Consider the following 47,770-nt stretch of genomic DNA (forward strand, 5'->3'; position numbering starts at 1 on the left):
CGCCCCGACCGGTCGGGGCGCCCACGTTTCCGCGCCCAGGTCCGATTCCCTCCCCTTGGCGGTTTTCCTTCCCCGTTACATAGCGCGCGCAAGTACCATCTCGGCGGTTCCCCCCGCCAGCGCCGCCGCGGTCGTCATCTCACTCTTTCGCGGCCGGCCGCGCGGGCCGCGCCACCATGATCGTGATATCGTCCCGCCGGTGGCCGCCGGCGGCGTAGCGCTCGATCGCGGCGAGTATCGCTTGCGCCGCAGCGGCCGCCGAGTCCGCCGCCGCGAGGGCGGCGCACGCGGTCTCGCGGAAGCGGTCGGCGCCGAACTCCTCGGTGCCCGCGCCGCGCGCCTCCACCGCGCCGTCGGTGTACAAGACCAACGCATCCTCCGGCGTCCAGCGCAGTCGTCCTTGCTCGTAGCGGGCGTCGCTCAGCACGCCCAGCACCAGCCCCCCGCTGGCCAGCGCTTCGGTGGCTCCTGACGCGCGCACCAGCAGCGGCGGATCGTGGCCCGCGTTGACGTAGGTGATGGCTCCGGCCGATGGATCCACTTGGGCATAGAACATGGTCACGAAGCGGTCCGGCTGCAGCTCGTCGAAGACCAACTGGTTGACGCGTTCCACCACCTGTGCGGGCCCGGGCTCGATCATCGCCGCCACCTTGAGGGCGTACTTGACCACGGGCACGCGCAGCACCTCCGCGCCGTGCTTGCCGGCGACGTCGGCCACGCACAACCCGTAGCGCCCGCCGTCGAGGTGCAGCAAGTCATAGTAGTCACCGGCCCCCATGCGCAGCGCGGGGCGGAAGGCGACTCCCACCTCCAGGTCGGGCGGGGAGGCCAGCGCCTGCGGGTTGACCAGGTCATAGAAGTCCTGCATCAAGCGTCGCTGCTGACGATAGGCGGCGAGCACTCGCGCCGTGCGCTCGAAGGTCTGTCGTTCCCGCTTCTGCGCGTCCGCGACATAGCCGCTCAGGAGCGCCACCAATACCAGGAACGGTACTCGCTCTCGCAGCGCATCGCCGACGCTCATGGCGGCGTCGGGGCCGGCCGCGGCCAGCACCGCGACGTAGAGCGCCCCCGAGACGACCGCGGTCGCCAGCGCGCCCGCGGTGCCGAACCACAACGCCGCGATCACCGCCAGCGCGTAGTAGAGCGGGAAGAACGCCAGGCCGGTGGGGCCGCTCAGTCCCACCCACAGGGTGATGAAGACGATGTCGAGACTGAGAATGAAATGACGCTGCCCGGGGAAAGACACCCGCCGCCAGTACATCACCAGCAGCGCTGCGTTGTATACTCCCGCGAGCAGGATGGTGACGTAGAGGGGCGACAGCAGGTCCACCACGCCGCCGCGCCCGGACAGCGTGGCCACCACCATCACCACGAAGGTGGTGCGAAAGATGGCCACCGCCAGCTCCGGGTTGATGGCGCTGCGGGCGGCCTCTACACGGGCCTCGCCTTCGGGCTCGAGGTGCGACTCAGGCAGGATCATGTTCCAGGCTCGGCCAGGCGGTTTCGCCTGGCGCCGGCGCGGTCCTGCCCCGGCGCAGAGACGCACACGCCGTGGGCGCCCAGCGGTCGGCGGCTAGATCTCGAAATCGAGCACCGCCGAGACCCCGACGCCGGACACGCCCTTGGGGGATCCGCTCACGGTCTCGGTGCTTACCGGGATCAGCACGCGCATGCGGAAGCGGTCGTGGTACTTGGTCTCGACCTGGGCGACCGCCTTGACCGTCTCGACCTTGCTCGGCACGCCCACCACCTGCGCCGCGCCGATAAAGCCGCCGCTGCCCACGGAGAGAATCGGCACCACTTTGGTCGCCCCGCGGATCTCGGCCCCGCGCTCGCCCAGCGTCTTATTGAGGAACGAGTCAATGTCCCCCGAGAAGTGCTGGACCACATAGCCGATGCCGAAGATCTTCACCAGACCGCCGATGTCCAGCGCCACCGCCGCTCCCCCCACCAGGGCCACGATCACCAGCCCCGCCAGCACCGTCACCAGGCGGCGGTCCAGCTTTCTGCGCAATGTCGTCATGTCATTGGCTCCTGTCGCCCTAGAACGGGAGGTTGTAGTCAATCAGCGCTTCCACGCTCACCCCTTGCACGCGCTGCGGGCGCACGCTGATGGAGGAGACGGGAACGTAGATGTGGGCGCGCACCGCGTCCTTGAAGTTGGCCTCGATCTGCGCGACCGCCTTGACCTTGCCGATTTCGACCGCCGGGCCCACCACGCGCGCCCCGCCGATGGAGACGCCGGGGGTGCCGATGCTGAAGATGGGGACGATCTTGTCGCCCTGGCGCTCCCAGTTGACCTCGGGCGAGACCGGCGCCGCTGCCTCGACCTCGCCGCCCAGCGCCTGCACCAAGTTGGCGTTCCACGCCCGCGCCAGCATCATCGGCGTGGTGCCGTTGGCCTGCGCGTGGAAGCGGTCCGCGGTCACGATCAGCTTCCCGCCGTCGGTCACCAGCGCGGTCTCATTATTGACCTGGCCTACGCGGAAATCGCCCCACTGCGCACCCGCGGCGAAAGCCTGGTTCAACCGCGCCGCCACCGTCTCGGCGCGCTGGGTCGCGCTATAGCCGCCGGCGGCGCTGCGAATCCGCATCACCACCGCGCCGTTAACCAGCACCTCGCCCTCCTCGCGATCACCCCACGTGCGCGTGCGCGCGGCCGCCTCCATCGCCAGTGCGCTCGCCGCCGCGAACAGCACTATCACCGCCGACCATGCGGCGACCCTTCGCAATCTGCCTTTGCTCATCCCTGCACCTCCGGACGCACCTGATATGGGCGCTCGACCATCGTCCGCTAGTTTACCGCACCGGGTACGGAATGTCCTGCCCGCAGTGGTGGGCCCAGCGCACAAGGCGGAGCTCGCTTACACCGACGTCTCCTGCCACGCCCATTTGACGCGCGGGGGCACAGGATGGTTCGCACGGCCCGCCGCCCCCGCCGGCCCTGGCGCGGGGTGTGTTCGATCTTGGTGGGTGTGGCGGGCGGGGGGCTGACTAACTCCTCTCCCTCTCAGGGAGAGGCGGGGTGAGGGTGAAAACGCCGTGCCTGCCACCCCCACCTCAATCCTCCCCCCTTCGACAGGCTCAGGGCAGGCTCTGGAAGGGGGAGGAGTTTGTTCCCCAGTCCCCACGGTCCGCGGACATACCCCTGGCGGCTTGGCGCGGCTTTCCTTGACGCGCATCAGGGGCGCGCCTATAATGACCCCGACGACGGCTCGGGCGAGGTCGCATGCGCGCGAGCGCGGGAACGGCGGTTGATGGGCGGCTACGGCGTATTCCTGATCGCGGCGCTGATCGTAGTGAGCGGTGTCATCGCCTACGTGGGCGATATCATCGGTCGCCGCATGGGTCGCCGGCGGCTGACGCTGTTCCACTTGCGCCCGCGCCACACCGCGGTCGCGATCTCGGTGTTCGCGGGGATGCTCATCGCCGCCTTCACCCTGACCTCGGCGATGCTGGTGTCGCAGAACGTGCGCGACGCCTTCCTGCACGTGGCGGCGATGCGGCGGGAAAACCTGCAACTGGAGCGCACCGCGCGCGAGCTCGAGGCCCGCGCCGTGCGCGTCCAGCGCCGCCTGGATGACGCACAGGGGCGCCTGCGGGAAGTGTCCGCGGCCCTGCGCTCGCAGACCGGCGAACTCACCAGCACCAAGGGGCAACTGCTCCGCGTGTCCGGCCAGCTGCGACGCAAGGCCGCCCAGTTGGAGGCCCAGAAGCGCGACCTGCAGGCGACCACCGCCCGGCTGCACGAGGTCGCCGGCGAGCTCGCCGGCAGCCGTCGCGACCTGACCTCGACGCGCTCGCTCCTCGCCTCCGCCCGGGAACAGCTCGACCAGACATCAGCGCAGCTGGCGCAGGTCGAGCAGAACCTCGCCGACAAGAGCCACGAGCTGCAGAACGCCACACGGGTGTCGCTCGAGATCGGGCGCAACCTCTTGAGCCTGGAGAGCCAGCGCGACGCGCTGCAGGCGGAGGTCGGCAAGCTGCAGGCGCAGATCCAGGACCTCTCACAGTGGCGCTCCCGCGCGCTGCAGACCTTCGGCGAGATTCGCACCCAGTTCGGCGAGATTCGCAGCCAGCCGGTCATCTTCGGCGCCAACGAAGACATGCTGACGCTGGTGGTCGAGGGGGCGCGGCCGGCGGAGCAGGTGCAGCGTGACCTGCGGCAGATGGTCACCAGCATCAACCAGGTCGCGGACGCCGCCGGCGCGGGCAAGGGCGAAGACAACCGGGCGATCGCCGTTTTCCGCCCGGTGCTGGACGAGGACACGGGGCAGGTAGTTTACTACGGTGAGGAGCAGGTGCTGGCCGCGCTCGCCGCCACCATCAGCGCCACGCCGGGCAGCGTCATCGTGCGCGCCGTGTCGGTAGGTAACGTCGTGCGGGGCGAGACGGTGCTGGTGGATTTCGAGCTCTTCCATAACGCCCTGGTGTTTCGCCGTGACCAGGAGATCGCACGCACGTCAGTGAGCAGTTCGCTCGATGAGGTAAGCCTGTTTCTGGAGCTGTGGGCCTTCCTGCGCGGCCAGGTATCGGCTCGCGCGCGCGCTGCCGGGGTCATGGCGCTGCCCGCCGGCCACCCGGGCGAGCATGTGGAGTCCCTGTTCCCCGAACCCGACGAGGTCGTCGGCAAGATGCGCTACCCCGAGTTGCTGCACGTCATCCGCGAGGTCAAGCGCCACCGCGACCACGTACTGGTGGTGGCCCGCGCCGCCGCCGACACCTGGACTGCCGGGCCGCTCCAGGTCAGGCTCGAGGTCGAAGGCCGGGAGTAACGGCGGGTAAACCACGAAGACACGAAGACAAGAAATGGTAGGACGACCGCCTCGGCTGCCAACCTCGTGACTTGCCAGGCGAGACGCCTGGCCTACCATTTCCTTGTGGCTTGGTGCGGCTAGGCCAGGGGCCGCCGTGGCGGTCAGCTTTGCTGACCTAGCCACCTTGGTGGTTAAGATCTTCCATCTGCCATACCCGGAGCGAGCTTGCGCGTCATCATCTCAGGCTACTACGGCTTTCACAACGCGGGCGACGAGGCGGTGCTGGCAGGCCTCATTGCCGGCCTTGTGGCACAGCCGTTTCCGAATCCCGATTCATCGGGGCCCCCGGTTGCTAGGTCGCAAACGACCGCCACGGCGGGCAACGGCCTAGCCGCTGTGTCCGGTTCCGGCAACCCAATGGACATCACCGTCCTCTCCGGCGCTCCCGCGGCTACGGCGAACCTTCACGGCGTCCGCGCGATCGGGCGCGGTCTCGGCGCGCTCAGGCGCGAGCTGCGTGACGCCGACCTCTTCATCAGCGGCGGCGGCAACCTCTTCCAGGACGCCACCAGCGCGCGGTCATGCCTCTACTACCTCTACGTCATGCGCCAGGCATTGCTCGCTCGCGTGCCGGTGGTGGTGCTGGGGCAGGGCATCGGCCCCTTGCGCCGATGGTGGGTGCGCGCGCTCGTGCGCCGCTGCCTGAACCGCGTGCAGGGTATCGCGCTGCGCGATTCGGAATCCGCGCGCGAGCTGGAGCGCCTGGGGGTCAGCCGCCCGCCCATTCGCGTCGGCGCCGACCTCTCCTTCGCCATGAGCCTGCCCCCCGCGGAAGAGGTCGCCGCGGCCTGGCGCGGCATCGGCGTCGAGGATCCCGGCTCCGTGCTTGCCATCGCACCGCGCACATGGCACATCAGTGGAGCAGGGGAGGGAGTCGTCGCCTCCCTCGCGGCGGCGGTCAAGTGCGCGACCGCGCAATTCGGAGATGTGGCACAGCCGCCCCCGGCTGTGTCGCCGCCGCTCCAGCGGCGGCGAATAGGACAGGCGCGGGCGCCTGTCCCACACCTGGGCGCTCCGCGGCCACAGGTGGTCGTCTTCCCCATGCAACGGCCTCAGGACGATCCAGCCTGCGCGGCCCTGGCCGACGCTGTCGGCGGAATCTTCGCGCAGCCGGAATTGCCCCCCGCGCTGCTGGCGGCCATGATCGGCAGCGCGCGGGTGGTGGTGGGGGTACGCCTGCACGCGCTCATCTTCGCCGCCATGGGTGGGGCGATGCCGGTCGCGATCAGCTATGATCCCAAGGTCGAAGCCTTCATGACCGATTTGGGTTTGAACGTGGCCGCGACCACCGCCGACCTCGCTGGGAGTGACGTAGAAGTCTCGGAGTCACGGTCATCGCACCCCTCTCCCTCTCAGGGCTACTTCGCCCGACGAAGCTGGGCTACGAAGCCCGCGAAGGCGGGAGAGGGTAGGGTGAGGGTACACACACGGGATGCCCACCCTCCCCCGGGCCGCGAGGGCGGGCCGACCTCTCCCTGGCAGGGAGAGGAGTTGCCGGAAGCGCGCCTTGCAGAGGCCATCATCGCTGCCTGGAACGCAGGCGATGAAACCCGCGCCGCCTTGCGCCGGGCTGCCGAGGAACGGCGGCGCGTCGTGGCGGACACGTTCGCATGGGCGGTGGAGATTGCCCGCGGAGCATGGCCGCCTCGGCCGTGATAGCCATGCGGAACACGTCCGCTTTCGCGCCCTATGGGTTGGGCGCAATCGATTGCGCCCCTACGACGGACGCCGCACTGCGCCGCTCTCCCACGGGCGGGGGCGCCCATGCTCCATCTGCTGCGGCGGGGCGGCCCCCTGACCGCCCCGCCGCGTCTGCGCGTCTCACCGCTCCGACTGCGCCCTCAACTGCTCCTTGCTCGGTTGGATGTCCATCTGGCCGATCCGCTTTCCGTCCGCCGTCATGACCAGCCGCAGCAGACTTGCGCTCTTCTCGATGGTTGCGGTTGCCTGCACCGTCTTTGTGCCTTCAGGAAGCCCCAGCTTGGTTGGCGCGGCGGGAAACGGCACATCATACTCGACCAGATCAACAACCTGCACCAACTCCTCCGGCGACCCCTCAGCCTGGGCGTACTGATGCATGGTCAGGAGACGGTTTGTCTCGGCGTCTACCTCGCATACCCATCTCCCAGTCACCTTGCGAGGGGAGGAGCTAATCGTTGCGGTCACCGTGACCACAAGCACCTTGCGTCCTTCACGCGTCTGCGAAGTCACCGACTCCTTGATATCGCAGAACCCCGCAGCGCCCACCAGGGTCTTGATCTCCCCTGGGGTTGGGGTCGCTAACGATGAACGGAGCATTTGGTTCACTTGCGCCACGGCGTCGCCCACCCGGTCGGCGATCGGCGTAAGGTCGGCGACATAGACCGCATTGTCCTTTGCGTCGTAGTTCCACCACTCGCGCGCGTCCGCATCGAGCACGGTCAGCCCGCTCAACTTGCCGTCTGGGGAGACGACTCGGACATACCCCTTGCTACTGCCTGCCCAGATCTCGAATCGCTCTGACATCATCTTCATCCCGCTTGGGGTGTCCTTGGATGGTCCCGAACCGTGTCCTGCGAAGTGCACCGACTTGGCCTCCTCCATCGCCTGGGCGGCGGCGATCAGAATGGATCTCGCATCCTGCTTGGCCCCACGGCGGGGAACGAACACCGCGGCGGTAACCGCGACTGCCAGCAATGCCAAACCTGCCAATGCCATCCGTCTCATTCTCCTCTCCCCCTTCTCTTTGGTAGGGCGGACGCCTCGCCCGCCAACAGGTATGACTCTTTCTTGTGGGGATGGATTGAGGCACTCACCATGTGGCACAGCCGCCTCGGCTGTGTTGGCGCCGCAGAGCGGCGCCTGTCTGACAGGCGAGGGCGCCTGTCCCACATCCGGCAGTGCATTATCCCCACCTCTCAAGGTCACACCTCCACCCATCGCTTCCGGCACCTCCAGGATTTGCGCGAGCAGCTCCGCCGGCGGCTCGAAGCGCCCCACCTCTCCCAGGGCGCGCCGCAGCGCCCGCAGGGACCGCGCCTCGGCCCGGCAGCCGCCGCACCGCGCCAGGTGCAGGCATCGGCGAGGGGACACCCTCCACCCCAGACCACCTTCCCCTTCACGAAGCATCTGTCGCACTCGGCTGCATCTCATCGCAGATCACCTCCTCCGCCAGCAACCCCCGGAGCAGCGCAAACCCTTTCGCGCGGCGCGACTTGACGGTTCCCTTCGGGATTCCCAGCACCGACGCCACCTGCTCGAGCGAGAAGCCCTCCAGGTTGTGCAGGACGATGACCTCGCGGTACGTGTCCGGCAGCCTGCCGAGCGCGCCCCGCACGGCGCGGACGAGCTCCTGTCGCTCGAGCCGGAGCTGTGGATCGAACCTGGGTGGCTCCACCGCCGAGGCCTCCGTGCTCTCATCGAGGGCGATGGTCTCCAGGCTTGGGCGCCGCTGGTGCTGGAGGTACTCGTTGCGAGCGACCCGGTACACCCATGCCCTCAGAGCGCGTTCTCCGCGGAACTCCGGCGGATGCCGCCAGACCTGAACGAACGTCGCCTGGGTCAGGTCTTGCGCGAGGTCGGCATCGCTGCATAGCCAGCACAGGTAGCTGTACACCCCCGCATGGAAGCGCCGCGCCAAACGTTCATACGTCCCCGGGTGGGCCGCCCATGTCATCGCCGCTTTCACCGCCTACTGCCTGTCTGCGCTCCGGCCGGAGTCGCGCCGCCCGGCGGGCTGGCTCGCGGAGCAGCCAAGACTGCTCTGCCTATAGTAATGCAGGTTTGGCCCTGGCGGTTCGCGGATCGTTGGCGGCGGGTGGGCGCAATTGCTCGCGCCGGGCGCCTGAGAGCCTGAGAGGTGATGTGGTGCGGTGTCGAAACGGGCCCGGCGTGGAGCGGTGTGGAAATAATTCGCAAGATTCCTGAAATACAGGGGGCTAGGCTATTGACATTGGTGAGGTAGTGTGGTAAATTGTGGCGCGCAGTGGGAGACGGTGGACCCGAAGTGGTCCAACAGCGGCAACGCGAAGGGGCGAAAGGTGACCTCCGACCTGTGGGGGGAGTTCGAACACCAGCTCGATGACAAGGGCCGAGTCACGGTCCCGGCGACCTGGAGGCCCCAACTGGCGGAACCCTTCTTCCTGTGCCCGGGACTCAACGGCAACTGCCTGTTCATCCTGCCGAAGTGGCGATGGGACGAGATCAGGGACAAGCTGTCGAAGGTGACATACGACAACGAGAAGGGGATGGCATTGCAGCGGCTGTTCGGCTCCGGCTGCGAGGCGAAGCTCGACGGCCAGGGCCGCGTGTTCATTCCGCCCAAGTTGCGGGCGCGGGCGTCCATTGCTAACGAAGCCATCCTGCGGGGCACGTTCGACCGCATCGAGATCTGGAACCCGCAAGCGTACCGCCTGTTCGAGGAGAGCAAGCTCAGCCAGGAGGCGGTGCAAGAGTCGGCTTCCAGCCTACAGTTGTGAGGATTCGGCGGACCGGCGCTGAATCCTGCCGAAAGAAAAAATGAACGAGCAGGTCCACCGCCCGGTGATGGTGGCCGAAGTGCTTGAGCACTTGGCGTTGCAGCCGGGGATGCGGGTGGTGGACTGCACGGTGGGCAGCGGCGGACACGCCCAGGCGATGCTGGAGCGACTGGGGCCCACGGGCGAGCTGATCGGCCTGGACGTGGACGCCGAGGCCATAGAGAGAACCAGCAGGCGATTGGCCCCGAGCGGCGGGGCGCTCCTGGTTCAGGGCAATTTCAGAGACCTCGAAACGATCCTTGACAATTTGGACCGGCCGGTCGCCGACGGCTTCCTGTTCGACCTGGGAGCCTCCGCCGAGCAGCTTACCGCGGTCGCGGGGCGCGGTTTCAGTTTCCGCTCCGACGCGCCCCTGGACATGCGGATGAATCCCGCGCTCGGCAAGCCGGCGGCTGCGCTGGTGGCCGAGCTCCCAGAGCAGGATCTGGCCCGCCTGTTGTGGGAGTTCGGCGAGGAACGGTGGGCAAGGCGCATCGCGCGGGCAATCGTCGCCCAGCGGCGGCGGACGCCGATCCGCACCGCCGCGCAATTCGCAGAACTAGTCGCAGCAGCGATCCCATCCGGCGCGCACAGCCAGCGAACTCACCCGGCCACCCGCAGCATGATGGCCCTGAGAATCGCGGTCAACGACGAGCTCGCGGCACTTCGTCAGGCCCTCCCCCAGGCCCTCCGTCGCACTCGCGGCGGGGGCAGGATCGTGGTGCTGTCGTACCACAGCCTGGAGGACCGGCTGACGAAGAACGCGTTCCGCGATCACTCCAGAGCCTGCCGCTGCCCACCGTTCCTGCCCATCTGCCGCTGCGAGGGGCGGCCGCTGGTGCGCGTGTTGACGCGCAAGCCGGTGACCCCCGGCGCGGCGGAGGTGGAATCCAACCCGCGGTCGCGCAGCGCCAAGCTGCGCGCCGCAGAGAGGATACCGCAGAGCCCTTAGGGTCAATGACACAGGTTAATACGGCCTCAAATGGCAGACTCCCGTTGCCTCCGTCGGGATCTGCCGCGGCGGTGAGCGCATGTCACAGCACAATTTGCAGCAGCGGTTGCACCAGGACCGTCAATTCGCCCCCAGCGAGCGACCCAAGCGCCGACGTCCAATGGCAACAGCGAGACAACCAGTAATCGCAGCCCTTGCGCTCACCGCCTTCTTTATTATCGCCGCCCTCGTTCATGTCAGCTCCTACGCGCGCCTTGCGCAGTTCGAATACCAGCGCCAGGCGCTGGTCGCCGAGACCCGCTGCCTGGAGGCGGCCAACAGCCAGTTACGCTTCGACGTCGAGCGCGCGCGCGCCCAGGAACGGATCGCCGCCGTCGCCCAGCAGTGGGGCATGACGGTGGCGGACCCCGCGGGCGAGGTTGACTACATCATCTTGCCGTCCGCGGCCGGCGCGCCCGTCGCCGGCTCCGGGCACTATCCCCGCTTTCATGCCGTGCTGCGCGACTTCGCCCTCGCCCGGCAGGTGACCAGCGTCGTCACCACCGGCTGGAGCCCGGCGGTGCGGACCGCGGCCGGGACGGCGCAGATGGGGCGACCCCATGACCGGCTCTGACGCTTGCGACCGGCTCTAAATCGAATGGCGGCCCGGAAGCGCGCGATGCGGGGTGGCGCGCTTTCGCTATCACTGGAGCGCGGAACCAATGCGACAGCTTAGCTCCGCCGGCATCTGCCGGCGCATCCGTATATGGGCTTGCGTGTTCGCCCTCGGCTTTGTCCTGCTGGGGGTCTGGCTTTTCTACCTCCAGGTCGTGCGCCATCCCGTGCTCGCCAAGGAGGCGGAGAAGCTGCAGCGGGTGCGCGCCGACTTGCTGGGAGCCCGCGGCACCATCTATGACCGCAACGGCGTCCCCCTCGCCTTCAGCCGCATCACTTACTCCATCTTCGCCGATCCCGGGAGAATCGTCCCTCAACAGCGGCCGGCGGCGAGGCTCGCCGCGATCCTCGGGCGACCGGAGACGGAGATCGCGGCCCTGCTCGCGCGCGGCGGCCGCTTCCAGTGGCTGTGCCGGCGCGCAAACGACGACGTGGTGGTTCGGGTGCGCGAGCTGTGCCAGACGACCAGGGGCGCGGACGGAAAGATGGTTGAGGGCCTGCGGGGCGTCGGGTTCAAGGCGGAGAAGAAGCGCCTCTACCCCTACGGCGCCCTCGCTGGGCAGACGCTCGGGTTCGTGCGCGATGACCACCTGGGCGGCGCGGGGATCGAGCTGGCATACGACGAGGTCCTGTCCGGGCGTGATGGCTACTTGGTGGCGGAGGTGGACGGCTCCAGTCATCGCCGCGTCATCCCCGGACGCCGCCTGCAGCAGGTCAAGCCCGAAAGCGGGCGCGACGTATACCTGACCATAGACGTCCGCATCCAGGAGACAGCGGAGGCGGCCCTGCGCGCGGCGGCGGAGCAATTCGGCGCCGCCGGCGGCAGCGCCGTCGTCGTTGATCCGATGACGGGCGAGGTGCTGGCGCTGGCCAACTACCCGACGATGGACCCCAACCACTACCGCGACTTCCCCCGCGAGCAGTGGCGCAATCACGCGGTCACCTGCGTCTACGAGCCGGGCTCGACCTTCAAGCTGGTTGCCGCGTGCGCGGCCCTCGAGGAAGGCGGCATGACGCCCGAGTCGCCGGTGCTGTGCTGCACCGGCGCCAAGCGCATCGGGCGACGCGTCATCCACTGCGCGCAGCACCACGGCTCCCGCGCTCACGGCGCGCTCAATCTGCACGGCGTGGTCGTGCAGTCGTGCAACATCGGGGCCGCGACCATCGCCGCGGCGGTGGGCAGCCGCAAGTTCTACCACACCTTGCGCGCGCTCGGGTTCACGGAACGCACCGGCGTCGGCCTCCCCGGCGAGGCGACGGGATCGGTGCCGCCGCTCCAGCAGTGGCGCGATATCCGGTTGGCCAACCTCGCCTTCGGCCAGGGCATCAGCGTGACCCCGCTGCAGCTCGTCCGCGCCTACTCCGCCGTCGCCGCGCGCGGCGTACTGCCGCCGCTCCACATCGTCGCCCGCGTCGGCGGCCCCGATGGCGCGTCGGCGGAGCCGCTCCTGCGCGGCCGCCGGGCGCTGTCCGCCCGCACCGCCGAGACCATGGTCGGCATCCTGCGCGATGTGGTTACGGAGGGCACCGGCAAGTCGGCGCAGGTCGCCGGCTTCACCGTCGCCGGCAAGACCGGCACCGCCCAGAAGCCGACGCCCGAGCAGGGGTATGCCTCGGGCCTGCGTGTCGGCTCCTTCGTCGGGTTCGCCCCCGCCGAGGACCCGCGCATGGCGATCTTGGTCGTGATTGACGAGCCGCAAGGCAGCGGCTACGGCAGCGTAGTGGCGGCGCCGGCCTTCGCCGACATCGCCCGCCGTGGGCTTGCCTACCTGGGAATGCCGCCGCGCATGCTGGCGCAGGCGATGCCGCCCGTGCAGTAGCGGTGCGGGGGCGATCGCTTTCTCTGGTGCGCGGCGCGTCCGGGGGACGCGCGTTCTGCTATAATCACAATGGTGCTGGGCCTGCTGGGCGCGGCAGGAAACGCTCGCTGATGAGAAGCCTGTTCGAACTACTCGCCGACGTCAACTACCTGCGACTCACGGGCGCGCCGGAGGTGCGGATAACCGGCGTTGCCTATGACTCGCGCGCGGTCGAAGCGGGCAACCTGTTTGCCTGTCTGCCGGGCCGGCAGACCGATGGCCACCTCTACATCAGCGACGCGTTGGCGCGCGGGGCGGTGGCGGTGTTAGTGGAGCCCGGACGCGTCGCCGACGGCCAAGACTTCGGCGCGGCCGCGGTGGTGTCGGTGGATGACACGCGCAGCGCCCTCGCCGCGGTCGCGGACGCGTTCTACGACTACCCGTCGCGCCAGCTCTCGCTGGTAGGCATCACCGGCACCAACGGCAAGACTACCACCAGCTACCTGACGGCGGCGATCCTGCGTCACGCGGGATTCACCACCGGCGTCATGGGCACGCTGGGCCACCGCATCGGGGACGAGCTGGTGCCGGCCCATCACACCACGCCCGAGGCCCCCGACTTGCAGCGCCTGCTGCGGCGGATGGTCGAGGCGGGCGTCACGCATGGCGCGCTGGAGGTGTCCTCTCACGCGCTGGCGCTGCGCCGCGCCGACCACTGCGCCTTCTCCTTCGCGGTCTTCACCAACCTCACCCGCGATCACATGGATTTCCATACCGATGCCACCGACTACTTCGAGGCCAAGGCGCGGCTCTTCTGCGATCCGCTGCTGTTCCCGCGCCACCGCCTGCGCATCAACGTCATCAACGCCGACGACCCCGCCGGCCGCGCCCTCACCGCGCGCGCGGTCGGCCTCACCGTCACCTACGGCATCGAGGGACGCGGCGACGTCATGGCGCGCGACGTCGCGCTGAGCGCTGCCGGCACCTCCTTTCGCGTCCAGACGCCGCAGGGAGTGCTGCCGGTGAACCTGCAGCTGGTGGGGACGTTCAACGTCTACAATGCGCTGGCCGCACTGGCGGTCGCGTTGGGGGTCGGGGTCGAGCTCGAGCCGGCGGTCGCGGCGCTGGAATCGGTGGCGCCGATTCGGGGCCGCTTCGAGCGCGTCGAGGCGGGACAGGATTTCGCGGTCGTAATTGACTACTCCCACACCCCCGACGGGCTGGAGAAGGCCCTGCGCGACGCCCGCCGGCTGGTGCCGGGGCGGCTGCTCGTGGTCTTCGGCGCGGGCGGCGACCGCGACCCCGGCAAGCGCCCATTGATGGGGGAAATCGCCGCGCGCCTGGCCGACCTGGCGTTCATCACCTCCGACAACCCGCGCAGCGAGCCGCCCGAGCGCATCATCCGCGATATCGTCGCCGGCGTCCCGCGGGCGAGCCGGCGCCGCTGCCACACCGAGCCCGACCGGCGCGAGGCGATCCGTCTCGCCCTCGACGAAGCGCGCGCCGGCGACCTCGTCCTGGTCGCGGGCAAGGGCCACGAGACCTACCAGATCTTCGCCGACCGCAGCCTCCATTTCGATGACCGCGAGGTGGTGACCGAGATCGTCGCCGGGCGCAACCGCCAAGCCGGCGGTCGACAGGTGTAGGACATGGCGCAGTTCACCGCAGCTCAGATTGTCGCCGCGACCGGCGGCCGCCTGGCGTCCGGGTCGGGCGACGCGAGGTGCTCCGGCGTGGCCACCGATTCGCGCGCCGTCGGCGCCGGCCAGTGCTTCTTCGCCCTGCGCGGCGAGCGCTTCGACGGCCATGATTTCGTGGCGCCGGCGCTGCGCGCCGGCGCCGCCGGCGCCGTCGTTTCACGCGTGCCCGAGGGCCTGCCGCTGATCGGCGACGAGGCGTTCGTGGTGGTCGTCGCCGACACCCTGAGAGCGCTCGGCGATCTTGCGCGCCTCCATCGCGCGCGCTTCGAGGTGCCCGTGATCGGGATCACCGGCAGCACCGGCAAGACCACGACCAAGGATATGACCGCCGCCATCCTCGCGCGTCGCGGGCCGGTTGCCGCCACCCCTGAGAACTACAACAACGAGATCGGCGTTCCCCTGGCCCTGCTGTCGCTGGCGCCCGGGCACCACGCCGCAGTGATCGAGATGGCAATGCGGGCCCCGGGCGAAATCGCCTACCTCGCGTCGCTGGCGCAGCCGCAAATCGGGGTGGTGACCAACGTCGGCCTCAGCCATCTCGAGCGCCTGGGCTCGGCCGACGCCATCGCCGACGCCAAGGGCGAACTGGTGGAGGCGCTGGGCCGCGGCACCGCCGTGCTGAACGCGGATGACCCTTATTTGGAGCGGCTGGCGCGGCGCGCGCAGGGGCAGGTCGTCACCTTCGGCCAGGGCGCTGCGGCGCAGTTTCGCGCGACGGCGATAGCCGCCTCGGAGCAAGGCGTCGGCTTCCGTCTGGTCGCGCCTGCGGGTGAGGTGCAGGTGCGCCTGGGCCTCCCCGGGCGCTACCTGGTGCTCAACGCGCTAGCGGCGGCCGCGGCGGCGGCGCAGGCCGGGGCCGGGCTGGAGCAGGTTGCGGCCGGGCTGGCCTCGTTCAGCGCCTCCCGGCGCCGGGCGGAAATCATCGAGACCGCCGCCGGTTTTCGCGTCGTTGACGACTGCTACAACGCCAGCCCCGCCTCCATGGAGGCCGCCCTGGAGCTGCTTGGTGATCTCCGCGGCGAGCGCAAGATCGCGATCTTGGGAGATATGCTGGAGCTGGGAACGACCGCGCCCGAGCTGCACCGAGCGCTCGGTGCGCAGGCGGGGCTGATGGGCCTCGATCTCGTCATCGCCGTCGGCGAGCTCGGGCGGTGGATCGCGGACGGGGCGGGCGCGGCGATGGGGCCGGAAGGGGTGCGCTGGGCGTCCAGCAATGAGCAGGCGGCGCAGTGGGCGCTCGACGTCTTGGGCCGCGGCGACCTGGTGCTGGTCAAGGCGTCGCGGGCAATGGCCTTTGAACAGATCGTGGGGAGGCTGACCGGTGCATGACCCGCTGGCATTGGCTGCGGCCTTCGCGGTGGCGGTCGCCCTCGGGCGCCCGGCAATCCGCCTGCTGCGCCGCTGGGGGTGCGGCCAGCACGTGCGCGACGACGGCCCGCAGTCGCACCATACCAAGCAGGGCACGCCGACCATGGGCGGCGTCATCATCATCATCGCGCTCGTCGCCGGCACGGTGGTGAGTGCCACCGTCATGCGCGACGTTCTGCTGCCCGGCGGTACCAGCGCGGTGGCGATCGTGGTGGGGCTGGCGGTGGGGTTCGGTCTGATCGGTCTCGCGGACGATCGCGCGATCATCAAACACCAGCGCTCGCTCGGCTTGCGGGCGCGCGAGAAGCTGGTGCTGCAGTTCGCGCTCGCTGCGGGCTTCCTCTATCTGATATCGCAGCTGGGTTTCGCCAACCTGGTGGTGAGGATGCCCTTCTCGCAGCGACCACTGGCGCTCGGGGGGTGGTACTACCCACTGGCGGCGGTGTTCATCGTCGGGACCTCGAACAGCGTCAACCTGACCGATGGGCTCGACGGTCTGGCGGCCGGGCTGGCGGCGATGGCCGGGATTGCCATCGCCGCGCTGGCAACCGTCAACGGGTATCCGGCGGTGAGCGCCATGTGCTACGCCCTGGCCGGCGCGTGCGTGGGTTTCCTGTGGTACAACGCCCATCCCGCGCGCATCTTCATGGGCGACACCGGCGCCCTCGCCCTCGGCGCGGCGCTGGCGGGGGCGGCGATCATGTGCAAGGTCGAGCCGTGGCTGCTCGTCATCGGCGTCATCTTCTACCTCGAGGCGCTGTCGGTGGTGATCCAGGTGGTCCACTTTCGCCTCACCGGGCGGCGCATTCTGCGCATGAGCCCGCTCCACCATCACCTCGAGCTCGGGGGATGGCCGGAGCCGCTGATCGTGTCGCGCATGTGGATCCTCGCCGGCCTCATCGGCTGGGGGGCGGTGCTGGCCGAGCGCTTGCTGCCGCTGTGAGGTTGCGAACTTGAGATGTCGGAACCCGGATTCGAGCGCGCGCCCATGACCGGCGCCTTCAACTCCGCAGCGCCGCGGGGGCGCATCAGCGCCAAGCGCGCCTACGTCATCGGCCTCGGCGAGTACGGCTCCGGGCGCGCGGCGGCGACCGCGCTTGCCGGCATGGGCGTGGCGGTCACCGCCGCCGACGTCAAGCCGGCCGACGAGCTGGCGGCGCAGCTGTGCGCCTTGCCCCCGGAAGTGGCGGTGGAAGTGGGGGAGAATGCCTACCGCACCCTGCTGGACAGCGACCTGGTGGTGATCAGCCCCGGGGTGCCGCCGGATTTGCCGGTGCTGGAGGCGGCGCGCGGCCGCGGCCTCGAGGTCATCGGCGAACTGGAGCTCGCGTACCGGGTGAGCGCGGGCAAGTTCGTCGCCGTCAGCGGCACCAAGGGCAAGACCACCACCACCGTCTTGATCGCGCGGCTGCTGGCAGACGCGGGCCTGTCGGTGCGCGTCGGCGGCAACATCGGGGCGCCCATCATCGAGCCCGCGCTCACCGCCGGCCCCGACGACCTGCTGGTGACCGAGGTCAGCAGCTTCCAGCTCCAGACCACGCGCGACTTCCGGCCGCACGTGGCGGTGCTGCTCAACTTCTCGCCCGACCACCTCGATCATCACCGGCACCTGGCCGAGTACTGGGGCGCCAAGCGACGCCTCTTTGACCGCCAAGGCGCGGAGGACTGGGCGGTGCTCAATTTCGACGACCCTGCGGTGCGCGCGCTGGCCGATCGCGTCAAGTCGCAGGTGGTGCCCTTCAGCCGCACCGAGCCGCTGGGCCGCGGGGTCTACGTGGACGGCGAACGTATCGTCGCCGCCCCGCCGGTTGCCTCCGCGTGGCGCGCGGTCGCGCCGGTTTCCTCGCTGCGGCTGCGCGGCCGCCACAACCTCGAGAACGCGTTGGCCGCGCTGGCTGCGGCCGGCGCCGCCGGCGCCGACCTGGAGCAGGCCGCCGACACCTTGTCATCGTTCGAGGGCGTGCCCAACCGCCTGGAGCAGGTGGCCACCGTCGCCGGCGTCACCTTCATCAACGACTCGCAGGCCACCAATCCGGCGGCGGTCGAGGGGGCGCTGGAGGCGATCGCGGAGCCGGTGACGCTGATCGCGGGGGGGCGGGCGAAAGTGCCGGATTTCGGCGGCCTGGGGCAAGCGATCGCCGCCGGCGCGCGGGCGCTGGTGGTGATCGGGGAGGCGGGACCGGCGATCGCCGCCGCCGCCCGCGCGGCCGGGCTGGACGAAGTGCACTCGGCGGGCTCGCTGCCGGAGGCGGTACGGATGGCGTTCGCCCGGGCGCGGCCGGGCGAGGTCGTGCTGCTGTCGCCGGCGTGCGCCAGCTTCGACATGTTTCACAGCATGGCCCACCGGGGCGAGGTCTTCCGCGGCGCCGTCGCCGCGCTCGCCGCGGAGGCGCCGACGCGCGAGGAGAAGCGATGACCGACACCGGCAGCGCCCGGTCGTGGGGGCAGGAGCGCCCGGGCCTCGATGTCTACATGGTGGCGTTGACCGCGGCGCTGGTGGGCTTCGGCATCGTCGCTGTCTTCAGCGCCACCTTCGCGCGGGCCGCGCTGTCCGCAGGCGACAGTCTCTACAAGGTGAAGCCGCAGGTGGCGGCGGCGGTAGCAGGCGCGTTGGCGATGTTCGTCGTCGCGCGCCTCAACCTCGAGCGCATTCGCCAGCTCGCCTACGGGGCGGCGGCGCTGGCGGGGTTGGCGCTGGTGGCGGTGCTGGTGCTGGGGGTCGAGATCAACGGCGCACGCCGCTGGTTTGAGATCGGACCCTGTCATATCCAGCCGTCGGAGTTCGCCAAGCTCGCAGTCATCGTCGCGGCCGCGCGGTTCGCGATGGAGAACCCGCGACGGATACGCAGCCTCAAAGGGCTGGCGCTGCCGATGGCAGTAGTGGCGGCGGGGGCGGCGCTGGTGCTGGCCGAGCACGATCTGGGCACCGCCGTGGTCGTGACCGCGCTCGCGTTCCTCATGTGGCACTTCGCCGGCGCCAAGCTGCGCCACCTCGCGGTTTACGCCGTGGTGGGGCTGGCCTGTGTGACGGTCGCCATCGTCGCCGAGCCTTACCGGCTGGCGCGCATCAAGGCATGGTGTGACCCGGGCAAGACCGCGCTCACCAGCGGCTATCAGCAGCACCATTCCGTGATCGCGCTCGGCGCCGGCGGGGTCCTCGGCCGCGGTCTCGGCGAAGGCCGTGAGAAATACTCCTACCTGCCGGCGGCTGAGACCGACTGCATCTTCGCCGTCATCGGCGAGGAAATGGGCCTGCTCGGCACCTGGGTGCTGCTGGCGCTCTTCGGCCTGCTGCTATGGCGCGGCCTGGCGGCGTCCCTGCGCGTTGCGGACCCGTTCTGTGCGCTGCTGGGCGCGGGCATGACTTCGCTGATCGCCCTCCAGGTCCTGATCAACGTTGCCGTCGTCACCGGCCTGATGCCGGCCAAGGGCGCCCCCTTGCCCTTCGTCAGCTACGGCGGCTCGTCCCTGGTGTCCGCCATGACCGCGGTCGGGGTGCTGCTGAATATCTCGCGCCAGCCGGGGCGCGACCTGCGCCCACGGGGCGCGGCCGCCGGCGGCGCGTCGTCCTCGCGCGCGGAGCGCTTCCCATTCGCATGAGCCATCGCGCATCACAACCCCATACCCATCTGATGGGCGTCGGCGGCATCGGCATGAGCGCGCTGGCGCAAGTCCTCCTCGCCCGCGGGGAGCGCTTGTCCGGATGTGACCTGCATGCCTCTGCGCTCACCGCGAAGCTCGAGCGCCTGGGGTTGGCCTTCAGCGAGGGCCACCACCCCGAGCACCTGGCGGGCGCCGACCGCCTCATCATCTCGGACGCCATCGGGCGCGACCACCCCGAGTTGGCGCACGCCCGCGCCGCGGGCCTGCCGGTGCTGCGCCGCTCCCAGGTCGTGGGCGAACTGATGCGCTGCCATCGCGGCCTCGCCGTCGCCGGCACCCATGGCAAGACCACCACCACCGCCATGATCGGCCTCATCCTCGCGGAGGCCGGTCGCGACCCGACGGTGCTCATCGGCGGCGAGCTGCCGCAATTCGGCGGCAATGCGCGCGTCGGCGGCGGCGAGCTGCTGGTGGCCGAAGCTTGCGAGGCCTACGAGTCCTTCCTCGACCTCGAGCCGGAGATCGCGGTCATCACCAATATCGAGGCCGAGCACCTCGACCACCATCACAGCGAGCGGGCGGTGCTCGACAGCTTCGCTCGCTTCCTGGCGCGCGTGCGCGCGGGCGGGAGCGTGATTGTGTGCGCGGACGACGCCAACGCCGCCGCGGTCGTCAGCCGCGCAAAGGTGGCGGCGGCAGGCCTCGATGTGGTAACCTATGGGCTGGGTGGCGGCGGCGATTTCCGCGCCGAGGAGGTCCGCGACGAAGGCATGGGCATGGGCTTCACCCTCGCTCACCCGGCGGGGCGCACCGCGGTGCGCCTGGCCGTGCCCGGCGCGCACAACGTGGCGGACGCGCTCGGGGCGATCGCGGCTTGCACCGTGGTCGCGGTGAGCGCGGAGCAGGCGGCGGCGACGCTCGCCTCCTTCGGCGGGGTCGAGCGGCGCTTCCAGGCCGTCACCACCGCGGGGGTGACAGTGGTGAACGACTACGCCCACCACCCGACCGAGATTCGCGCCGTCGTCGCCGCCGCCCGAGCGCGGTGCGGCGGCAAGCTGGTGATCGTCTTTCAGCCGCATCTCTACACCCGGACGCGCGATTTCCTGGCGGACTTCGCGGACGCCCTGTCCGCGGCAGAGACGATAGTCGTGACCGATATCTACGCCGCGCGCGAGCAGCCGCTGCCCGGCGTCAGCGGCGAGACGATGGTGGAGGCGGTGCGTGCGCGCGGGCAAGAGGATGCGTTTTTCTGGCCGCAGAAGGACCAGGTGGCAGAGGGCCTGGTGGGAGGTCTAGAAACGGGAGACTGGGTGCTGGTGCTGGGCGCAGGCGACATCGGATCAGTGGCTCGTGATCTCGCGGCGCGGCTGCGCCGCCGCGGCGCGGCTCCGTCGGGGCCGGGAGGGACAGCGTGTCGGGCCTGAACACGGCGGCCGCACAACCCGCCGCATCGGTGCTTGCCGCCGCGGGGTGCGACATCCGCGAGTTGCAGACGGCGGTGGGCGGTTGCGTGCTCCTTGATGAGCCCATGAGCCGCCACACCACTTTCCGCATCGGCGGCCGCGCCGATATCTTCGTCCAGCCCCGGGACGAAGCCGACCTGCGCATGGCGGTCGCGTGGCTGCGGGCCGCGGGCGTGCCCCTGCGGGTCATCGGCAACGGCAGCAACCTGCTGGTCGCCGACGCGGGCCTGCGCGAGGCGGTGATCAAGCTCGGCCCTGCGTTCTCCGGCATCAGCTTCAACGGCGAGGGGGTGGTGGTCGGCGCCGGGGCGCGGCTGGCCGCGGTCGTCAGCCGCTGCTGCGCGGCCGGCTGGAGCGGCCTCGAGAGCACCGTGGGCATACCCGGCACCGTCGGCGGCGCCATCGTCACCAACGCCGGCACCGACACCGGCGCCATCGGCGACCTGGTGCAGGAGGCGGTACTGATGGACCCGGCGGGCGATATCTACACCGTCAGGTGCGCGGAGCTGAACTACGGCTATCGCTGCAGCAGCCTGACGCTGTCGCGGCACATCGTCCTGCGCGCGCGGCTGCGGTTGGATCGCGCGGACGCGGTCGAGGTGCGCGCCAAGATGCAGCGGCTCCGCCTCAAGCGCGCCAGCCGCCAGCCGCTGGGCTGCCGTTCCGCGGGGAGCGTGTTCAAGAACTATCCGCACATCGCGGCCGGCAAGCTGGTGGATCGCGCGGGGGGCAAGGGCCTGCGCGTGGGCGACGCCGAGGTCTCCAGCAAGCACGCCAACTTCATCGTCAATCGCGGGCACGCCACCGCCGTCGACGTGCGCGGGCTGATGTCGCAGGTGCAGCAGCGGGTGCTGCGCGTCCACGGCGTGTGGCTCGAACCGGAGATCGAGTTGGTGGGCGAATGGTAGGCTGCCGATCATGAGCAAGCTGCGGGTTGCGGTGCTGATGGGCGGACGCTCGAGCGAGCGCGAGGTGTCGCTGCGCAGCGGCGCGATGGTGGCGCGTCACCTCGACCGCGGCAAGTACGACGTGCTGCCCTTCGACACCGGCGCCCTGACCCGGCTCCAGGGCGGTGCGGGGGCGCCGCCAGGCGCCAACGCCGAGCCAGACCTGACGGCGCTGGCGCCCCTGGCGCCCCGGGCCCTTGACCGCGCTTCCTGCGCGCCCGCGGTTGACGTCGCCTTTGTCGCGCTCCACGGCCGCGGCGGCGAGGACGGCGCCCTCCAGGGGCTGCTCGAGCTGCTGGGCATCCCCTACACCGGCTCCGGGGTTCTCGCCAGCGCGCTGGCCATGGACAAACCCGCCGCCAAGCGCGTCTTCCGGGCGGAGGGCATCCCCACCGCCCCCTGGCGCGGCTACCGGATGGATAATTGCGCCGACGCGCGCTCCATCGCCGCCGATATCGCGTCGTCGCTGCGCCTGCCGGTAGTGGTGAAGCCGGCGTGCGAGGGCTCCACCATCGGCGTCACCGTCGCGCGCAAGCGCGAGGACCTGCCGGCCGCCCTGGAGTGCGCCGCCGGTTACGGCCCGCGGGTGCTGGCCGAGGAGTTCGTGCCCGGCGTCGAAATCGCCGCCGCCATCCTGGGTAATCGCCGCCCCCAGGTGCTGCCGCTGGTGGAGATCGTGCCCGCGAGCGGGTTCTACGATTACGCGGCGAAGTATACCCCCGGCGCCACCGACGAAATCGTTCCCGCCCGCATCGGTGACGAGGCCGCGCGGCAGGCGCAGGAGGCGGCGCTGGCGGCGTTTACGGCGCTCGGCTGTCGCGGTATGGCGCGCGTGGATATGATCGCCGGCCCGCGGGGGCCGGTCGTGCTGGAGGTCAACACCATCCCGGGGCTGACCGAGACCAGCCTGGTGCCGCGGGCGGCGGAAGCCGCGGGCATGACTTTCGCGCGCCTGCTGGAGCGGATGATCGAGCTGGCGCTGGAGGAAGCTTGAGCCGTGCACGAGCAGCGCTACAATGATATCGGCGGGCGCGGTCGGCGCAGCCGACGGCGCGACCGCACCCTGATGGTGCTGCGCCTGGTAGCGGCGGGGCTGTCGCTGGTGCTGGCGGTCGAGTTGCTGTGGGCGCTCTACCGGTCGCCGCGGCTGCAGGTGCGCCAGGTGCGGGTCGTCGGCGTCCGCATGCTCGACCCGGCCGCGGTGATAGCGTCCGCGGCGATCCCCCCGGGCGCCACCCTGGCCGGCGTCTCGACGCGCAAGCTGCGTCGCGCGATCGCGGCCATTCCCGCCGTCGAAAGGGCCACCGTTGCCCGTGACTGGCCCGCGACGCTGGTCATTGTCGTGCGCGAGCGCACACCTGCGGTGTTCGTTCGCTGCCGCCAGGGTATCGTATTCGTGGACCGGCGGGGCATCGCCTTCACCGGTACGCGCTGCGACACGGCGGGCTTGCCGGAGCTGAAAGGGGTCGGTGTCGCTCCCGGGGAGATCGGCCGGGCGCTGAAGGGTCGGGCGGTCGCGCAGGCGCTGGTCGCGCTGTCAGCGGCGCAGGAGGCGGAGCTGCCCGTGAGCGAGGTCGTCCTGCGCGGGCGCGACGACCTGGCGCTGCGCCTGGCGGATGGAACCGCGCTGCACCTGGGGCGCCCGCAGCAGTTGCGGCTCAAGGTGAGCCAGGCGAAGGTGGCGCTGATCGAGCTGCGGCCGCGGCAGCGCGTCGAGTACATAGACGTAAGCTGCCCTGACGCGGCCGTCTGGAAGCCGCGTCTCGAATCATAACAGCGGAGCGGAAACGCATCCATGGACGTTCGACACATGCGCATCAAGGCGTGGAGCTGGGTGGGACCGGTGACGATGGTGTGCTTCGTCGTCGGCGCGCTGCTGGCGCTGCAATTCACCACCCAGCGCAAGACCGGCGCCGCGTCGCGCTACGGGCGCGCCGACGTCCTGGCGCAGATGCTGGCGGGCTACAAGGCCCAGGTGGACAGCCAGGACGCCGAGATCAATGACCTGCGCGCCAAGCTCAACGAGTACCGCGAGGCCTCCACCAAGAACCAGGGAGTCCTGGCCCTGCTCAACAAACAGTTGACGCAGGACCAGATGGCGCTGGGGCTGACCGAGGTCATGGGCCCGGGCATGGTGATGACGCTCGATGACAGCACCCGGGCGACGCAGGCGGGCGAGGACAAAGAGCCCTACCTGGTGCACGATTACGACTTGTGGCCGGTCGTCAACGAGCTGCGCTCCGCCGGCGCGGAGGCGATCGCCATCAACGACCAGCGCGTCGTCGCCACCACCGCCATCCGCTGCGCGGGGTCCGTGTTCAACATCAACAACGTCCCCGTCGCGTCTCCCTTCGTCATCAAGGCTATCGGCGACCCCGGGGCCCTCAGTGGCGCCCTCAACATCCCCGGCGGGGTCGTCGAGCAGTTCCGGGCGTCGGACTTCCCGGTCAAGGTGGAGACGCGCAAGGACATCACGATCAAAGCGGTGCCGGTTGCCCCCAGCTTCCGCTTCGCCCAGCCCGTCCCACCGGAGAAATAGGCCATGATCATGCTACCGCTGTTCGCCTTGCTGCTCGGGTTCCTCATCGTCTATATCCTCAATATCTCGCTGCCGGTCGGCTATGCCGACTACATCTCGCTGATCATCCTCGCCAGCCTCGACGCCATCGCCGGCGGGGTGCGCGCGCGCCTGGAGGGAACTTTCGATGACGGCATCTTCATCAGCGGCGTCATCTTCAACTCGATGGCTGCGGTCGGCCTCGCCTACATCGGCGACCGCATGGGCATGAGCCTTTACCTCGCCCCGGTGGTGGCTTTGGGCATACGAATCTACTACAACGTCGGGCGCGTACGCCGGCTCCTCATGGGGCACGCGGGCGCCGCTGGCGCCTCGCCCCGGGACTCCGACTTCGAGCGCCTGGGCTGCTAGCGGGTATGTGTCCGGTGGCTCGCGAACGCACGATCATCTGCCTCGACCCGGGCACCACCAAGACCTGCGCGCTGGTGGTGCGCATCGCCGGTCGCACTCCCCACGTCATCGGCGCCGCTCGCGCCACCTCGGTCGGCATCCGCCGGGGCACGATTACGGACCTGCGCTCGGCGGCGGCCTCCATCGCCCAGGCCGCCCAGGAGGCCTGCCGCGCGGCGGGAACGCGCGACGACCGTACCTGGACCGCGGTCAGCGGCGAGCACCTGGAGGGGCTCGCCGCCCGCGCCGAGGCCGCTCCGGCCGGCCCCGAGGTGCGGCAGCGCGACCTCGATCAATGCCTACGCCGGGCCGCCGAGGGTGCGCACCTGCCCCCGGGCCGGGAGGTGCTCCACGCCCTCCCCGGCGAGTTCGCGGTGGACGGGCAGCCCGGCATCGCCAGCCCGCTGGGGATGGCGGCTCAGCGCCTATCGGTGGACGCCTTCCTGGTTACCGCCTCCAGCAGCGCCCTCGACAACCTTGAGCGCGGCGTCGAATCCGCCGGCCTGTGCGCGGACCAGCAAGTGCTGTCAAGCCTGGCCGCGGCTTGGGCCACCACCGATGTGGCCGAACGCGCGGCGGGCGTCCTGGTCGTGGACATCGGCGGAGGCACCACTGATTTCATCGCCTTCCGCGACGGCCGGGCGGCGCTGGTAGGCTGTCTCGGAGTCGCGGGCACCCACGTCACTCGCGACATCGCCGTCGGCCTGCGCGTCACCATGGGCGAGGCCGAGCGGCTCAAGCGCGAGCATGCCGCCGCGCTCGCCCGGCTGGTGCCGGCCTGCGAGATCCGTCTCGCCTGCGGCGACCGTGCGGGGCGCTGGTTCCTGGCGGAGATCGTCGAGGCGCGCATGCGCGAGATCCTGGAGCTGGTGCGCTCGCGCGTCAGGCAGGCGGCGTTGGCGCCGACGCTGGCGGTGCTGACCGGCGGCGAGACGCGCCTGGCGGGGTCGGCGACGTTGGCGGAAGAAGTGCTCGAATGTCCGGTGCGCGTGGGAGCCGCGGCGGCACCGCGCGACGCCCGCGTCGCCCGTGACCCGGCGTGGGCGGTGGCGCTCGGCCTCGCTCGTTACGCGGCCGAGCAACGGCCTTCGTCCGCGCCCCGGGGCGGCCCCATCGCGCGCGCCCAGCGTTGGGTGCGCGAATCGTTCAAGTAGGCGCCCCACCGCAAATCCCATCGTCGCCCCCGTCCGCGGCGGACGGCAGGCCTTCCGATGCGCGCGCAGTTCGTCGGCGAAACGATAACCGTGGAGCTTGCCGACATCGCCGGCCGGCCCCCGACCGCAATCGAGTGGCGCGGTGAGCGCCATGCGGTCGAGCTCGTCGAGGCGACCTGGCACGACGCAAGCTGGGGGCCGCTGCGGGCGCCAGTGAAACGCTGGTGGCAGCGCCGCCATCGCACGTACTTCCAGCTGCGGGTGCCGGGCGGCCGCATCTTCGAGGTCTATCACGACCGTGGACTCGATCGCTGGGTGCTGTACCGCATCCTGCATCCGCAGCCCGAGCCCTAGCCGCCGGGGTAGCACGCCGCGAAGAACTCGCGCAGCGTCCCCGCAAACTCGGCGCGCGTGAGCTGGGTCCAGGTCATCTGATCGCCGTAGGAGTAGTAGAGCAGCACCCGCCCCTCGAACTCCGCCAGGTCCGGGTCCGAGGCATTGCAGCACTCCGCATGTCCCGGCGCGAGGATGGGGTTGCGCGGGCTCGGCTGCCATTGTCGGAGATCCCGGGAGCGCGTCATGAAGGTCTCGAACGCCCAGTGCGGCGTACGCCGTTCCAGATACATCATGTAGTACCAGCCGTCCACATGGCGCAGGCACGGGCACGCGGTATAGCGATCGCTCCCGTAAACGACCTCCGGCAGCTTGCGCCAGTCAACGAGGTCGTGCGATTCCGCAAACTTGATGGTGAATGCGGGCCACCGCGGGTCGTTGCTCTCGTACGACATCACGAACCGATCCCCCGCCCGGCATACCGACTGGTTGAACAGCTGCTCGTCGGGGTTCTCGGCGATGACCACGCGCGGCTCGCTCCAGGTCACCAGGTCACGGGAGCTGAACTCGCTTACATCGTGCCACCGGCCGTCCTGACTGCGCGCGCCATACACGTAGAGCGTATCCTGCCAGGCGAACGCCGAGGCGAGGGAGTATCCCCGGCCGAAGGTGCTCACCACGCGACCCTCGGCCAAGTCCCGCAGCTCCAGGTAATGCGCCGCCGGGTCATCGGTCGAGGGCGGCCGAATGTTGACCAGCAGCAGCCGCCGTCCCTGCCCGCCGTGAACAGAGTCGAAGGGCCACACCAAGGGCGTCGCTTCGCAGACGGGCCCGTATTTCGCCCCCGTCTTTACCAGCCCGGGCACCCCCGAGCCGCCGATCTCATCCCGTTGCGTCATCCAGTCCTCCTCGCTGGCTGCAAGCTCGGCCTACTGCTGCAGCACGATGATGGAATCCACTTCATCCGGCGGCGTGGGATAGCGTCCGCAGGTGATCTGCGAGCCCGGGCTCCTCCGGGCGGAAACACCCGCGCCGCCCACGATTCCCGGCGCGGATGTAGGGGGGAATCCCGTGCGATCTACTCTGTATAGGGTATCGGCTCCTTGCCGATGAACTCGCACTTGCGCTCGCGGTAGTAGACGAAATCTTCCCACGAGACGTCCGGCGGCACCAGGTGATCGGTATGGGGAATGAAGCCGCCGCCGGCGAGCAGGGGCCGCAGGCGGTCGAACTCGCGGTCTATGGCCTCCTTGCCCGCGGCCAGCGCCCGCTTGTCGAAGCCGCCGCGCAGGGGAGCCCGCACACCGAACTGCTCGCGGATCTTGTAGGCGTCGGTGTGCGCCGCCTCCAGCGGGAACATGACGCTGACGCCGCCCTCGATCCATGCCGGCACCAGCTGGTGGATGTTGCCGTCGCAGTCCACCATATGGAACTCGCACCCGCACTCGCGGCGCAGGAATTCGGTGGTGCGCTTGCACTGCGGCACCGCGTACTGTTGGAACCAGCGCGGCGACACCAGCGGGCCCTTCTTGTAGCACATATCCTCCCACCACCAGCCCAGGTCCAGGCGGCATTTGCCGGCGACCCTCTCGTACACGCTGAGCTTCAGTTCGGTGAGATGGGTTATCATCTCGGCCACCCATTCGGGATCCTCGGCGATGGCGATGGAGATGTTCTCGACGCCCATCCAGTTGCGCAGCAGCCCGTAGACCGAGCCGCAGTTGGCGGCGACGGGATAGTCGGCGTCGAGGGTGCGACGGCAGCGGTCATCAATGTCATCCGGTATCCTGCCCGGCGTGTCGGGGTTGAGGCGCTCATCGCGGATGAGCTCCCAGTCCGCGCGCGTCTCCAGCGCGTGGCGCAGGTAGCGGGGGATGGACGCGCCCAGCTCGGGTTTCATCATCTCCGAGACGGCTCCGTCGAGATCCTGGACGATGACGTGGTCGCCCTTCTCCTCCAGCACCTTACGCTCGAATGCCGGGAACAGGGCAATGTTGATCCCAAGCGTGGGGCCGAAGTCCTTTTCGTCGGTGTGGAAGTAGCACTGGATGCTCCCCCAGACGCCGCCCAGGCCGGCGGGCAATCCCTCCTGCTCCCAGCGGTTGATCGTTTGCTCCCAGGCGCCGAACTCGTAATCGGGCACCCGGTCAACAGGCTCAAAGCGCAGCGTCGCCAGCAAGCGTTCCCGATGTGTCACGGTGACCCCCGAGGAGAAAGATGTTGGTGTCGGTCCTCAGCGATGATCGGGCGGGCCCGGGGTCAATCGGGGAGCAGTCCTGGTCTGCCCGCCCTTCCATACTGATCGGTCCTGCGCGTCATGCGAGGGTGCTCACGCCGAGCCACAAAGGCCCGCATGCGAAAAACTCTTCTCCGCGCCAGGATCGCTCCCCTGCCCGGCGCCGCCGATCTCATCCCGTTGTGTCATCCAGTCCTCCTCGACGGGCTCCAGGCCACTCTACTGCTCCAGCACGATGATGGAATCCACTTCATCCGGCGGCGCGCACGGCAGGTGGATGGTGATCCCCTCCGGCGCCGCGTCGCATCGCAGCGGCTTCCCGCCAAGCCACCGCGCCGCGCTCACGGGCTGCTCGATCCCCGGCAGCCACAATCGCTCGCCCGGCCATTCGAGAACGTGCAGGTAGATCGTCTCTCCCCTGACCACCGGCCAGCCCCACGCCTGGGCCGGCGTGCCCAGGGGGCGTGTATCATATACCGCCTCGCCGTGTTTGCGCAGCCAGGCGCCCACCACTTCCAGTGGTCGGGCGTCTTCGGGGTTGACTGCGCCCGACGCGAGCGGCCCCTGGTTGAGCAGGTAGTTGCCCCCGCGCCCCACCACTTCCACCAGCCGCCGGATAAGGGTGAGCGCGTCCTTGCGATTGGCGTCCGTCGGATTATGGAACCATGACCCGCCGATGGTGTCACACACCTCGAACGGCCACGCCTCCGGCTGCGGCCCCCCGCCCTCAGGGAACAGTTCGTAATCGAGCACCTGGCCCTCATCGTCCAGGAACACCCGGCGGTCGAAAGTCTGCTCCGCGCCATCCCAATCCCGCGACGATACCAATGTCTCCGGCCAGCGTGCGCGCACGAACGCCTCGACTTCCGCCATCGGGTAGCGGTAGCTCGCCCCGTTCCACGGCCCGGGGTCGAGCCAGAAACCGGCGAGGGGGCCGTAATCGGTTGCCAGCTGCTCCAACTGGGAGAGGAGGTGCTGCATGAACCGCTGCCAGGCGGCGGCATCCAGCGGCCGGCAGTCGGGATGATGCAGGTCCGGCAGCGACAGGTAGGCGAACAGGGGCATGTCGCGGCGGTGGCACTCATTAGCCAGCGAGCGCAGGAAATCGCGCCGCGGGCCGAGCATCGCCGTGTTGTAGTCGCTGTGGCGGGAGGCGTAATTGGCAAACCCCAGGTGGTGCTTGGTGGTGAAGCAGATGTAGCGCTGGCCCGCACGCTCCGCCAGGTCCACCCAGGCGGCGGGGGCAAACGACCTTCCCAGCCGGTCGAGCTCCGTCCCCAGCGACCGGGCGTCGAAATCAGCCGCCGACCACGGCAGCGCCGGCGGCGCCAGTTCCGGGCGGTGGGTGATGATGGATTCCACCCCCCAATGGATGAACATCCCGAACTTGCGGTCCTTGAACCACTCCTGGCGCGCCGACAGCGGAGGCCGCTTCGGCGCCGCGACCCGCCGAATGCCGGGGCTTACCGGCATCCCCTCGCGGCCGTACACCCACGGCGGCTGGTCAGGCTGGCTCCCGGCTGTGGTCTTCCGCGTCACGGCAGCTGCGCCGCGCCGGCGAGACGATTCGACGCAATGCCGAGCCCGTCGCCAAGCGTTAAGGAGAGGTCAGCCTCGATCCGCCGCTGGCCTTTGGGCAGGGTCGCCACCCCTTCGATTGCGCGCACCTGGTATTCCTGGTTGGCGTCGAACTTGAACTGCATCAGTTCTAGTCCTTGGCGGGATGCGGGGGAAGCAGCGCGTCAAGCTGCTTCGTCAGTTGCGGAAGGTAATCGCAAATCAGCACCCACATGTTCCCCTGCCGTATCTCGCCGTATTCGTGGGTGAGGACATGCCGTTGTGCGATGATGCGTCGCCAAGGGATCTCAGGATGGGCCTCCCGGAAGTCGGAAGAGACGCTGCGCGCGGCCTCGCCGATGATCTCCACCAGCCGCTCGACGGCTAGCTGAAGCTTGCGATCGCGCAGGTATCTCTCCGCATCATAGCCGGCCGCGAACTCCAGCGCGGTCTTGGCCGCATCCAGCATATCCCAGAGGTATCCCGCGTCCTTCTCGTCAAGCTGCATGGATCACCTCGCGGGTGCGCAGAATGGCATGCCGGCGGAACGGGTTCCGCAACCCCGCTTTATCTACCAGATCTACCTGTCGCCCAAGAATCGCCTCAAGCTCCTCAATCATGTCCACCCACCCGAACGCATCCCAGGGAGCGTCCTCCTCAAGCTCGACTAGTACGTCCACGTCGCTGTCCGGGTGAAAATCCTCCCGCAGCGCCGAGCCGAAGATGGATAGTTCCTTAACCCTCCACTTCCGACAAAACCCCTCAATGCGCCCTCGATCCACCGCGATAGCAAGTGGCATCTCTCACCTCCGCTAGATCGTCTTCAGCCGCTGTTCTTCACCCGCCCACCTTGCCCTCGGCAAACGTCTCCAGGAAGATCTCCCACAGTCGCTCGACCTGGTCGGCGATCAGGTCGGGTGAGGTCACAGCCACCTTCTCAGGGCCTCTCATGGCGGATTCCTTGGCGTACTAGAACCTGCTCCTCGGAGCAGGGCGTTGGCTTCATCTTACCGTCAACCCGCGATGCAGCGCAAGGCGCCGCGGGACCACGCGTGGTCGAGCGCAGCTCCGCGGCCAGGGCAGCCGCAGTCGCGTTGCCGGCTGAGTGGCCCGCGTGGGGTGAATGATCACCCCTTCTCCGCCCGCAGGCGGGGGAAGTAGAGCCCGCGCAGCAGCTTCGCGTTGCCCGGGCTGGGGGGGCTGAAGATCATCAGCCGCGCCTGCGCCGCCAGCACCTGCTCCACCAGCTCTCGCGTCAGCGTGGGGTCGCCGTTGTTGCACAGCAGCCCGATGGTGTTGCTGATGTTGTAGCCGGAGATGAAGTAGCGCAGGTACTCCGGCTCCAGGTAGCGGCCTTCCTGCGCCTCGCCCCGGAAGTTGTAGTCGCCCCAGGTGTCAATGAACGGGCAGTAAAGGAAGGGGCACCACCCCTTGACATACCCGGCCCCCGGCGGATTGCCGGTGGTATGCAGCATCAGCATGCGGTCGTCGCCCAGTATCTCGCGGGCCTTGCGCACCAGGTAGTAGGAGCGCGCTACCGAGCCCAGGTAGAGGCCGTCGAAATAGAGCCCGTCGGGGGCGATCGCTTCGGTATTCAGCAGGCGCTTGATTTCGGCGAGATACACTTCGACGTTCTCCCCGTCCGCGACCCCGGGGATAATCATCGCCTCGGGGTACTGGTCGGCCCACGGTTCGTAGCGGCTGCCGCGGTAGAAGTAAAAGGGGGAGGCATAGACGAAAATCCGCATCCCCAACTCGTGCGCCCAGCGAATCGTCCGCGCCCAGCGGCGGGAATGTCGCGGCTCGAACTCCATGTTCCAGCGCTTCCACCACTGCATCTCGTTGGCCGGCAGCAGGACCTTGCCCCAGCGCGCGATGTCCTCCATTTCCGGCCGCTCCCAATACGGGTGCTTGACGCTTACCGGCGGGTGGCATACCACCACCTCCTCGTCGGCGCGCTTTTGCGGATAGGGCTTGGGAGGGAAGATGCCGACCAGCAGCACGTCCGCGGGCTGCAGGAAGAAGATCGCCCCGCGCGGCGTCTCCCTCAACGCGCCGTCCCCTATCACGTAGGCGCCGAAGCCGCCGTCGGGATCGAGGCGCATGAGGTTGGCCAGCCACACGCTGCGCAGCTCAGGCTCGATGTGGCAGTGGAGGGTCACCTCGGCTCCCCGCCGCGTAGAGATGTGCAGCAGCGAATCGCAGTTGACGCGCAGGGTGGTTCTGCCCCGGTCCGCCCGCAGGATGAGGGCGCCCGAACCCTCGGCCGCCACCCGCATCCCCGTCAACCGGGCGGGCGCGACCTGTACTGTGACCACGCGCCGCGGACTCGGCAGCCGCGCACGGCAGACGATGCGCCCCTTCGTCGCGTCAATCTCGAACACCGCCCCCGTGGTCACGATCCGGGCGCTCTGCGCACGGACCTGCGCCTCCTCCACCCCCATTCCCCACGCCGCCTGCATGAAGTTGCGCGGCGACAGCATGAGTTGCCGCTCATCCGGCGTTCTCTCGGTCCTGGTCGTTGCCATTTCAACCGTCCCCTATCCTGTGATGATCGTGGTCATTCCGGCGTCGGCGGCTGCTCGAACAGCAGCAGGTGCATACTCCAGGGCGCGACCTCGGGCACTGCGACGCGCCGGTACCCCGGCTCCGGCGTAGGCTCAGTTTCCAACCACGCCGTCTTCCCCTCCATCGGCACATGCTCGACCTCACCCGGCGGCATCCGTAGCCGCAGCGCCAGCTCGGGCTGCGGGTCGAGCGAGGCATTGAGCACCACCACCGCCGCCCGGCCGTTCGCGCCCGCGCGCGCCCACGTGCCGCGCGACGGCCGCCTCTCGTGCCCGCGAGCTGCGAGGGGGATGGGGAGGGCGGCACTACGCGGCGGGCGGCACTTGCTCGAGATAGACGCCGTCGGCGCGAAGCACATCCTGCAGCCCGGCGACCTCCAGCTCGGTCATCTCGATCCCGGCCTGCAACGCCAGCGCCGCCGCCGTGCCCACCCCCTGGCCCATGACCATGCAATGAGACTGAAGCCGCACCGACGCAAGCCCTTCGTGGGTCGCGGAGGCGCACCGGCCGGCGACTGCCAGATTGGGAAGGTCGTCGTTCAGGCACATCCCCAATGGGATATGGTAGCTTTGCCCGGCGGGAAGCATGATGCTCTCGTTTCTGTCGTGCCATGTACTGTAGCCCGAACCGAGGGGGTCGTGGATGTCGATCCCCCAGAAGCCGTGGCCGACCGCATCGGGCTGCTTCCGGGCGGAGAGGACCATGTCGGCGTCCAGAGTCTTCCGACCCTTGATCCGGCGCGACTCGCGGACCCCCAGGGCGAAACCGGTCTGCTCGACCTCCACCTGCTCGAAGCCGGGGATCCGGCGCCGCATGAAGCCGACGTATTCGTGCGCCTGCCGCCGCGCGCGCGCCGTGAGCGCTGTCAGCTCCTCCTCGTCGAGCGGGTCGCCGGCGACGGGGCTCATGTTCGCCATCTGCCGATTCTTCGCGTGGCGACAGGGGTTGAATGCAGGCCCATAGGGAGGGAGATCGCCTGCACGGCTGAGCGCCCGCATCTCTTCGCCGATCGCCTCCATCTCCTCGTCGGTCATCGCCTGCCGCCTGCACTCATCAATCCCGCACAGGCGATACACCATGGTCATTCCCTGGACGCGACCGTCGGCTCGCCGCCCGTATTCGAATCCCAGCCCGGCCTTGGCGGCGACGTCTCCGTCACCGGTGGCATCAATGACGATCCCAGCCGTCACCGCGCGGCGGCCAGCCTTGGTGTCGGTCAGGACGCCGCGGATTCTCCCCTCCTCGATCACGGGATCGCCGGCCACCAGATTGCAGATCGTCCGCACGCCGGCTTCCTGCAGCATCTCATGCCAGACCACCTTGAGTCCTTCCGGCTCGACCCAATGGGTCTCGTAGAGGTGAGGGGTGCGCGGAAACCAGCGCGCCCAACCGCGCTCGTGCAGCCGTCTGGCGGACTCATCTACCAGCCCGAAGATGACCAGCTTCTCGCGATCACTCCGCACCCAATGGTTGACCAGGGCCGCCGTCCCCATGCCCCCTACGCACGGCCAGCGCTCAAGCAGCACGACCTCGGCCCCGTGGCGGGCCGCCGCGATCGCGGCGGCGACCCCGGCAGGACCGCCGCCGCAGACGAGAACATCACATTGCGCCAGGACCGGTGTTTCTGCCTGCGGTACGATTACGTGCATGGCGTTCGCTCCCGTGCGCAGCCCTCGCCTCCGCTCCGTGCCCCGAGGGCGGCGAATGGATCTTGGCAAGGAGCTGCGTCGCGCTCCCAAGTCGTCTCGGCGGAGCCCGGCCAGACCGCGTGCGCCGCCTGCTCGATGAGCGCGTGCAGCCGGTCAATCGTGCCCCGGTTATGTTCCAGCCAGGTCCGCCGCAGCAGCCGCTCCTGCTCCAGCCAGTATGCCGGATGTACTCTCAGTGCGGTTATCATCTCGCGCCTCCCCAACTGCTATGGATGCACGGCCACGCCCTGGGGCGCGGGGGCGATGCGCGGAGACCGCCGTTTCGCCGCTCGCGCCGGGATGCCTTCTGCAACTTGGCGCGGCAGGACAGCCGGTCAGCGGCGGCTAGTAGCGAGCGGTTAGAGCTGCCCAGGCGCATGTGCGCCGGCGAGGAGGGAGTCCGATGCGAAAGGCATGTATCGTCGCACTCTTGGTGGTTGCCTTGGCGACGGGGCTGCTGGCCTTCACGGCCGGCGCGGAGGTCTCGGCACCGACTAAGGTGACGCCCAAGATCATCGCCGCCCCTGCGGCCAAGGTTCTCGCGCCGCCTACGGCGAGCATCCAAGCGAGTTTCCAGGGCTTGGTAGCCAAGCAGAGCTGGCCCCGGGACCAGCAGCAGGCGGTGCTGGGGGCATTCGCCAAGCTGCCCGCCGGCATGCAGCAGGCGGTCGCCGCCAGCCGCGACCGCGGCGTGGCGAGCAAGCTGGGCGTGGCGGCCATGCGCTTCGACCGCTCCATCATCGCCCGCCCGCCCTTCGCCATCAAGTTGCCGCATGTCACCAGCGTGTGGCCGGCCAGCGGCGACGGCGCGCCCCACAGCTACCTGCTGGTGTACGGCATCGGCATGAACGCCGACTGCGAGGTCTGGTTCGACGGGGCGGCGCGCACTACCCACTACATGCCCTGGGGCGAGGATTGGGGCGATTGCATCGGCTGCGAGATCCCGGCGCTGGCGCTGGCGCACGACTACGACCTCTACGTCAAGGACACCGCCGCCGACCGCGCGGGCAATCATCTCAACTACCGGGTGGTGGCGCCGCGCAGTTGGCGCGGGTGGCACGGCTGGAAGTTCGCCAATTTCGGCGAGCCCAACCCGCCGGGGATGCCGTGGGAGAACTTCCGCCACTACTTCGGCGCCGACGAGGTGGAGGACGGCGCCGGGCATCACCTGCCCGCGGCCCAGGCGTGGTTCGACAGCACCTACCGCGGCGTGGGCCGCGGCGGCAACTGCTTCGGCATGACCCTGCGCGCCATCCGCACCCTGTTTTGGCAGCCGTGGTCGGCCCACCAGTCGTGGTGGAACGGCCACCGCCTCGCGCGCGCCTGGAGCTACGACTTCGTCAACGAGGTGCACCGCACCGTCAACGAGGACCAGGCGGCCCAGCTCGAGGCCAGCATCATGGCCAACCGCCAGTGGCTGCTCGACAACCAGGACCATAACCAGGCGTGGGAGCGCTGCCGCACCCTCATCGGCCAGCTCGGCGCCGGCAACCAGCCCCTGCTCAGCATCTACGGCCCCGGCTGGGGGCACTGCGTCTGGCCCTATCGCACCGAGGAGGTCGGCAACACCCGCCGCATCTTCATCTACGACAATAACGTCCCCTACGCCGAGGACGAGACCGCCGATGGCACCCGGGTAGTCGAGATCAACAAGACCACCGGCGCCCTCACCTGGGGCAGCGCCACCCGCACCATCTGTCGCAGCTACGCCGACTGCACCCCCGCCAACCCCCACCTGCCGACCGAGGCGACCGACGGCGAGGCCGCCACCATGGTCACCCTGGTCCTGGACAAGCCCGGGCGCATCACCCAGATCAGCGATGAGCGCGGGCGCCATTTCTACGTCGCCGGCCGTATCAATACCGATACCAAGACCCGCATCCCCAACGCGGGGCTGTTCCTGCCCGACACCGGCACCACCACCGACCCCGACTTCCCAGCGGTTTACATCTTCCGTCGCGCGCGCGACAAGCAGCTCGACCTCCAGCTCGCCGGCGTTCGCGGCCGCAAGCTGCGCGCGTTCACTCCGGGCGCCGTGTTCGAGGTGGAATCCGGCGGCGATCAGGCGCAGGTGACCCTGGCCCGCCTGCTGACCAACCAGGTCTCGCTGCTGTGGAACCAGGACCAGCCGGCGCAGCTCCGCGCCATCATGCGCGTCGGCCCGCGCCAGGAGCGCGTGATCGGCGTCAAGGTGCTGGAGGGAGCGCGGGGGCTGCGGCTGACGCCCAAGGCGGACCGCAGCGGGGTGACCATCGAGAACCGCACCGGCGCCGCGGTGCGCTACCAGGTTGAGATGCAGAGCTTCCAGGCGGGGCGGGTGCTGACGATGCAGGCCCCGGTGCAGACGCTCGCCACGCAGACCGGGGCGGTGGTAACTCCCGCCAACTGGACGCAACTGCGGGACGTCAACCTCGAACTGCGCAACCTGCGCACCGGCGCCACCATCCGCCGCGAGGTCCTGCGGCCGCAGTAGCCAGGGGCGACGCAAACGCGCAGATCCGGGGGGCGGTTCGCGAGCCGCCCCCACGGCTGCGATGAGCGCATCAGATAGAAACCGGGCGCGCACGCAAGCGCAAGGGCAACATCGCCACCGCCCTGCGCGACCGCGCCGAGCGCCGCTTCAGCATCGCGCGCCTGCAGCCCCCACATGTCGGGGTGTCACCCGCGGAGCCAGGTTGTCACCCCCTCCATTCGCAGCGGCTGGACATAACGCGCGATGCCGGAGGTGACCGCATGCAGCACCTCGCGCTCCGGATCGGCGGCGACGCCGAGAGTTTGGGCATTGGCGTACAGCCGCCGCCGCGCCTCCTTCACCTGCGGATGGGTGAACGTGTAGTGCCCGCAGACGATGGTCACCTCCGCGCGGCGAGCCGGGTCCGCGCGCAGGTCGGCCTCGGTGGTGCCCTTCTCCGCCGGCCGCAGCCACTTGGCCCAGCGCCCGGCGGAGAGCACCTGGTCCTCGACGATGCGCCGCAAGTCCGATGGCGCGACACCGGGGGCGGGGTTCTCGCGCAGGGCGGCCGTCTCGCGGTCGGCGAGGGCCAGCAGGGCCTCCGTCTCGGCGTGACCGAACTCGGGGGCGATGTTGGCGGCGGTGATGCCCAGCTCGGGGTGGGCGCGCAGCACGTCGTCAGGCAAGTAGTCCGCGTTGTGCTCCTTGAAGCCGAGGCCATGCTCGCGCGCGACCCTCGCCAGCCGCCGCGCCGTGGCCGCGTCGAAGACGCCGACGTTGTCCCGCATCTTGAGTAAGGTGCCGGTTTGCCCCACGACGAACGCAGGGCGCGGCAGCCCCTGCGCCTCGAGCTGGCGCAGCAGGTCGGTCAGGAACCCCGCGAAATCGGCCTCGGCCGTCAGCCCGCCGCGGATGTCGTCGGTGCCGATCTCATACGAAACCGGCGGCAGGCCGCGCTCGGTGCGGACGCGCTCGATGGTCTGCACCAGTTCCAGGCTGCGCGCGGCGATGTCCTCCGGGGCGACCGCGCCGCCGGGATCGCGCGTGGGGTCAACATGCAGCTGGTGGAAGCCCGCCGCGAGGTCCGCCAGCAGGGACTCCGTCGCGCTCGCCATGGCCTGCTCCAGAGGCAGGCCGGCGCGCATCTCGTCGTCGCGGAACCAGGGGCCGCCGTGGTCGCGGCAGATATAGAGCAGGCCCTCGAACCCGGCCGCGGCCGCCAGGCGCCGGATGTCCGCGGCGAAGGTCTCCTGCGTCCAGCCCTCGACATAGCCCCCCCCGAACGCGGCGGCATCCACCTGGTTGCGGCTGGCGATCAGCATCACCGGGCAGTCGGCGTCGCGCCCCACCGCAAGCGCCGCGCGCACCACCAGCGCCGACATCGGCCCGACCCCCAGCAGCGTCGGCGCCCATCCCTCCTGCTCATAGCGGCCCAGCAGACGGGCGACGACCTCATTCAGAGTCAAGTCAAGCGGCAACCTGGTTCCCAACTCATGCACCTCCTCGTCGGTAGGGAGAAAGATAAGCCCCGGGCCGCACCGGCATGCCCCGGGGCATGCCGGTGCGGCCCGCGCACTCGCGAGCCGGGTTCTGCGTCATCGGCTCCGCTGCGGGGAGCTAGACGACCTCCATCGTTGACGGCGGCTTGGTGGCGATATTGTAGGTCACGCTGACCACCCCGGGCACCTCCGAGGTCATCCTGGCGGCCAGCTTCTCCAGCACCTCATGCGGCAAGCGCGTCGGCGCCGCCGTGCGCGCGTCAACACTGTCCCAGCAGCGGACCTCGATCTGCAAGCCGAACTCGCGCTTGCCATCGCGCATACCGGTTACGCGGTCCTGGTGCAGAATCGCCATGTACTGGAACGCCTCCGTATGCGACAGCTCCGCTTCGACGATGACGGTCGCCCGCCGCACCGTCTCGATCCTCTCCGGCGTCACCTCGCCAACGACGCGCGCGGCCAGCGCCGGCCCCGGGAACGGTTTGCGGTTGGACACCGATTCCGGCAGCTTCAGTGCCGCGGCGACCTTGCGCACGCCGTCCTTGCGCAACTGCACCAACGGCTCGATAATCGCGTAGCCAAACGCGTCCTGGGGATCAATGCCGAGCTGCGCGAAGACATTGTGCTGGCGCTTGATGCCCGCCACCGTCTCATCCACATCGGTCAGAATCGTTCCCTGGAGCAGGAACTTCGCGCCGCTGTCGCGCACGAGCTTGCCGAAGACATGCTGGTAGAAGGTCTGGGTTATCGCTTCGCGCTTCTCCTCGGGGTCGGTTACGCCTTTGAGCGCGGCGAAGAACTGGTCGCGCGCGTCAACGATCTCGACTATCACCCCCAACCCCGCGAAAAGGTCAACAATGCGCTGGGGTTCGCCTTCGCGCATCAGGCCATTCTCGACGAAATACGTCCTCAGACGGTCGCCCAACGCGCGGTGGCCGAGCATGGTCACCGCCGAGGAGTCCACTCCGCCCGACAGGGCGTTGATCGCGACCCCGTCGCCGACCGTTGCCGCGATCTCCGCCGCCTTGTCGGCGATGAACTGTTCCGCATCCAGCTCGCTCGACTTGATCTCCGTGATGCTCATGAGCAGGTCCTCCGCGTCGTTATGCGGCGATAAGGCGGGCGGTGCGCCCACACCAGTCGGGGCAGCCCGACGGCCCCGGGCCGGAACCATATTCTTGCGACGGCGCGAGGGGGGATTCCTTCCGCGCGCACCTGCCGGGCGCGAAGGCGGGTTAGATCCCCTGCGTTCATCTGCGCGATCCGCGGACGACTCCTATAATGTGAACTCCACGGTTGCGATCTGCTTCGCCTTCAGCGGCAGCGACAATTTGCTCCCGTCAGGGGTCAGGTGCTCCTGCACCTCCTCGTTGAGGTTGAGCAGGGCCGCCGAAGCGATGGGCTTGTACGCCGCCAGGGTCGCGGTCACGTCGTGTGCCGTCGGGTTGTAGATGCGCGCGACCAGCGTCTCCCGATCCTCGGCGCGCTTGAGGGCGCTCAAGGCCACCGCCTCCGGCTCGATCGTCAGCAGGCTCAGCTCCTTGGGCAGATCGCCTCCGTGCTTGCCCGCCTGCGCCACCTCCAGCGGCAAGCTGTGCGACTCCGCCTCGCGATACACGCCCGCGTGCTCCCAGGTGCCGGCGTGCGGGTAGATCGCATAGCGGAACTCGTGCTCGCCCAGCGACTGCGCCAGCGTCATCTCGGGGTAAACGTCCCAGCGATCTATGACCGGCGACTGGCAGAACACGAACCCGCGCATGAGCGTGATCGCCACCGCGCGCTCGGGCCTGTCAATCGCCTCGAACGAGCGCAGCCCGTCATTGATGATCGCCACCCCGACCTCGCCGTCGCTCACGTCCACGAAGCGATGATTGGGATAGATGGGGTTGTCGCGCTCGTAGTAGAGGCTGTCGGGGGTGCGATCAATCGGCCGTTCAATGACATCGAATGCCGCCTCTGCCGCCGACACCTTCGCCGCCACGCCGGTCGGGAACACCGCGCGCAGGCGGTGGTTGCGGCACTGGTTGTCAAAGCGCGTCACGATGTCCACCGCGCGCGCCCCGCGGCGCAGGGTAATCCATGATTCGATGACCAGCGGCTTGCGCTCGGCGGCGCGATGCGCGCCGTCGTCGCGCGTCTCGATCCCTGCGGGAATCTCCATTCGCACCCGCACCCGATAGCGCGCCAGCAGCGCCCCCTCCTGCTCCAGCGCGACCTCGACCGGCGCGCCGTGGCTGGTGATGAGCTCGTCGTGGGCGGGCGCCATGTGCACCCACGAGTGGCCGACCTCGCCGCCATCCTCGAAGTAGTGCAAGCCGTGGTAGGTATGTCCCGTCCGCTTGTCGGTGACTGACAGCGTACCATTGTCGTTGACGCGCACTTGCAGGTGCTCGTTCTCCATCAGGTTGTGGGCGACGACCAAGCTTCCCGGCGCACGGTGCTCGCTGCTGCGCCGCTGCAAGTGGTAGGTCTTGTAGCCGAGCGCGGGCACCTGCTTCGCCCACAGGTGGAGCCGGATGCGGGTTGCGCGCTGCTCCAGGCTGATGTCTTGCAGGTTGCGCACGAGGGTGCCCTGCGGCCAGCGCGCGACCTCCTGCCACGGCGCCTCGTGCCCCTGGGGATCCACGATGGCGAAGCCCTCGTATCCCGATTCGTCGGGCAGGTCCAGCAGCACCGTCACCACTTCAGACCGCGGGAAGGGCGAGGGGTTGAAGACCGTCAGCACCGCCTCCGAGACATCAATGTCGTCGTTGTTGATCCGCCGCTGCAGGTGCTGGAGGCCGCGCCGCATCAGCCCCTCAGACATGATGCGGCACTGGTCGAAGCGGTGCCCCATGTCCTTCTCCATCTGGTCCACGCCGGCGCCGCAAATGGTGTCGTGGGGATGGTTGTGCAGCAGGTACCGCCACGCGATATCGAAGGCGGGCTTGAGGTATTCCGCGCCCAGCGTCCAGGCGAGCGCCGCGAACGGCTCGGCCTTGCGCTGCAGCAAGGTCTCGGCGTGGGCGTTGGCGCGCTTGGTACGGGTGCGGCTCTCGATGACATCGCCGAACAGGTGCGTCCACTTGCCGGTCGCGCCGGGGTCGCGGCTCTCGCCGTGGATGACAAACGGGTGCTTGACCTCCTGGCGCATGCCCGCGAAGTACTCCAGCAGGCTGCTTTGCTTGATGGTGTCGTTGGGCAGGTGGGCCTGGCATTCGGCGATGAGGTCAATCTCCACCGGGTCCGGCTCCGAGGAATCGAACCCCTGCATGGAGGCGATATGGCGCGTGGTGAAATGCTGTGACTCGTCGCGCACCAGCTTCTGCACCTGCTCCGGGATGTACTCGCGCAGGTCGAGTTTCCGCTCGGGGTCAACCACGTAGTAGTGCGCGCGTGGGTGCTGCTCATTGCACAGGCGGAAGGGCAGTGCGCCGCGGTCCCATTCATAGCGCCAGTCGTCGCGCGTCTTGTCGTAGCGCACCATGCGGTAGATATAGAAATAGAAGCTGAACCGCGACAGCGCGCCGAAGCGACACCCCAGCAGCCGCGAGCCGTCCGGTCCCTCCATCACGAACTCCGAGTGCGGGGTGTTGATGCCGCGGTAGAAGACGATGGTATCAATGCCGAAGCCGTGGTAGATCTGCGGCATCTGCGACGTCTGGCCGTAGGAGAAGGGAGTGTAGCCGAGCTTCATCGGCCCGCCCAGCGCCTCCGCCACCCGGTGGCCCACCACCAGGTTGCGCACCAGCGATTCGCCGTTGACGATGTACTCCTCCGGCAGCGAATACCACGGCCCGATCAGCAGCCGCCCCGCGCGCACCTGCTTGACAATGCGCTCGCGGTTCTCCGGCCGCAGCTCCAGGTAGTCCTCCACGCACAGGGTCTGCGCGTCCATCAGGAACGAATGGTAGTCAGGCCGCTGCTCGAGCAGATCCAGGAGATGATCCATGAACTCGACCAGCAGCAGCTGCGTCTCGCGGAAGGGATAGACCCACTCGCGATCCCAGTGGGTGTTGCAGATGACGTGGATGATCTTGCCGTCGGGCATCGGTGTGCAGTTCCCCTTTCACCTTCGGCGCGCAGCGCCGTGGAAGTCAGGCGGTTGACAGTCATGGAGAGCAGTTTCGTTGTGCGCCCGCGCCGGCCCTGCCGCAACCGGTGGCTCCGTACGGCCGGGGCTCTGCCCCCGCCCGTTCCCGCCGGCCGTCGAACACGTGCTCCAGGTTTTGCCCGACCAGCTCTCGCGGGAACAGCCCCCGCGCCGTTTCCCTCGCGACGCGGCCGGGGCAGGCGCCGGCAGGAGGTCGTCCCCGGCCATGGAATTGGGGGACTCACGACCACCCGCAATAGAGGTGATGCGGCGCGGCCGGAACTCCGCGGCGCTTTGCGCCATGGGGTCCCAGGGGCGCCGGTCTCCGCTGCGTGGTCTGAGCTGAAGAAAGGACCTGGAAGCATGAGCAAGCCGATTCGCGTCACGGTGTGGAACGAGTTTCGCCACGAGCGCAAGAGCGCGGACATCGCCGCCATCTACCCGCGGGGGATGCACGGGGCCATCGCGGAGCATTTGCGCGGGCAGGAGGGCTTCGAGGTGCGCACCGCGACCCTCGACGAGCCGGAGCATGGCCTGACGGAGCAGGTGCTGGCCGCCACCGATGTCTTGACGTGGTGGGGGCATACTGCGCACCGAGAGGTGCAGGACGATATCGTGGCGCGGGTGCAGGCGCGGGTGCTGGACGGCATGGGGCTGATCGTGCTGCACTCGGGGCACTTCTCGAAGATCTTTCGCGCGTTGACCGGCACCACGTGCAACCTGCGCTGGCGCGAGGCGGGTGAGAAGGAGCGCCTGTGGGTGGTGGACCGCAGCCACCCCATCGCCGGGGGGCTGGGGGAGTACTTCGAGCTGCCCCACACCGAGATGTACGGCGAGCCCTTCGACATCCCGGCGCCCGACGCGCTGGTGTTCGTGAGCTGGTTTGCCGGGGGCGAGGTCTTCCGCAGCGGCTGCTGCTTCAATCGCGGCCGCGGCAAGATCTTCTACTTCCGGCCCGGGCACGAGACGCTCCCCATCTATCACGACGCCAACGTACTCCGCGTCATCACCAATGCCGTGCGTTGGGCGGCGACGGCGCACGCGGCGCCGCCGACGTTCGGCAATGTCGAGCCGCTGGAGAAGCTGACCGGGGACTGACGGACCTCGGGGCGTGAGCGTGGGGCAGAGCACCCTACGCGCCGAGACCTGCATACCTATACGGTTGCGACCGCCCTGGTCTCGTCGAGGAAAAAACAGCAGGCGGCCCCGGTCTATCAGGGCCGCCTGCGACATGGCATGTTATGTAGCTGCAGCGTCGGGTGGCGGGCTACCAGCGCCGCTCTCGGCCACCACGCCCGCCGCCGCCCCCGCCGCCCCCGCGACCGCCGCGGCCACCACCGCCACCGCCACCGAACCCGCCACCGCCGCCGAAGCCACCGCCCCCGCTGCGCCCGCCGCCGCCGCTGCGCTCGCCGCCGCCGCTGCGCTCGCGCGGACGCGCCTCATTGACAGTCAGCGGGCGACCGCGAAAGTCCTGCCCATTCAGTTCGGCAATGGCACCGTCGGCGTTCTGTTCATCGAGCTCGACGAAGGCGAACCCTCGGTTGCCCATCATGCGCACCTCGGTCAGCGGCTCGAACTTCTCGAACATCTGCCGCACGTCCGCCTCCGTGGTGTCGTAGGGGAAGTTCCCTACATACAGCGTCTTGTTGGGCACGTGCCCTCTCCTCTCGTTCCGTCCCAGCGGAACCCTATAGTCGCGGTCACCGACCGCCTAGCGCTTCGTCCGCTGAACCAGCTGCCGTCTGCTCGACAGTCAGAGAGGACAGGGACGCCTCGCCGCGTGATTCGATTTCCACGCCGGTGGGGGATTACCTCTTGCCCCGTGGCTCATCGTCCGCACATCTGCTGCGCGCCTCAGCGGGAATACGTTCCCACCAGCCGCGCCTGCCCCAGGAGGTGCGGCTGCATCGCCCGCTCCACGTCGGCCGCCCTCGCCCGCAGGGGCAAGTCGAGCGGCGCGTCGAGCGCGTAGAGCGTGAACCGATAGTGGTGCGCCGGCCCCGGCGGCGGCGCCGGCCCGCCGTAGCCGACCTTGCGGAAATCGTTGAGCCCCTGCTTGGCCCCGCCGAGGTCCGACAGCGTCTCCTGGGTGGCGACGCCCTCGGGCAAGGCGGTGCGCGCCGCGGGCAAGTCGTAGAGCACCCAGTGCGTCCACGTGCCGCGCGGGGCGTCGGGGTCGTCCACGATCAGGGCGAGCGAGACGGCGCCCTCGGGCGCGCCCCGCCACGACAGCGGCGGGGAGACGTCGGCCCCATCGGCGGTGTAGCGGGCGGGTATGCGCGCGCCTTCCGCGAAGGCGGGGCTGGTGACGGCAAAGCGCTCTCCCACGGTGCTCACCTCCTCAGGCGGCGTGACCTCGGGGGCGGGCGGCTGTCGCCGGCAGCCGGTGGCCCCCAGGCCGAGTATCGCCGCAACCACGCCGCCGGCGACGATCCAGCGCGTGACTTGGCTCATGCTTCGGCCCTCTTCCACGATCTCATGTCCCCTGCATGCTACCATATCGCAGGCGCACCTGGAAGGGGCCCCATGCGTCAGCGGTCTCCTGGGCGCGGCGGGAATCGCCGGCCGACCCCGCCGTCGGGTCTGGGGGCGGGTGATCCGAACTGCGCACACCCGCGAGCAGGAAAAACTACCGGCGGCAGGTCAAGCCGTGGCCGCCGACGAAAACTGCGCGGAGCTCACCACAAGGAGGTAGTTATGTACCCTGGCGATCTGAGATACACCAGCACTCACCAATGGGCGCGCATAGAGGGCGAAACAGCCACCATTGGCGTCACCCACTACGCTCAGGACCAGATGGGAGATCTGGTGTACGTCGAGCTGCCCGAGGTGGGGGACGACGTCACCGCGGGCGCGCCTTGCGGGCAGGTGGAGTCGGTCAAGGCCGTCAGCGATGTCAATAGCCCGGTGAGCGGCGAGGTGACGGAAATCAACGAGGCCCTGGTGGATGCGCCCGAGACGGTGAACAAGGATCCATACGGCGAGGGCTGGCTTTTCAAGGTCCAGCTCAGCGACGCGTCGGAGGCGGAGGACCTGCTCGACAGCGCCGCCTACCAGGCGTACCTGGCCAAGGAGCAAGCGCCGTAGGGGGGACCCGGCCGCGGGCGATGCTGCCGCCCCGCGACGCCCGGCCGCCGCACGTGCCGATGGGTGTGACTCCAGAAGTGGGAATGCACAAGACATGCCTGGTAGCGCAGCCGTCTCGGCTGCGAGAGGTTGGCAGGCGAGGACGCCTGCCCCACCATAAAGAGTCACACCCGTGCCGATGAAGGCCGGCCTGCCGCCCCTCGTCACCGCTTCATGCGGAGGGGGTAGTCGTAGGTGACTTCCGATCCGCGCTGGCCTCGATTCCGCTCAAGAGCGGTGACGTTATCAAGCCCCCCATCGTCCTTGCCGTCGGGCCCGACGCTGTAGATGAGGTAGCCTGCGCCTGCATGTGCAGGAGTGGCCCTTGGTGGCTGCCCATTCCCAGCCGAGGGCCCTTCGACAGGCTCAGGACGGGCGGGCTGGGCCACATCGGGTCGGTAGATGAAGGGCTTGCCGGAGAACGGATCATCCGGGATCGCCCAGCCGCCGCGGGCTTTCAATTGAGCCAGAGAAGTTGGGTATTCGCCGTGCTCGACCTGGTAGGCCCGCAGCGCCAGCGCCGCCTGCATCATCCCGATCAATGCAATCCCCCTGTCACGCGCCTCCGACGCGCGACTGAAAACCGGGAAGAACGCCCGCGTCCAGATCGCGTATCGCGGGAAGCGGTCCCTTATCGTTTCCTCAAGCCGAACGAAATCCGCTCGGCTGTCCCGAGAGAGTTTCTTGTGGAGCGGCATTGTCTCCTCCCAGCCCCGTATGAAGTACGTTTCATCGAGCTTCAGGAATGGCATCCACACCACACGCGCAAGGGGGAAAAGCGCCCGCAGCGCGAACCTGTGCCGTCGCGCCCATGCTGGGCCCCGGTTCACTCCTGACATCGAGAACATCACCATGAAGTTGTCCGGACTCCGGCGCACGTAATCGAAGCCCCACAGCCCCATGGCTCGCTCTCCCTCCATGCCGTGCAGCCACGAGCCGGTCATGTCCACCTGGCCCAGCAGGTCGTAGAATGCGCGGCTCTCCTGCGCCGTCGGCGGGGCTTTCTCCAGGACCTCGGGGAGACCAGCGGACACGATAGCGATGCACGAGACGCGAACGAGCTGCGCGATCAGCGTCGGCTCGGCGCTCATGTGATTTGACATGCGAATCGCGGTCCCCAGGTCATCGAGCGCCGCGCCTGCGCGCCCGTCGCGGGCGTCCACCAGCGCCTTCGCGACCAGGAAGCGAGTCGCGTTGCGCGCTTGTCCCAAATGGGGGAGCAGCGCCTCGAAGCCCTTCTCCCACTCGACCGGGAAGCGGCACGCGGGGCGCAGAGAAGCCTCTCTGAGCAGCCGGAAGTCACCCTCATGTTGGGCCAAGAACGCCTCGATCTCGGCTTGCGATGGCGGCGGCAGCCCCTTTCCCGGCTGTCCCGAGAACCGCCAGGGCCCATTGTACAAAGCCCTCCGCAAGAAAAGCGTATCCTCCTCGTTCGCCAGCCCATTGAACGCCTTCTGGTAAAGCACGGCGGCGTTCTCCGAGTCCGGAATCTTCGGCGGCGCGGCCTCCGCCGGCGTCAGCGGCGCGCCCTCGGCGCGCAGCCGGGCCAGCTCTCGCCCCAATCGCCGGCTCGCCACGACGTTGAGCACAATGTGGGCGAGAATGAGCAGCGCCAGCAGCGCGGCCGTGTAGCGCCAGGTCTTGCGCCACAACCAGGCCACGCCGTGCGCCGTGTGCCACGGCAATCCAAGCAGCCATCGCGGAGCCGCCCGGAAGGTCGGGAAACGGCTCGCGGCAGACTCGTCGCGGTCGCTCATAGCATGTCCTCCTGCTCCGGCATCGCTGCGAGTATCGCCTGGCGCTGGCGGAACGCCGCCAGCGCGTCTGCGCTTGCCTCGCCGCTCGCCGCCGAGATGCCCACGTTGCCCGTCAGTCGCGCCAGCCGCGCCGACTGGGCGCGATCTATCCCCAGGTCGAGGGCGATCAAGCCCAGCAGGCACAGCGCGTAGGCGAGCGGTCGCGCCCACGTTCGCCGCGTCGCCCGGGCGGCGGCCGCGCGCAATACGCGCTCGCGCACCGCCTCGGGCGGCGCCGCGGTCGGCAGCGCGCGCAGCCGTGCCTCGAATTCCTGCTCCTCATGATTGATCATGGCGATGACTCCCTTGCCAATACCCTTCGCTAACGCTCAGGGTGACATAGAACCTATCCTAAAACTCACACTCCACGGGCATGTCATTCCGAACCCTTCGCATGCCGTCATTCCGAGCGCAACGAGGAATCTGCCCCTGCTCAGGGCAAGCTCCGTGAGGAATCTCGGTTCGGAACGAGATCCCTCGTTGCCGCTCGGGATGACAGTCGGTCGGTTCTTCGGATAG

Annotated in this window: 44 protein-coding genes; 22 read left to right on the forward strand and 22 right to left on the reverse strand. The window is 69.1% G+C overall.

The window, feature by feature from the left end; translation table 11 throughout:
* Positions 1 to 139: 139 nt before the first annotated feature.
* The 3 genes from VM221_02540 to VM221_02550 all read right to left on the reverse strand — a co-directional run bounded on the left by VM221_02540 (position 140) and on the right by VM221_02550 (position 2,747).
* Complete coding sequence (locus VM221_02540; GenBank protein ID HUT73698.1) at positions 140 to 1,480, reverse strand: PP2C family protein-serine/threonine phosphatase; 1,341 nt, start codon at positions 1,478 to 1,480, stop codon at positions 140 to 142.
* Positions 1,481 to 1,573: 93 nt separating this feature from the next.
* Positions 1,574 to 2,023: a hypothetical protein gene (locus VM221_02545; protein ID HUT73699.1), complete on the reverse strand. Its 450-nt coding sequence runs from the start codon at positions 2,021 to 2,023 to the stop codon at positions 1,574 to 1,576.
* Between the two features lie 19 nt (positions 2,024 to 2,042).
* Positions 2,043 to 2,747 (reverse strand): hypothetical protein, encoded by a 705-nt coding sequence (locus tag VM221_02550; GenBank protein HUT73700.1) that lies wholly within the window; start codon positions 2,745 to 2,747, stop codon positions 2,043 to 2,045.
* A 510-nt stretch (positions 2,748 to 3,257) separates the two neighbouring features.
* On the opposite strand from VM221_02550, the gene VM221_02555 reads away from it, so the two are divergent.
* Together VM221_02555 and VM221_02560 are read left to right on the forward strand one after the other, a co-directional pair.
* Positions 3,258 to 4,775, forward strand: a complete 1,518-nt coding sequence (locus VM221_02555; protein ID HUT73701.1) for a DUF3084 domain-containing protein — start codon at positions 3,258 to 3,260, stop codon at positions 4,773 to 4,775.
* A 207-nt stretch (positions 4,776 to 4,982) separates the two neighbouring features.
* A complete protein-coding gene (locus tag VM221_02560; GenBank protein ID HUT73702.1) occupies positions 4,983 to 6,473 on the forward strand; it encodes a polysaccharide pyruvyl transferase family protein in 1,491 nt (496 codons plus the stop codon).
* A gap of 165 nt (positions 6,474 to 6,638) precedes the next feature.
* Here VM221_02560 and VM221_02565 read toward each other — a convergent pair whose 3' ends face one another.
* Both VM221_02565 and VM221_02570 read right to left on the reverse strand, forming a co-directional pair.
* Positions 6,639 to 7,523 (reverse strand): hypothetical protein, encoded by an 885-nt coding sequence (locus VM221_02565; protein ID HUT73703.1) that lies wholly within the window; start codon positions 7,521 to 7,523, stop codon positions 6,639 to 6,641.
* A gap of 391 nt (positions 7,524 to 7,914) precedes the next feature.
* Positions 7,915 to 8,484: an RNA polymerase sigma factor gene (locus tag VM221_02570; GenBank protein HUT73704.1), complete on the reverse strand. Its 570-nt coding sequence runs from the start codon at positions 8,482 to 8,484 to the stop codon at positions 7,915 to 7,917.
* Positions 8,485 to 8,761: 277 nt separating this feature from the next.
* Here VM221_02570 and VM221_02575 point away from each other — a divergent pair, with 277 nt between their 5' ends.
* From VM221_02575 to VM221_02655, 17 genes are all read left to right on the forward strand, one after another.
* Positions 8,762 to 9,274, forward strand: a complete 513-nt coding sequence (locus VM221_02575) for a hypothetical protein (GenBank protein HUT73705.1) — start codon at positions 8,762 to 8,764, stop codon at positions 9,272 to 9,274.
* Positions 9,275 to 9,314: 40 nt separating this feature from the next.
* A complete protein-coding gene (gene rsmH / locus VM221_02580) occupies positions 9,315 to 10,265 on the forward strand; it encodes a 16S rRNA (cytosine(1402)-N(4))-methyltransferase RsmH (GenBank protein ID HUT73706.1) in 951 nt (316 codons plus the stop codon).
* Between the two features lie 160 nt (positions 10,266 to 10,425).
* Positions 10,426 to 10,878, forward strand: coding sequence for a hypothetical protein (locus VM221_02585; GenBank protein ID HUT73707.1), 453 nt, complete (start codon positions 10,426 to 10,428; stop codon positions 10,876 to 10,878).
* An 88-nt stretch (positions 10,879 to 10,966) separates the two neighbouring features.
* Positions 10,967 to 12,739 carry a penicillin-binding protein 2 gene (locus VM221_02590; GenBank protein ID HUT73708.1) on the forward strand — a complete coding sequence of 591 codons (1,773 nt, stop codon included), beginning with the start codon at positions 10,967 to 10,969 and terminating at the stop codon, positions 12,737 to 12,739.
* Between the two features lie 110 nt (positions 12,740 to 12,849).
* A complete protein-coding gene (locus VM221_02595) occupies positions 12,850 to 14,364 on the forward strand; it encodes a UDP-N-acetylmuramoyl-L-alanyl-D-glutamate--2,6-diaminopimelate ligase (GenBank protein HUT73709.1) in 1,515 nt (504 codons plus the stop codon).
* Positions 14,365 to 14,367: 3 nt separating this feature from the next.
* The gene (murF, locus tag VM221_02600) at positions 14,368 to 15,747 is read left to right on the forward strand and encodes a UDP-N-acetylmuramoyl-tripeptide--D-alanyl-D-alanine ligase (GenBank protein HUT73710.1); all 1,380 of its coding nucleotides are present in this window, start codon (positions 14,368 to 14,370) and stop codon (positions 15,745 to 15,747) included.
* The gene (gene mraY, locus VM221_02605; GenBank protein HUT73711.1) at positions 15,740 to 16,729 is read left to right on the forward strand and encodes a phospho-N-acetylmuramoyl-pentapeptide-transferase; all 990 of its coding nucleotides are present in this window, start codon (positions 15,740 to 15,742) and stop codon (positions 16,727 to 16,729) included. Before murF ends, mraY begins: the two co-directional genes overlap by 8 nt.
* A 15-nt stretch (positions 16,730 to 16,744) precedes the next feature.
* Positions 16,745 to 18,202 (forward strand): UDP-N-acetylmuramoyl-L-alanine--D-glutamate ligase, encoded by a 1,458-nt coding sequence (gene murD / locus VM221_02610; GenBank protein HUT73712.1) that lies wholly within the window; start codon positions 16,745 to 16,747, stop codon positions 18,200 to 18,202.
* On the forward strand, positions 18,199 to 19,386 hold the full coding sequence (gene ftsW / locus VM221_02615) for a putative lipid II flippase FtsW (protein HUT73713.1): 1,188 nt from the start codon (positions 18,199 to 18,201) through the stop codon (positions 19,384 to 19,386). Before murD ends, ftsW begins: the two co-directional genes overlap by 4 nt.
* On the forward strand, positions 19,383 to 20,813 hold the full coding sequence (murC, locus tag VM221_02620; protein ID HUT73714.1) for a UDP-N-acetylmuramate--L-alanine ligase: 1,431 nt from the start codon (positions 19,383 to 19,385) through the stop codon (positions 20,811 to 20,813). Before ftsW ends, murC begins: the two co-directional genes overlap by 4 nt.
* A complete protein-coding gene (gene murB, locus VM221_02625) occupies positions 20,801 to 21,760 on the forward strand; it encodes a UDP-N-acetylmuramate dehydrogenase (GenBank protein HUT73715.1) in 960 nt (319 codons plus the stop codon). Before murC ends, murB begins: the two co-directional genes overlap by 13 nt.
* A 10-nt stretch (positions 21,761 to 21,770) precedes the next feature.
* Positions 21,771 to 22,793, forward strand: coding sequence for a D-alanine--D-alanine ligase (locus tag VM221_02630; GenBank protein HUT73716.1), 1,023 nt, complete (start codon positions 21,771 to 21,773; stop codon positions 22,791 to 22,793).
* Between the two features lie 3 nt (positions 22,794 to 22,796).
* On the forward strand, positions 22,797 to 23,573 hold the full coding sequence (locus VM221_02635; protein HUT73717.1) for an FtsQ-type POTRA domain-containing protein: 777 nt from the start codon (positions 22,797 to 22,799) through the stop codon (positions 23,571 to 23,573).
* A 21-nt stretch (positions 23,574 to 23,594) separates the two neighbouring features.
* Positions 23,595 to 24,338 carry a DUF881 domain-containing protein gene (locus VM221_02640; protein ID HUT73718.1) on the forward strand — a complete coding sequence of 248 codons (744 nt, stop codon included), beginning with the start codon at positions 23,595 to 23,597 and terminating at the stop codon, positions 24,336 to 24,338.
* A 3-nt stretch (positions 24,339 to 24,341) separates the two neighbouring features.
* On the forward strand, positions 24,342 to 24,728 hold the full coding sequence (locus VM221_02645) for a small basic family protein (GenBank protein ID HUT73719.1): 387 nt from the start codon (positions 24,342 to 24,344) through the stop codon (positions 24,726 to 24,728).
* Between the two features lie 14 nt (positions 24,729 to 24,742).
* Entirely contained in the window at positions 24,743 to 25,921 is a 1,179-nt protein-coding gene (gene ftsA / locus VM221_02650; protein HUT73720.1) for a cell division protein FtsA, read from the forward strand.
* Positions 25,922 to 25,978: 57 nt separating this feature from the next.
* Positions 25,979 to 26,275 (forward strand): DUF6504 family protein, encoded by a 297-nt coding sequence (locus VM221_02655; GenBank protein HUT73721.1) that lies wholly within the window; start codon positions 25,979 to 25,981, stop codon positions 26,273 to 26,275.
* Here the strand turns inward: VM221_02655 and VM221_02660 are convergent.
* The 10 genes from VM221_02660 to VM221_02705 form a co-directional block, all read right to left on the reverse strand.
* Positions 26,272 to 27,153 (reverse strand): hypothetical protein, encoded by an 882-nt coding sequence (locus VM221_02660; GenBank protein ID HUT73722.1) that lies wholly within the window; start codon positions 27,151 to 27,153, stop codon positions 26,272 to 26,274. The genes VM221_02655 and VM221_02660 overlap by 4 nt on opposite strands.
* Before the next feature lie 179 nt (positions 27,154 to 27,332).
* Positions 27,333 to 28,451 (reverse strand): uroporphyrinogen decarboxylase family protein, encoded by a 1,119-nt coding sequence (locus VM221_02665; protein ID HUT73723.1) that lies wholly within the window; start codon positions 28,449 to 28,451, stop codon positions 27,333 to 27,335.
* Positions 28,452 to 28,709: 258 nt separating this feature from the next.
* Complete coding sequence (locus VM221_02670) at positions 28,710 to 30,029, reverse strand: alpha-L-fucosidase (protein HUT73724.1); 1,320 nt, start codon at positions 30,027 to 30,029, stop codon at positions 28,710 to 28,712.
* Positions 30,026 to 30,193: a hypothetical protein gene (locus VM221_02675; GenBank protein ID HUT73725.1), complete on the reverse strand. Its 168-nt coding sequence runs from the start codon at positions 30,191 to 30,193 to the stop codon at positions 30,026 to 30,028. The genes VM221_02670 and VM221_02675 overlap by 4 nt, the downstream gene beginning before the upstream one ends.
* Before the next feature lie 5 nt (positions 30,194 to 30,198).
* Positions 30,199 to 30,555 (reverse strand): HepT-like ribonuclease domain-containing protein, encoded by a 357-nt coding sequence (locus VM221_02680; protein HUT73726.1) that lies wholly within the window; start codon positions 30,553 to 30,555, stop codon positions 30,199 to 30,201.
* On the reverse strand, positions 30,545 to 30,847 hold the full coding sequence (locus VM221_02685) for a nucleotidyltransferase domain-containing protein (protein ID HUT73727.1): 303 nt from the start codon (positions 30,845 to 30,847) through the stop codon (positions 30,545 to 30,547). Before VM221_02685 ends, VM221_02680 begins: the two co-directional genes overlap by 11 nt.
* A 327-nt stretch (positions 30,848 to 31,174) precedes the next feature.
* A complete protein-coding gene (locus VM221_02690; GenBank protein HUT73728.1) occupies positions 31,175 to 32,575 on the reverse strand; it encodes a hypothetical protein in 1,401 nt (466 codons plus the stop codon).
* A gap of 32 nt (positions 32,576 to 32,607) precedes the next feature.
* The gene (locus VM221_02695; GenBank protein HUT73729.1) at positions 32,608 to 32,820 is read right to left on the reverse strand and encodes a hypothetical protein; all 213 of its coding nucleotides are present in this window, start codon (positions 32,818 to 32,820) and stop codon (positions 32,608 to 32,610) included.
* Between the two features lie 100 nt (positions 32,821 to 32,920).
* Positions 32,921 to 34,264: an FAD-dependent oxidoreductase gene (locus VM221_02700; protein HUT73730.1), complete on the reverse strand. Its 1,344-nt coding sequence runs from the start codon at positions 34,262 to 34,264 to the stop codon at positions 32,921 to 32,923.
* Entirely contained in the window at positions 34,255 to 34,512 is a 258-nt protein-coding gene (locus tag VM221_02705; protein ID HUT73731.1) for a hypothetical protein, read from the reverse strand. The genes VM221_02700 and VM221_02705 overlap by 10 nt, the downstream gene beginning before the upstream one ends.
* Before the next feature lie 194 nt (positions 34,513 to 34,706).
* On the opposite strand from VM221_02705, the gene VM221_02710 reads away from it, so the two are divergent.
* A complete protein-coding gene (locus tag VM221_02710; protein ID HUT73732.1) occupies positions 34,707 to 36,776 on the forward strand; it encodes a hypothetical protein in 2,070 nt (689 codons plus the stop codon).
* A gap of 185 nt (positions 36,777 to 36,961) precedes the next feature.
* On the opposite strand, the gene VM221_02715 is transcribed toward VM221_02710, so the two are convergent.
* The 3 genes from VM221_02715 to VM221_02725 form a co-directional block, all read right to left on the reverse strand.
* Entirely contained in the window at positions 36,962 to 38,245 is a 1,284-nt protein-coding gene (locus tag VM221_02715) for a class II D-tagatose-bisphosphate aldolase, non-catalytic subunit (GenBank protein ID HUT73733.1), read from the reverse strand.
* 127 nt (positions 38,246 to 38,372) lie between these two features.
* Entirely contained in the window at positions 38,373 to 39,338 is a 966-nt protein-coding gene (locus VM221_02720) for an asparagine synthase-related protein (GenBank protein HUT73734.1), read from the reverse strand.
* Between the two features lie 192 nt (positions 39,339 to 39,530).
* Complete coding sequence (locus VM221_02725) at positions 39,531 to 42,284, reverse strand: glycoside hydrolase family 38 C-terminal domain-containing protein (protein HUT73735.1); 2,754 nt, start codon at positions 42,282 to 42,284, stop codon at positions 39,531 to 39,533.
* A gap of 405 nt (positions 42,285 to 42,689) precedes the next feature.
* On the opposite strand from VM221_02725, the gene VM221_02730 reads away from it, so the two are divergent.
* Positions 42,690 to 43,424, forward strand: coding sequence for a ThuA domain-containing protein (locus tag VM221_02730; protein HUT73736.1), 735 nt, complete (start codon positions 42,690 to 42,692; stop codon positions 43,422 to 43,424).
* 169 nt (positions 43,425 to 43,593) lie between these two features.
* On the opposite strand, the gene VM221_02735 is transcribed toward VM221_02730, so the two are convergent.
* Together VM221_02735 and VM221_02740 are read right to left on the reverse strand one after the other, a co-directional pair.
* The gene (locus VM221_02735) at positions 43,594 to 43,983 is read right to left on the reverse strand and encodes an RNA-binding protein (protein HUT73737.1); all 390 of its coding nucleotides are present in this window, start codon (positions 43,981 to 43,983) and stop codon (positions 43,594 to 43,596) included.
* A 200-nt stretch (positions 43,984 to 44,183) separates the two neighbouring features.
* Positions 44,184 to 44,783: a YbhB/YbcL family Raf kinase inhibitor-like protein gene (locus tag VM221_02740; GenBank protein HUT73738.1), complete on the reverse strand. Its 600-nt coding sequence runs from the start codon at positions 44,781 to 44,783 to the stop codon at positions 44,184 to 44,186.
* 243 nt (positions 44,784 to 45,026) lie between these two features.
* Here VM221_02740 and gcvH point away from each other — a divergent pair, with 243 nt between their 5' ends.
* Entirely contained in the window at positions 45,027 to 45,416 is a 390-nt protein-coding gene (gcvH, locus tag VM221_02745; protein ID HUT73739.1) for a glycine cleavage system protein GcvH, read from the forward strand.
* Between the two features lie 203 nt (positions 45,417 to 45,619).
* Here the strand turns inward: gcvH and VM221_02750 are convergent, their stop codons facing one another.
* Together VM221_02750 and VM221_02755 are read right to left on the reverse strand one after the other, a co-directional pair.
* Positions 45,620 to 47,212, reverse strand: coding sequence for a hypothetical protein (locus VM221_02750; GenBank protein HUT73740.1), 1,593 nt, complete (start codon positions 47,210 to 47,212; stop codon positions 45,620 to 45,622).
* Positions 47,209 to 47,544: a hypothetical protein gene (locus tag VM221_02755; protein ID HUT73741.1), complete on the reverse strand. Its 336-nt coding sequence runs from the start codon at positions 47,542 to 47,544 to the stop codon at positions 47,209 to 47,211. The genes VM221_02750 and VM221_02755 overlap by 4 nt, the downstream gene beginning before the upstream one ends.
* Positions 47,545 to 47,770 lie beyond the last annotated feature (226 nt).

This window comes from Armatimonadota bacterium (assembly GCA_035527535.1).
Classification (GTDB): Bacteria; Armatimonadota; Hebobacteria.

Excerpts from the sequence above, each read along its gene's own strand:
- VM221_02755 (HUT73741.1), bottom strand. The coding sequence starts at position 47,544 with ATGATCAATCATGAGGAGCAGGAATTCGAGGCACGGCTGCGCGCGCTG.
- VM221_02545 (HUT73699.1), bottom strand. The coding sequence starts at position 2,023 with ATGACGACATTGCGCAGAAAGCTGGACCGCCGCCTGGTGACGGTGCTG.
- VM221_02710 (HUT73732.1), top strand. The coding sequence starts at position 34,707 with ATGCGAAAGGCATGTATCGTCGCACTCTTGGTGGTTGCCTTGGCGACG.
- VM221_02640 (HUT73718.1), top strand. The coding sequence starts at position 23,595 with ATGGACGTTCGACACATGCGCATCAAGGCGTGGAGCTGGGTGGGACCG.
- VM221_02630 (HUT73716.1), top strand. The coding sequence starts at position 21,771 with ATGAGCAAGCTGCGGGTTGCGGTGCTGATGGGCGGACGCTCGAGCGAG.
- rsmH (HUT73706.1), top strand. The coding sequence starts at position 9,315 with ATGAACGAGCAGGTCCACCGCCCGGTGATGGTGGCCGAAGTGCTTGAG.
- VM221_02540 (HUT73698.1), bottom strand. The coding sequence starts at position 1,480 with ATGATCCTGCCTGAGTCGCACCTCGAGCCCGAAGGCGAGGCCCGTGTA.
- VM221_02705 (HUT73731.1), bottom strand. The coding sequence starts at position 34,512 with ATGATAACCGCACTGAGAGTACATCCGGCATACTGGCTGGAGCAGGAG.
- VM221_02590 (HUT73708.1), top strand. The coding sequence starts at position 10,967 with ATGCGACAGCTTAGCTCCGCCGGCATCTGCCGGCGCATCCGTATATGG.
- VM221_02550 (HUT73700.1), bottom strand. The coding sequence starts at position 2,747 with ATGAGCAAAGGCAGATTGCGAAGGGTCGCCGCATGGTCGGCGGTGATA.
- VM221_02585 (HUT73707.1), top strand. The coding sequence starts at position 10,426 with ATGGCAACAGCGAGACAACCAGTAATCGCAGCCCTTGCGCTCACCGCC.
- VM221_02740 (HUT73738.1), bottom strand. The coding sequence starts at position 44,783 with ATGAGCCAAGTCACGCGCTGGATCGTCGCCGGCGGCGTGGTTGCGGCG.
- VM221_02750 (HUT73740.1), bottom strand. The coding sequence starts at position 47,212 with ATGAGCGACCGCGACGAGTCTGCCGCGAGCCGTTTCCCGACCTTCCGG.
- murF (HUT73710.1), top strand. The coding sequence starts at position 14,368 with ATGGCGCAGTTCACCGCAGCTCAGATTGTCGCCGCGACCGGCGGCCGC.
- VM221_02565 (HUT73703.1), bottom strand. The coding sequence starts at position 7,523 with ATGAGACGGATGGCATTGGCAGGTTTGGCATTGCTGGCAGTCGCGGTT.
- VM221_02555 (HUT73701.1), top strand. The coding sequence starts at position 3,258 with ATGGGCGGCTACGGCGTATTCCTGATCGCGGCGCTGATCGTAGTGAGC.
- VM221_02595 (HUT73709.1), top strand. The coding sequence starts at position 12,850 with ATGAGAAGCCTGTTCGAACTACTCGCCGACGTCAACTACCTGCGACTC.
- VM221_02730 (HUT73736.1), top strand. The coding sequence starts at position 42,690 with ATGAGCAAGCCGATTCGCGTCACGGTGTGGAACGAGTTTCGCCACGAG.
- gcvH (HUT73739.1), top strand. The coding sequence starts at position 45,027 with ATGTACCCTGGCGATCTGAGATACACCAGCACTCACCAATGGGCGCGC.
- VM221_02720 (HUT73734.1), bottom strand. The coding sequence starts at position 39,338 with ATGAGCATCACGGAGATCAAGTCGAGCGAGCTGGATGCGGAACAGTTC.
- VM221_02645 (HUT73719.1), top strand. The coding sequence starts at position 24,342 with ATGATCATGCTACCGCTGTTCGCCTTGCTGCTCGGGTTCCTCATCGTC.
- VM221_02685 (HUT73727.1), bottom strand. The coding sequence starts at position 30,847 with ATGCCACTTGCTATCGCGGTGGATCGAGGGCGCATTGAGGGGTTTTGT.
- ftsW (HUT73713.1), top strand. The coding sequence starts at position 18,199 with ATGACCGACACCGGCAGCGCCCGGTCGTGGGGGCAGGAGCGCCCGGGC.
- VM221_02680 (HUT73726.1), bottom strand. The coding sequence starts at position 30,555 with ATGCAGCTTGACGAGAAGGACGCGGGATACCTCTGGGATATGCTGGAT.
- VM221_02725 (HUT73735.1), bottom strand. The coding sequence starts at position 42,284 with ATGCCCGACGGCAAGATCATCCACGTCATCTGCAACACCCACTGGGAT.
- VM221_02690 (HUT73728.1), bottom strand. The coding sequence starts at position 32,575 with ATGGCAACGACCAGGACCGAGAGAACGCCGGATGAGCGGCAACTCATG.
- VM221_02675 (HUT73725.1), bottom strand. The coding sequence starts at position 30,193 with ATGCAGTTCAAGTTCGACGCCAACCAGGAATACCAGGTGCGCGCAATC.
- VM221_02655 (HUT73721.1), top strand. The coding sequence starts at position 25,979 with ATGCGCGCGCAGTTCGTCGGCGAAACGATAACCGTGGAGCTTGCCGAC.
- murD (HUT73712.1), top strand. The coding sequence starts at position 16,745 with ATGTCGGAACCCGGATTCGAGCGCGCGCCCATGACCGGCGCCTTCAAC.
- VM221_02660 (HUT73722.1), bottom strand. The coding sequence starts at position 27,153 with ATGACGCAACGGGATGAGATCGGCGGCTCGGGGGTGCCCGGGCTGGTA.
- murC (HUT73714.1), top strand. The coding sequence starts at position 19,383 with ATGAGCCATCGCGCATCACAACCCCATACCCATCTGATGGGCGTCGGC.
- VM221_02700 (HUT73730.1), bottom strand. The coding sequence starts at position 34,264 with ATGCACGTAATCGTACCGCAGGCAGAAACACCGGTCCTGGCGCAATGT.